Source organism: Rhizobium sp. R693 (assembly GCF_002211315.1).
Classification (GTDB): domain Bacteria; phylum Pseudomonadota; class Alphaproteobacteria; order Rhizobiales; family Rhizobiaceae; genus Rhizobium.
This window is the reverse complement of sequence record NZ_LOKY01000001.1, coordinates 342,412-398,969: the sequence shown is the minus strand read 5'-3', so window position 1 is coordinate 398,969 and position 56,558 is coordinate 342,412. Positions and strand designations below refer to the sequence as shown.

Sequence of the window (56,558 nt, the reverse complement as noted above, 5' to 3'; positions counted from 1 at the left end):
TGAACTCAAGTCCAACCGTCTCGCCGATATGGAAATTGCGGTTGGCCGGTACGCGCGCCTTGATGACACCGCTCGAGGTCTCGACCGCCACCACCTGATTGGTGCCGAGATATTCACTGCCGTAGACGGCGCCACGCAATGGAGAGGCGTCGCTGAAGCGGATATGCTCCGGCCTGACACCGAGCGCCAGCTCGCCTTCCGCCAGGTCCTGATGCACCTCGGGAACGCTGACGTCAACGCCTTGAAGCGAGATCGATCGTGCGCCTGTCCGAAGGCTCGAGGTGAAGCGCATGAAATTCATCGGTGGCGAGCCGATGAAATCGGCGACATACATCGTGGCCGGCTTGCTGTAGATTTCCTGAGGGGTGCCGAACTGCTCGATGACGCCATGGTTCATCACGGCGATCTTGTCGGCCATCGCCATGGCCTCATGCTGGTCATGCGTCACATACACCGTTGTCGCATGAATGCGGTTGTGCAGTTCACGCAGCTCATGGACCATGATCTCGCGAAATTCGGCGTCGAGCGTCCCGAGCGGCTCGTCCATCAGGAAGCATTTTGGACGGCGCACGATGGCGCGCCCGAGCGCCACGCGCTGGCGGTCGCCGCCGGCGAGTCCGGAGACCGAGCGGTTCAGGATATGGTCGATCTGCAGCAGGCGCGCCGTTTCCTCGACGCGCTGGCGGATCTCGGCCTTCGGCATGCCCTGCGACAGCAGCGGGAATCCGATGTTTTTCCGCACGTTCATATGCGGATAGAGCGCAAAGAGCTGGAAGACGAAAGCGATATCGCGGGCGCTGGCGCGGTTGAACGTGACGTCTTCGCCGTCAAGGCGGATCTTGCCGCTGGTCGGCAGTTCCAGGCCGGCGATCATGCGAAGCGTCGTCGTCTTGCCGCAGCCGGACGGGCCGAGCAGTGCCAGGAACTCGCCGTCGTGGATGGTGAAGCTCGAATCCTGTACGGCGACGAAGCTGCCGAACTGCTTGCGGAGATTTTCTATTCTGATGTCCGCCATGGCTCACTCCGGAAACTTCGAGACGATGATAAACATGGCCGTGCCTGCGAGCAGCGTCACCAGCGAGTAGGTGTAGAGCACCAACAGGAATGGCTGGAAAAGCATCAGGAAGCCGACGGCAATCAAGGCGGTTGCAATATTTTCCATCGGACCGCGACGCAGGAAAAACGGGCGCTTCTGACGGGACGGGCGCGGTGTTTCTATGAGGTGGGTCATTTGCGGACCGCTCCGAAGGTGATGCCACGCAAGAGCTGCTTGCGCAGGAGAATGGTGAAGACGAGGATCGGGATCAGGAAGATGGTCGTTCCTGCGGCGACAGCCGGCCAGTCCTGGCCGCCTTCGCCGATGATGGTCGGAATGAAGGGTGGCGCGGTCTGCGCTTCACCCGAAGTCAGCAATGCGGCGAAGGCATATTCGTTCCAGGCAAAGATCAGGCAGAAGATGGCGGTGGCGGCGATACCGGTCGTTGCCTGCGGCAGGACGACTTTCCAGAAGGCCTGCAGCCGGGTGTAGCCATCGATCATTGCTGCCTCCTCGTACTCGCGCGGGATCTCGTCGATGAAGCCCTTCAGGAGCCAGACTGCAAGAGAGACATTGACCGCCGTGTAAAGCAGGATCATGCCAAGCGCCGTGTCGGAAAGGCCGAGCTCGCGGTACATCAGATAAATCGGGATGGCGACGGCAATCGGCGGCATCATGCGTGTCGACAGGATGAAGAACAACAGGTCGTCGGCAAGCGGAACCCTGAAACGGGAGAACCCGTAGGCGGCCAGCGTTCCCAGCGAGACGGCCAGGAATGTCGAGCCGAACGCGATCACCAGCGAGTTTGCAAAGCGCGGGAGGAAGTTCGAGGGCCCGGCGATCACCATGTTGCGCTTGCGAGTGACCTCGTCGCAGGTGCCGGTCGGCGCGGGCAGGGAGGTGATGTATTCCGGCGTCTGCCGCGTCCGCGTCGTCAGGAGGTTGCAATAACCTTCCAGCGTCGGCGTAAAGACGATCTTGGGAGGATAGCTGATGGAATCCGGCGGAGACTTGATGCTGGTCAGGAAGATCCAGACGAGCGGAATTAGCGTGATTAGGGCATAGAGGATCACGATCGCGCCGGCGATGCGCTTGCTGGTGGAACTCGGCGCGACGACCGAATGGGCTGAGGTGACGGAGCTCATCGTTGCTTCACCTTGTTGAGTGCCTTGACGTAAATGTTCGCAAGGCCGAACACTGCAACGAAGAGGACGATGGCAAAAGCCGATGCCCGTCCGGTTGCCCAGCTTTCAAAGGCGGCCCGCTTCAGGGTGATGGAGGCGACTTCTGTGGTCGAGCCCGGGCCGCCGCCGGTCAGCAGCGTGACCATGTCGAACATCTTGAAGTTCTCGATGCCGCGAAACAGCACGGCGAGCATGATGAAGGGCAGGGCCATCGGCACGGTGATCGACCAGAACTGCCGCCATGTCGAGGCGCGGTCAACCTCGGCCGCCTCGTAGATGTAATCGGGGATGGAGCGGAGGCCGGCGAGGCAGATCAGCATCACATAGGGCGTCCACATCCAGGTATCGACGATAATGATGGCCCAAGGCGCCAGCGTGACGCTGCCGAGCATTTGGATGTCGGCTGTCGGAATGCCGGTGACGAGTGAAACGGCGTAGGCGAAGAGACCGATCTGTGGCTCGTAGAGAAATCGCCAGAAATTGCCGACGACGGCAGGCGACAGCATCATCGGGATCAGGATCAGGGTCGTCCAGAAGGCGTGGCCGCGAAACTTGCGGTCAATCAGATAAGCGAGCGTAAAGCCGATAACGGTCTGCAGCAGGATCGTCCAGAAGACGAAATGCGCCGTCGTCTGCATCGCTTGCCAGATGTCGGGATCGGTGAGCACACGTTCGTAGTTGCTCAATCCGACGTTCAGAACCGGCGCATTCGGGCGGTTCGCACGATAGTTCGTAAACGACAGATAGATCGCCCAGATGAGCGGGAAGATGTTGATGGCGAGAAGCAGGATGATGGTAGGGGCGATAAACACCCAGGCGATTGCCCGGTCGGACAGACCGCGGACCCGACGAGCGACCGATACTGGTGTTGCTCTTGCAGTCGCATCTGCTGCCTGCTCGACCATAGAGGAAGATGAGATGTTCAAGGTGTCACCTGGTCTTTGCGTATGTGAGACACGTGGCGGCCCGGCAGTCTTGGCGATCCGGGCCGCCATTCTGGCAAGAATATTGTGTGTCCAGCCGGACACTAGATCTTGCCGTCGTCCTTGAAGACTTCGGTCCAGTCCTTCACGAGACCGTCGAGCGCTTCCTTGGCCGTGCCGTTGCCGGCCACGACATAGTTATGAACGCGCTTCTGCATGTCCTGCAGGAGGGTTGCGTAGCTCGGCTCAGCCCAGAAATCCTTGACGATCGCCATCGAGTCCAGGAACGCCTGGGCATAGGGCTGGCTGGATGCAAAGTCCGGGGCGTTCACGACCGACTTCAGGCACGAGTAGCCACCGAGTTGCCACCACTTGGCCTGCACTTCAGGCTGGGCGAACCACTTGATGTACTGCAGCGCGGCATCCTTCTTGTCGGAGTAGGAAACGACCGAAATCCCCTGTCCGCCAAGCTGGGCGAAATGTTTCTTTTCCGCCGGGTTGGGGAAGAAGCCGATCTTGTCGCCGCCGACCTTCTCGTCCTTGTAGAGGCCGGGCCACGTAAAGGCGAAGTTCATCTGCATCGCCACCTGGCCGGACTTGAAGGCGTCGGCGGACTCGACCATGTAAACGTTCGAGCTGCCGGGCGGCGTGCAGCAGTCATAAAGCGCTTTGTAGAACTCCAGTCCCTTGACCGCATCAGGCGAATTGACGAAGCCTTCCATTTCGTAGGGCTTGTCGGGATTGTCGTACTGGAAGCCCCAGTCATAAAGGACGTTGGTCACGCCCATCGTGATGCCTTCGGAGCCGCGCTCCGTATAGATCGAGGCGCCATAGACGGTCTTGCCGTCGATCTCGCGCTTCTGGAAGAACTCGGCGATCTGCTTCAGCTCGTCATAGGTCTTTGGCGCTACGAGATCGTGGCCATACTTTGCCTTGAATTCCTTCTGCAGCTCCGGCCGCTCGAACCAGTCCTTGCGGTAGGTCCAGCCGACGACGTCGCCCATGGCGGGCAGGGCCCAATAGTTCGGCGTATTCTTCGGCCATTCCGAATAACCGACGACCGTCGCCGGCACGAAGTCATCCATCTTGATGCCTTCCTTGTCGAAGAAGTCGTTGAGCTTGACGTAATGGCCGTTTTCAGCCGACCCGCCGATCCACTGGCTGTCGCCGATGATCAGGTCGCAGAGCTTGCCATGGGAGTTCAGTTCGTTGAGGAAGCGGTCCGCATAGCTCGTCCACGGCACGAACTCGAACTTCATGTCGGTGCCGGTCTTGGCGGTGAAATCCTTGGAGAGTTCGACCAGCGCATTCGCTGGGTCCCAGGCGGCCCAGCAGAGTGTCAGTTGGTCGGCCTTTGCGAGATTGGGCAGCGCCGACGAGATGATGAACGCCGAGGCCAGCCCGAGAAGGGCTTTCGATTTCTTCTGCATTAGTTCCTCCCAGAACCAAAGGCCGGCTCCCCGCCGACCGCGCAAGTTCACCCGTTTCAGAGAATGCCTACATGAACTCCTCAACTCTCATGTTTAGCAATATGTTTAGTGATAGTTATTTTTATAAACATTGCAAGCGGCAATCGTTGCTGCGCCGCAGCAATTGCGGGGCGGCTATGTCACAACACCATTCCTACGAGTCGAACCGTCTGCACACGCTATTGCGACGGATTGACAAACCACGCGTCTGCAATGGATTGTTGCCGAGATCGACCAGCCTATGTTTCGCGCTCTCTCGTCGATCGGTGCCGCCACATAGTTGCGCCAGCCGTCCGCTGCTTGCCGGCTAAAACTGCTCTTCCTACTTCGGCTGAATCCCATCGCCGACGCCCGCGCGCGCCAGGTCATGCAAACAGCGACTGACGCCTTCGGTTGGCGCAAGCGCCAAAAGAGAAGCCCCTTCCACGGCTTCGGCATGGCCTTTGCGCGATATAAGAATCTCGGCGCCTATTGTGCTGCCTGCATGGAGATCAGCGTCGACCAGAATACCGGACGGATCACCGTTCACCGCGTCCAGGCCGCCGCCGATTGCGGCGAGGTTGTCAGTCCGAATGGCGTTCAGAACCAGATCGAGGGTGCGATCATTCAGTCCCTCAGTTGGTGCACGCGCGAGGAGGTCACGAACGACCAGACAATCCGCACCAGCTTCGATTGGAGCGCGTATCCGATCCTGCATTTCCTCGATATTCCGGAAGAGATCGACGTGATCGTCGAGGAGCAGTCTGGCCAATCGTTTCTTGGCGTCGCCGAATGCGGGTAGGGCCCGACTTCGGCAACGCTTGCCAATGCATTGGCGGACGCGACCGGCATACGCTTTCGCTGCCGATGACCCCAGAACGGGTGAGGGCGGCCATTGTCACTCTGTAGTTCCCTTAATGCCGGCCTCCGCTAGCGCGGCGCGAAGTGCGGTGATGAAGACACGGACTTTGGGGAGCACCAGACGCGTGGTCGGATAGACGGCCCAGATGTTGATCGCTTCGGGTTCTGCACCCAGAAAATCGATCGGCACCAGGCGGCCAGCTGTGATGTCGTCGGCTACATACCAGGTCGACAACATGGCGATACCGCCTCCGCCAAGGCATGCCGTATAGCAGCCTGCGATACTACTGCAGGAAAAGCGTCCATTCAGTCTGGCATGCCGCTCATCGCCATGGTCGCGGAATGTCCAGTGGGTAGCGCCTGCGAGCGAAAGGCAGTCGTGATCGGCGAGTTCGTCGAGAGACGATGGCGTGCCGCGACGGGCGAGATACCGCGGACTGGCGACGACGACCCGCGGGTTGTCCGCGAGTTTGCGGGCGATAAGGCTGCTGTCCCTGAGCCGGGCGATACGGATAGCAAGATCCGTTCCGGTCGCCACGAGGTCAGGCAGGCTGTCGGTCATTTCGACCGAGATCCTTAGATCGGGATTGTCTTCCAGCAGCTTCGGCACCATCGGCATGATGAATTTCAGCGCGAACGATATCGGCACGGATATGCGCAGCAGGCCGGAGGCGGTTTCGGTGCCGGAATGCAAGAGCGCCATGGCAGCCGCTTCGTTATCGACGAGCGCTTGCGCGAAAGGCAGGAAGCTCTCGCCTTCCGGGGTGAGCGAAAGCGACCGCGTTGTGCGATGAAGCAGCCTTACGCCGACTGTGGCCTCAAGAGCGGCGAGCCTGCGCGTTGCGACCATGGGAGTGACGCCAAGACGCCGTGCGGCAGCGGAGAGGCTGCCGGCCGAAACCGCGGCGGTGAAGACCAACACATCATCCGTGTTCATTATATCGATATCCGTTATACAAGCCGATCGTCCAAGATGGCTAAAACGCTTTACGATAAAAAGCTAGATAACAGCACACCTCTTCAGCCAGAAAGGCAACGATCATGGACACGTTAAGTCAACACCGACCGGTGATGTCGAAAGAGCTTTCGAGGCCGGCATTATTTGCTATGGCGGTGGCCAGTGGCATCGCCGTGGCGAATATCTATTACAATCAGCCGATGCTCGGGATCATCGAGAATGAATTCCAGCACCAGCCGATCACGGGTTTTATTCCGACGGCCACGCAACTCGGCTATGCACTCGGCCTTTTCTTCCTGCTTCCGCTCGGGGACCTCGTTCATCGGCGCAAGCTGATCATCGGACAGTTTATCGTTCTCTCGGTCGCGCTTGCGCTCGCGGCAATATCGCCTACCGCCTGGTCGCTCGTGCTGGCTTCGCTCGTCGTCGGCGCCAGTTCCACCGTTGCGCAACAGATCGTTCCCTTTGCCGCTTCGCTCGCCTCTCCCGAGAAGCGCGGTTCGACAATCGGCACGGTCATGGCTGGCGTGCTGTCCGGGATCCTGTTTAGCAGAACATTGTCCGGGTTCGTCGGCCAGCATGCCGGATGGCGCGAGATGTTCTGGATCGGCGTGCCCCTAGCGCTCATCGCAGCGGCCTTGATGTATTTCGCACTACCTCATTATCGTCCGACCTCGCGCATGGCCTATCATAACGCCATCAAGTCGCTTGCCCACCTGTGGAAGCGGGAACGTGTGCTTCGGACGGCCGCACTGATGCAGGCATCGCTCTTCGGCTCCTTCACGGCTTTCTGGACGATCCTGGCGCTCTATCTGCAGACGCCGCGCTTCAGCCTCGGCGCCGACGTTGCCGGCCTCTTTGGGATCGTCGGCGCAGCCGGCATCTTTGCTGCTCCCCTTGCCGGCAAGATCGCCGACCGCCGCGGACCGCATTTCGTCGTCTGGACGGGCGCCTTGCTCACGCTGATCGCCTGGGTGATCTTCGGTCTCTGGGCCTCGCTCGCAGCTCTGGTGATCGGTGTCGTCATCCTTGATTTCGGCATCCAGAGTGCCCTCGTGTCGAACCAGCATATCGTCTACACGCTCGATGCCGATGCTCGCAGCCGGCTGAATACCGTCTTCATGACCGCCATGTTCCTCGGTGGCGCGATCGGTGCGGCGCTGGCGACTGCGGCCTGGGGTTGTGGCGGCTGGGTCGCCGTCAGTGTTCTCGGCGGCTTGCTTGCGGTGGTCGCCTTGGCCATTCGCGCGGCTGAAATCGCGCCCGCTCGACTGCGGCGGCCCGAGGTCGATAGGAGATCGCCATGAAGCGGCTGCGTATTCGGATCGTCGGAGGATCGCTTGCAGGCCTCTTTGCCGGCATTCTCCTCCTCTGCGAACGCTCTTCGTTCCGCCTGGCCGCACGGGGAGCAGGCCTTGTCGGACAGCCTGATCTCTTCAGGATCCCGCGCGCCATCGGCGCGAGTACGGCGCCCGCGTCGGTGTGGGAGACGACATTGCCGCAGGAAGCCGCGATTTTGGTGGACCGCTTCGCTTTTTACGTGACGAGCGGCATGCATGGTCACGGCTATCTCGTTCCGGGCCCGAAGGGTGAAACCGGTCCCGGCGAGCGCCGGTATAATTGGGTCTGGCACCGGCCGGTTGCGCCTGGCGAACTACAGACGCTGTTCAGAGCCGCCGATGGCCGGTCATTCGACTATTCTTTGCCGCGAGGCGCCTTGCCGGGGGAGCGGCTACAAATGCTCCGCGCGGATGCCGCCTCGATGTTGCCACCTCCATTCGTCAAGGCGATCGAAGCCGAGCCCCAACCTTCCATCCAGGGGATCTTCGATTTTGAAGCGGCAAAAATCGCATCCGCGCATACAGCCTTGATCGGCGATGCGGCCTCCGGCCGCACACGGCAATGGGGGTCTCGAAGGTTGCAGGCGACACGCTCGCGCTGAGAGAAGCGTTGCTGGCCTCTTGAGGACTTCTCCGAAGTGCTCGCCCCCGGCTCCCGGCACCGGGAGCATGTCGGGGAAGGCGATCATCTGGAGGTCGATGTCGCCAACGAGAAATGGCGGAGAGGAGGCCTCCACTCTCGCCGTATTGCATCGGAGCCAACCGCCTCAAATGCGGATTATCGACCGATCTCGTTGATCTGATGGCACCACGTGCCAGCTCCGAACCAATTGCAACGCTGCGCGACGCCGCACAGCGCAATGGATGTCCCCCTAAAAACAGGTGAAACTCATGAACTACAGAGTTCTGCTTGCCGGCTCTTATGGCCGGCCACGGAGGGCTGCGGGCCCGGCTTTGAACCTCGGGCTGTTCGTCCTTGCTCCATCCTCACCGTCACGTTGCTAAGCGGAAATCCGCGAGGTGAGCCTTTGGTGCATGTCAGTAACCGGTAGTTTCCACGACGAAAAAGGACCACGCTGACGTGGCCCGATCGTTGGATTTTATGGAAATTAGCATTGCTGTATTGCCGGGCAGGCAAGCAGCGAGAGGAAACCGGATAGATCGAGCAGGATGCCGGCATGCAGCCCTCGGCGATAACCATCTTGTTAAGGCCAAGATTGAGCAACATCCCGAGCGCGAGCGCGAGCCTGGCGAGGAAAGCGATCGATCCAAGAGGCGCCTTCTTCTAGGCAGATCACTGAGTGTGTAGATGTAGCACCGCGTCACACGCGCACGATCCCCAGCGCGGCAAGCGTCGCCGTCTTAACGAAGTGGCGCTAACATGTCTTGATGAAGGCATTGTCCGTTCGCCGGTGGCTTGCGACGTCATGACGACGTCGGCCGTCGTCGAGCTCGCCGATGCTATCCATGGGCGGCCAAAAGCGCAGTCCTTCCGTGCCACTGGATCTCTCAACGGGCCGTCCCTTCGGAGAGAGAGAGACAGCGATGTCGGCGATCGAGCGGAACAGAACCAAAGGATCGTCCCTGGAAGCCGTGAAACCTCTCCGCCTCCAGAATTCAGCGGCGCCCCCATCGACGGCGTTGACCATCAAGGCCCGCCCGCCGATCAGTGTGGCGGCCTGAACGCAGCGCTGGAGGGCGTGTTTCACTAGACCTGTTCCAATGCCGCGCCCAGCCCATTCCGTGTCGGTTGCGAGTTGACCGAGAAGCAGGCAGGGAACCGGATCGGGCGGCTGCCCCGTGCGGATCGATCGAGGCAAAATCGAGGGGATCACGGCCGTCGGCGCAAGACCATAATATCCAACCACCTGGCCGGCCTCGTGGACGACGAGAACGGCCGTGAAGCCCTTTTGCTGATTGGAGAGCGCGCGCGTCTTCAACCAATGATCGAGCGTGTATTTGCCGCAGGAGAAATCGGAAACGTCATGCGCGGAGGTGAGCGGTTCAGGAGCCGATAGTGACACGTCTTACCGCTTCTCCACGTAGCCGGGCTCCCAAGGCGCGGGCCGTTGGGCTAGTTCCACCATCTCGGGAACCGGAGCCGCCGGACGGGACAGCACGTCCATGAATGCGGCGAATCCTTCAGGACTCATACGGACCAGTCCCTGCTCCATGACGACTTCCTCGGCCGCACGCACTGCTGCATCGCGCACAAAGTCTGTGCGCGAGCGGCCGCGTAAGCTTGCCGCGCGATCGATCATTGCCACGTCCGCTGCGGGCAGACGCATTGCGATCGGGTATTCCTTGCGTTCGGTAGTGGCCATAGTTTATCTCCTTGCCTGGAAGATAATACCTTGTATTGCTAAATGCAATACTTGAATATCGATTCCGTTCGAAGGCTGCTCCCATCGAAAAATGCAATTCGGGAACTGCTGCCGTGAGTTGAGGCGCTCATGAAGTCGGTTTTCACTAGGCTTTCTTGATCATTTGGCTATGCCAGTGCACGCTATTCTTCGCTGATATGCTCGGCTGCGTGCATAGGTTCCTACTGATGCGGCCTAGTTTTCGAAGCAAGCGCAGCCCGCTGGCTGACGCCACTCGCAAGTCGATGGAAGAAAGTGGATTGATAGGAGTTGATCTGGGCAGCAGCGAGTAGGCGAGTTTCGCGCCCGCGCAGGGCCCACCAGATGGGCGATCGGCATCCACGAACGGGCCTGTCGTACCCGAGATTCCAATGAGGATCTTCCGAGGATCCGCGAGCTGGCGACACCCGCAATATCCCCATGTGATGCAGGACGAATTGGCCGCGATGCGGGAAGAAGGCGCGGGTCGGGGGGGGGGCGAGGCGGCGAGTTTCGGCTCGCTAAGCATCTGTTGTATTGGGACTTTTTTATGGTCGGCGAGGCGTCTGTTGGTCGTCGCTTTTCTGCAATTGACATATGCTCACTATGAGAATATCCATGGGCACCATAATATACTCAATTTGAGTATAAACAGGAGTCGGCCATGAATCACCGCGTTTCCGCGTCCTCCCTTTACGAGCGCGTTCGCCGCGTCATTCCTAAAGCAGAGTGGATGTCGTTCGAAGATGACGTCGAGGCGATCCTTAAGCTGAAGCGGCAGCGCAACGCCGTCATTCTTGCCCATAATTACCAGACGCCGGAGATCTTCCACGGGGTCGCCGATATCGTCGGGGACAGCCTGGCGCTGGCGCGCAAGGCTGTCGATGTCGAGGCTGACGTCATCGTGCTTGCCGGGGTGCATTTCATGGCCGAAACGGCCAAGCTGCTCAATCCCGGCAAGACCGTGCTCATCCCGGATATGGGCGCAGGCTGCTCGCTGGCGGATTCGATCACGCCTCAGGATGTGGCGCTGCTGCGCGAAACCCATCCAGGCCTGCCAATCATCACCTATGTGAATACGTCGGCGGCCGTGAAGGCGGCGTCGGATATTTGCTGCACGTCAGGAAACGCCAAACAGGTGGTCGAGTCGCTCGGTGTGCCGCGCGTGCTGATGATTCCGGACGAGTATCTTGCCCGCAATGTTGCGCGCGAAACGACGGTCGAAGTGCTTGCCTGGCATGGTCACTGCGAAGTCCACGAACTGTTTAGTGCCGACGACGTCAGGCAGTTACGCGAAAACTATCCCGGTGTAACGGTCCTGGCGCATCCAGAGTGTCCGCCGGACGTCGTCGCCGAGGCGGACTTTGCCGGATCGACCGCGGTGATGTCCGATTTCGTCGGGCAGCAGCGTCCGGCCCGCGTCGTTCTCTTGACCGAGTGCTCGATGAGCGACAACGTCGCTGTGCATCATCCCGAGGTCGAGTTCATTCGCCCCTGCAACCTTTGTCCGCACATGAAGCGGATCACGCTTGCCAATATCCGCACAGCCCTGGAAGAAAATCGCCACGAGGTCACGGTTGATCCTGACGTTGCCGTCGCCGCGCGCCGGGCCGTCGAACGAATGCTTGCGATATGAGCGAGCATCTCGACGCGTTTTGCGGGCAGATTATCGTCGTCGGGAGCGGGCTTGCCGGTCTGATGACGGCATTGACGCTAGCGCCGCAGCCCGTCGTGCTCATTACCCGCGGTGCCATCGGGACTGAGACGTCGAGCGCCTGGGCGCAAGGCGGAATCGCGGCATGCATCGGCGACGACGACAGCGTTCAGTTGCATCTTGCCGATACGCTTGCTGCCGGTGACGGCTTGTGCGATCTCCAGGCGGTATCCGAGATTGTCGCCGAGGGCCCGGCCGTCATCGCTGCCCTGGAGCGCGCCGGGGTCTCTTTCGACAGGGACAGCCAAGGAGGGCTCGTACTTGGTCTGGAGGCGGCGCATTCGCGTCGCCGTATCGTGCACGCGTCGGGGGATGGGTCTGGTGCTGCGGTCGTTTCCGCACTCGTGCGCGCGGTTGCAAACACGCCTTCGATCACGGTGCTCGATGCAACCGAGGTCCGCTCGCTTCTGACCCACGACGACTGCGTCAGCGGCCTCATCGTTTCCAGAGGAGCACAGCCTGCCGCCATCATGACCAACAGGGTGGTGTTGGCGACAGGCGGGATTGGCGGGCTCTACGACGCAACGACCAATCCGATGTCCAATTTCGGTCAGGGGCTCGCGCTGGCGGCGAGGGCGGGGGCTAAGCTTGCCGACATGGAATTCGTACAATTTCACCCGACCGGTCTCGATTCCGCGCGCCGGCCGCTGGCGCTCGTCAGCGAGGCGGTGCGCGGCGAGGGTGCCGTCCTCGTCAACGACAGGGGCGAACGGTTCATGTCGGGTATCGATGGAGAAGACCTAGCCCCGCGCGATGTTGTTGCGCGCGCCATCAGCGCCGAGCTTTCGCTCGGACGACGCGTCTTCCTGGATGCGCGTTGCGCGCTTGGCGATAGATTCGCACTTCGATTTCCGACGATCCAGGCGCTGTGCCACGAGGCCGGCATCGACCCCGCAAACGATCTCATCCCGGTGCGCCCTGCCGTTCACTATCACATGGGTGGTGTAGCGACTGGGCTGACGGGACGCAGCTCGGTCCCCGGCCTCTGGGTCATTGGCGAGGCAGCATCCAGCGGACTGCACGGAGCCAATCGTCTGGCCAGCAACTCGTTGCTTGAGGCGGCGGTCCTCGGCATGCGGGCGGCCCATGATATTGGCGCAACTGCGGCGGGCTCTCTTCGCCCGGTCCCCAGGATACCGTCTGTCTCCGCCCCTGATGCCTCGTTGGTGCGCGCGATCGTGTCGCGCCATCTTGGCGTACTGCGCAATGCCGGGGCTCTTAAGGGAGCGATTGCGACCCTGTTGCCGCTTGCGCAATCCGACGGACCTTGCGCCGATCCGGCCATTGTTGCTTTGGCAATTGCCGTCTTTGCAATGCTGCGCAAGGAAAGTCGCGGCGCCCATGCCCGCACCGATTTTCCATTGAAGCTGGCGGTTGCAGAACGCCGCTTCCTGACTCTCGCCGATGTTTTCGATATCGCGCGTGCCGACACCCCTCTTGCCCGGAGTGCCTGACATGTCCCTTTCCCCTTTGCCACGTCTTATCATCGAACCGCTGGTGCGTGCGGCTCTCTTTGAGGATCTCGGCCTTGCCGGTGACATCACCTCGGCCGCCGTCATCCCGGCTGATCATCACTCGTCCTTGATCATGGTCGCGCGGCAGTCCGGTGTTATTGCCGGCCTTGACGCCGCCGAGCTCGCTTTCCAGCTCGTCGAGCCAGCAATCGCGATGGCCCGTCACAGGCAGGACGGGTCGCGCGTCAAACCCGGTGACACCATCGCGACGATCACCGGGCCCTCGCGCGGCTTGCTGACAGGGGAGCGTACAGCGCTGAACTTTCTCGGACATCTGTCCGGCATTGCAACGGTGACAGCAAGCCTGGTCGAGGCGGTCCAGGGCACCAAGGCATCGATTGCCTGCACCCGCAAGACGACGCCCGGGTTACGGGCTCTGGAAAAATATGCCGTTCGCGCCGGCGGCGGCATGAACCATCGCTTCGCACTTCATGATGCGGTCCTGATCAAGGACAATCACGTGGCGATCGCCGGCGGCGTTGCCGAAGCGATCGCGCGCGCGCGTGCCGGTGTCGGGCATATGGTCAAGATAGAGGTCGAGGTAGATACACTCGAGCAGCTGCTCGAGGCGATGGAAGAAGGCGTCGATGCCGTCCTGCTCGACAATATGACGCCGGATCAATTGCGCGAGGCGGTCGCAATCGTCAATCGGCGCGCAATCACCGAGGCCTCGGGGCGGGTTACGCCGGCAACGGTCGCTGCAATCGCCGCCTCAGGTGTTGATCTCGTGTCGGTTGGCTGGTGCACGCACAGTGCTCCGACGCTGGATATCGGGCTCGACGTGCAAGGCTGACAGACATTGGCAATTCGTCGACGCTTAATTATGGTCGCGGCGCGTCAACGAAGGGTCTTGGAAAATGCGCCTTGCCAGCCTGTCGATGTATGTCGATCCTCAGCCGTTGATGGACGCAACCGCTGATTTGTGGCGCTATATCAGCGATTACCTGCGGGACGAGGCCGGGCTGTCCGGTGTGCCAGCGGAACTCGACCGTTCACTGACTTATCACGAGGCTTGGCTGCACCCGGATCTCATTCTTGCGCAGACCTGCGGTTATCCCTATGCAAAGCGGCTGCGCGGCTCGGTTCGCCTCGTGGCAACGCCAATCTACGACCTGCCTGGCTGCGACGGCCCGCTGATGCGCAGCTTCATCATCGTTCACGAAAGCGCATCCGTTCGATCGCTTGCCGATCTTTTCGGTTTGCGTGCCGCAGTCAACGACCATGAGAGCAACTCGGGCAGCAATTTCTTTCGCGCTGAAATAGCCCCGCTCGCTGAAGGTCGGCGCTTCTTCGGCGATGTGATCGAAACCGGCGGTCACGCCGCCAGCATCACCGCGCTCGCCGAAGGCAGGGCCGATGTTGCGGCAATCGATTGTGTGACCTTTGGCAACATACGCCGTTTTGCGCCGCAGAGGCTTGCCGGCCTGCGCATCCTTGCCGAGACGACCAGCGGCCCTGGGCTGCCCTTCATTACCTCCTCCGGCTCATCGGATGGAGAGGTTGCGCAACTGCGCAACGCGCTGCAGGCGGCGATCAACGACCCCTCCCTGGCGAGCGTTCGCGAAACGCTTGCGCTTTCAGGTTTTGTCACCCTTTCCGATGCCGAGTACGAGCCTCTTCTGGCACTCGAACGTCAGGCCGCTCTTCTTGGCTATCGCCGGATTGGCTAGGAAAGTGCGGAGTTGATGGCTATGTTCCATATACAACTTATCGCTAGTCCTCAAACAGCTTGCCGGTGCGAGCCTCGAGCCGGTAGCGGTTGCCGGGGTAAATCAGGCGGGCCGTCGAAACGACGTGGCGCCCCGACCAGGTCCGCCGACGGATCGAAAGGCACGGCTCATTCTTGAGGATGGTCAAGAGCTTGCATTCCCAGGACTGCGGCATGGCCGCCTCGACGATATGTTCGGATCCGCTGAGCGGGGCAGCAGCCGTCAGATAGGCATTCGGTGTCAGGGAGGCGAAATCCTGTGCCAGGTAGTCGGGAGCTGCGGCCGGATTGACGAAACGATCCTCGATCTGCACCGGTACGCCATTTTCACTGTGCACGATCAGGGAGTGAAAGACGGGTGCGCCGATATCGAGCTCGAGCGCGTCCGCCGTCTCGGGAGAGGCTGTTTCCTGAGCTAGAATGACCACCGAGGCCTCATGCGCGTGACCGCGCTCGGCAATCTCTTCGGCAATGTTGCGCACCTCGAACAGGGCTGAGTAACCCTTGCGCTCGGCGACAAAGGAGCCGACGCCCTGAATGCGCACGAGCTCGCCCTCGCTTGCCAGTTCCCTGAGCGCCCGATTGGCGGTCATCTTGCTGACCCCAAGCTCCGTGACCAGTTCGTTTTCGGAAGGCACGCGATGCTTCGGAGGCCACTCGCCGCTATGGATCCGGTCGAGTATCATCTGCTTGACACCAGCATAGAGCGGTGCGGTATCGTGGTCCCTCTTCATCTCGCTTGGACGCTTCATTGCCCATTCCCTTTGCAACGGCGGAATCCGCTCGATAAATCGACTTTCCTCTTGCATAACACAAAATATCTCATATGGTACCCTATACAACCTCTCGAAAGATCGACCAGCAAGGTCGGCATCGGGCAAGCCGGCGAAGACCGGTGTCGGACCGATAAGGTCAATCGTCACTTCAGAGGAGATTAAACAAATGAAATTCAGCGCGCTTCTTCTTTCCGGCGCCTTTGTACTGTCCGCCTTCGCTGCTCCTGTTGCGGCCAAGGACTGGAAGACTGCTACGATTACACTCGAGGGTGCCTATGCCCCCTGGAACATGACCAATGCCGACGGCACGCTTGGCGGCTTCGAACCAGAGCTTGCAAAGGTTCTGTGCGAGCGCGCCAAGATCGAATGCAAGCTCGTCGCTTCCGACTGGGACGGCATGATCCCGGCGCTCAATGCCGGCAAGTTCGATGTCATCATGGATGCCCTGTCGATCACCGACGACCGCAAGAAGGTCATCGGCTTCACGATCCCCTACGCTGCAACACCGGCAGCCTTTGCCACGGCCAAGGACAGCCCGCTTGCCAATGCCGCCGGCACCGGCGCAACGATCAAGATGACGCCAGGCCAGACCGGAGTGAAGGAAATCGATGCGCTGAAGGCGGCCTTCAAGGGCAAGACGATCGGCATTCAGGCCGCCACCGTCTATGCGAAATTCGTCTACGACAATTTCGGCGACATTGCAGAAATCCGTGAATACAAGACCGGCGCCGACCGCGATCTCGATCTTCAGAACGGCCGTATCGACCTCGGCTTCGACGATGCCGTCTACTTCGCCAATGCCTTCCAGTCCGCAAATGACACCTTGGCCTTCACTGGCCCTGAAATCGTAGGCTCGATCTGGGGCGAGGGTGAAGGTCTCGGTATCCGTCAGGCCGATACCGAGCTTCGCGACAAGTTCAACGAAGCGATCAAGTCCGCGCTCGCCGACGGCACCGTCAAGAACCTGTCGATGAAGTGGTTCAAGGTCGACGTCAGCCCGCAGAACTGACCTCCGGCGGAGGCCGGACGTCCGGTCTCCGGCCTTAATGCCGGGGACCGCATGCTTTTAGACATCGCCGGGCGCGGGGAACGTGATATGGCAACACTGGAACTGATCGGATTCGGCTCGACTGGATGGGGCGCGCTGCTTTTGCTCGCTGCGCTGATGACGCTTTGCGTGACCGCAACTGCACTTGCAATCGGCGCCGTGCTTGGAGCGATCATCTCTGCGGCCAAGCTCTCTGGCAAGGCGTCGCTCGTTGCACTCGGCAACGTCTACACGACCGTCTTTCGCGGTGTGCCGGAACTGCTGATCATCTACCTCATCTATTTCGGAGGCTCGTCTGCCGTCACCTCGATCGGCAAGGCGATGGGCTATGAGGGGTTCCTCGGCCTGCCCTCGTTTCTCGCAGGTGCGCTGGCTGTGGGTATCATCTCCGGCGCCTATCAGGCGGAAGTTTTCCGCGGAGCCTACCTTGCCATTTCCAAGGGTGAATTGGAGGCGGCGTCGGCGATCGGCATGCATCGTGGTCTGCGGTTTCGCCGGATCGTAATTCCCCAGGTGCTGCGTTTCGCGATCCCCGGACTTGGCAATGTCTGGCAGCTCAGCCTCAAGGATTCGGCGCTGATCTCGGTGACGGGTCTGGCGGAGCTGATGCGCACCAGTCAGGTCGCCGCCGGTTCCACGCGACAGTATTTCCTGTTCTTCATCGTCGGCGGCATCCTCTATCTGATCCTGACGAGCCTCTCTGACCGGATCTTCAACGGCGCCGAGCGGCGTGCCAATCGCAGCATGCCGACCGCGGCCATGGGAAAGGCGTGAGGTAGCAACGATGGATCTCGCTTTTCTCGTCCAAACGATGACGACACTGGTCAAGGCCGTCCCGATGACCCTGGCTCTGTTTTCTCTTTCCGTCTTCTTTGGTGGTCTTCTGGCGCTGCTGATCGTCTGGATGCGCGTCGGCGGCAATCCGGTGCTGTCGGCGATCGCCAAGGGATACATCTTCGTCTTTCGCGGCTCGCCGCTGCTGATCCAGATGTTCCTCGTCTTCTACGGCCTTGGCCAGTTCGGCTTCATCCGCTATTCCTTCCTCTGGCCGTTCCTGCGCGAGCCGTTCGTTTGCGCAGTGCTTTCGCTGGCGCTCTGCACCGCCGGCTATTCGGCGGAAATTTTCCGCGGCGGCATTCGCGCCGTGTCGCCACGCGAGATCGAGGCCGCTCGTTCGATCGGTATGTCCGGTGCGCTGCTCGTGCGTCGCATCCTGGCGCCAATCGCCTTTCGCCACGCGCTTCCGGCCTATTCCACCGAAATTGTCCTGATGATGAAATCAACCGCGCTCGCAAGCCTGGTCACCGTATGGGAAGTGACCGGCGTGGCGCAGCGGCTGATCTCGCAAACCTACCGCACGATGGAAGTGTTTCTCTGCGCTGCCATCATCTACCTCGTTCTCAACTTCGTCATTCTGCAGGCGATGTCCCTGCTCGAATATTCGCTCTCGCGACACCGCCGTGCGATCCCGCCGGCGCTCAAAGCTTAAGAGCTGAACGGACACGATTGGAGCTTTCATGCCAGGCGTTACCCGACTTTCCGTCCGCAACATCCGCAAGAGCTTCGGCACGCATGAGGTCCTGCGTGGTATCTCGCTCGATGCTGAAGATGGCGACGTCATCTCGCTGCTTGGGGCCTCCGGCTCCGGAAAATCCACCTTCCTGCGTTGTATCAACCTCCTGGAAACGGCAACCGACGGCGAGATCTGGGTGGATGGAGAACAGATCCGCATGATCCACAAGGGCGGGGTGAGCCGGCCTGCCAGCCAGAAGCAGGTCGACCACATCCGCTCGGAACTCGGCATGGTCTTCCAGTCCTTCAATCTCTGGTCACACATGACGATCCTGCAGAACGTGATCGAGGGACCGGTTCATGTCTTGAAGCGTCCGCGCGCCGAATGCATCGCCGAGGCCGAGGTGCTTTTGGAAAAGGTCGGCATCGCCGACAAGCGACATGCCTATCCGGCACACCTGTCGGGCGGCCAACAGCAACGTGCCGCAATCGCCCGCGCTCTTGCGATGAAGCCGAAGGTCATGCTTTTCGACGAACCGACTTCCGCGCTCGACCCCGAACTCGTCGGCGAGGTGTTGCGTGTCATGCGTGCGCTTGCCGAGGAGGGGACGACCATGCTGGTGGTCACGCACGAGATGAGCTTTGCCCGCAATGTCTCCAACCGGGTTGTCTTCATGAAGGAAGGCCTGGTCGAGAGCAGCGGTGCGCCGGACGAGATGTTCGGTGGCGGCGCCTCGCCCGCCTTTCGCCAGTTCATCGGCCATTTCGGAAGCACACAATGACGGTCACCATTGATGCGCGGATCGGCTGGCGCGAGGTGGCGCGCGTGGCAACCGGGGAGGCGCTCGCACTTTCTGACGAAGCATTTGCGCGCGTGGACAATGCAAGCCGTATCGTCGAACGGATCGTTGAAACTGGCGTGCGCGCCTACGGCATCAATACCGGCGTCGGCGCGCTTTCCGATACGGTGGTCGATCGCCCCTTGCAAAGCCGACTGTCGCGTAACATCGTCATGAGCCATGCCTGTGGTGTCGGCGCGCTGTTGGCGAGGCGCGAGGTGCGCGCGATCATCGCGGCGCAAATCGCCAATTTTGCGCACGGCCATTCCGGCGTGCGTGCGGACATTGTCCGCCATCTCACGACATTTCTTCAACGCGATTGCGTGCCGGATGTCCCATCAAAAGGCTCAGCCGGCTACCTGACGCACAATGCCCACACCGCGCTCGTCCTCATCGGCGAGGGAACCGCTTCAGTGGCTGGCAAGCGCATGAGTGGTCGCGAGGCGCTCAGTGCGATCGGTCTTCTTCCACTCGTGCTCGGCGCGAAAGAGGGATTGAGCCTTGTCAATGGTACGGCCTGTGCAACGGGTCTGGCCAGCGTCGCATTGGCGCGAGCCAACCACCTCCTCGACTGGGCTGATGCGGTCGCCGCCCTGACGCTGGAGGCGGCAGGATGCCAGATGGCGGCTTTCGACGAAGCCGTCTTGGCACAGCGTCCGTCGCGCGGCATTGCCGATGTCGGCGCTTCTTTGAGGCGGCGCCTGGCTGGCAGCGGCCTGATCGCGGCGGCGCTCGGAAAGCGCACACAGGATGCCTTAAGCCTGCGTTCGGTGCCGCATGCTCACGGGGCGGCTCGCGACGTCTTTGACAATGCCTGTGACGTTGTCGATCGCGAACTTGCCTCGGTAACCGACAACCCGGCGGTCTCAGGCACCCCCGAAAATCCGCTTGTCTCGTCGCAGGCTCATGCCGTGGCGCCGGCCCTGGCGCAAGCCTCAGACAGCCTGGCAATTGCCCTTGCGCAGATATCGGCGATCAGCGAGCGCCGCATGGACCGGCTCGTCAATCCTTTGGTCAGCGGCCTGCCGCCGTTTCTGGCGAGTGACGCCGGCAGCAATTCCGGCTTCATGATCGCGCAATACACGGCTGCGGCGCTCAGCAACGAGAACCGCAGGCTGGCTGCGCCGGCCTCCACCGATGGCGGCCTGACCTCCGGCCTGCAGGAGGACTTTCTTGCTCATCCGACGGCCGCGGCAAACAAGCTTTTGTCTGTGATCGACAACGCCGAATATATTCTCGCAATCGAGCTGATGGCCGCAGCCCAGGCGCACGACTTCCTTGCACCAACGGCTGGCCGCGCCAAGGGGACGGACGCAATCCACCGAGCCGTACGCAATGTCGTTGCCCACTATGGCGACGATCGACCTCTTGCCGGCGACATAGAGGCGCTTTTGACTTTCATCCGTCACCAAGCGCCGCCGGAACTGATGTGAGTATGAGACATGACAGCTGAATTCGACGTTGCCGTCATTGGGCTTGGCGCCATGGGCAGTGCGGCACTCTCCCATCTTTCGGCGCGCGGCGCCAGGACGATCGGGATCGATGCCTATTTTCCGGCCCACGCACTCAGTTCCTCGCATGGAGATAGCCGCCTCATTCGGCTCGGCTATTTCGAGGACCCTTCCTATGTACCGCTGCTGCAGCGTGCCTATCGCAACTGGCGCGCATTGGAGACCAGGCTTCGCGCAGACATATTGACGACCACCGGCGTCCTTCAAATTGGCGCTGAAGACAGCAAGGTCGTTGCGGGAACGCGCGCATCCTGCAAGATGCATCAATTGGCGCACGAAGTGCTTGACAAGGGCGAGATGGCACGTCGGTTTCCCGCCTTTCAGCTGGGCGATGACGACATCGCTGTCCTTGACCCTCAGGGCGGCTATCTCAGACCCGAGGCTGCCGTCATGGGTTATCTCAAACTTGCGGCCGGGGACGGCGCGGTCCTTCATTTCGGAGAGCCGGTCACCGCCATTGAGCCGGGTGACGGCGGCGTGACGATCCGCTCTGCGGTTGGCCAGTATCGCGCAAGCAAAGTCGTGGTCGCGACCGGCTCCTGGATTGGCGAGCTCGTTCCGCAATTGCAAGAGCATGCTGTCGCGATCCGCCAGGTCGTTGCCTGGTATCAGCCGCGCGACGGGTTTTCGACCGAACCGCAGCGTATGCCGTGCTTCCTGAGGGATGAAGGAGAAGAAGGGTCCTACTTCGGCTTCCCGGCGATCGGCGTCGATGGCGTGAAGGTCGGCCGGCACGCGCATTTCCGTGAGCCGATCGATCCCAGCAAACCCAATCCGCCGGTCAATGACGCGGACACGGCGCTGCTCGACGGCTTTATCGCCAAGCGCCTGCCGGCCGCCGCCGGGCTGCGCGTCAACGCGGTGACCTGCCGCTACACAATGCTGCCGAGCGAAGATTTCCTGCTCGATCTTGCGCCCGGCAATCCGAACGTGGTCGTCGCCTCGCCGTGCTCCGGGCATGGCTTCAAGTTCACAAGCGTCGTCGGCGAAATTCTCGCCGATCTGGCACTGGAGGGTGGAACGAGCTTGCCGATCGCCGCCTTCTCCTTCGATGCCATGAACCGCTTCGTCGCTGCCCGAAAAGCCGCCTGATCTCGCTGTTCCGGCGAGGGGCTGGAACGACGCTCAAGCGGTTGCCCTGCGACCATAGATATTCGCCGGTAAGCAGGATGTGCACCCTGCACAAGGGTGAGATGCGGGCCGGAAGCTCTGGTGGCACATCAAGACCTTCATTCCGCCGTTCGGCGACAGCTGGCCAAGATGGACAATGTCCCAGTCGATGATGATTGCCATCAGCAGGCGCAGCCTCCTGGGATGCTGCCCCTCGGTGCTTCGATCGCGAAATTTCGCCTTGACGGCCGATGTGCAGGGCACTCTTGAGCCCATAGTGGGCCTCGCCCCGTTGAGACCGATCTAGGCGCCGATAATGCAGAGCGCGGGTTCAACGCGGCTGACACGTTGAAGCGCATGCCTAGCGAGGGGGCGCGGTCCGGGCCCAGCGGCCTCGAAAACAATCATCGCGTCTATCTGCGCGGCCTCACGCCTTGACCTGATTTGGTGCTGACTGCGACTGAACTGCGCGACAAGCATTTAGGGAATGCCGCTTCCCACTCGCTTAGTAAAGCAATCGAGCTCGTATCGTTCCCGGAATCTGGCGAAGCTCGTCAAGTAGGTCATCGGCTGTCTGGCCAACGCCCTCCGCTTCAATGACCACGTAACCCGTTTCGCCGTACGTCTGCAGGAACTCGCCGACGATATTAAATCCGCGCGAGGAAAAAATCGTATTCAGATTGTTTAGAATGCCAGGGCGATTTTCATGAACATGGATGAAACGCGTGCCGTTTGGACGTGGCGGCAGTTGAACCTGGGGAAAGTTGACAGCACCGAGCGTCGATCCGACGTCGGAATACTCCACGAGTTTCCTGGAGACTTCTCTTCCAATACGCTCTTGGGCTTCTTCCGTCGACCCGCCAATATGCGGTGTCAGAATTACATTGTCCAAACCCTGCAGCGGTGTTTCAAAACGATCTTTATTTGATGCTGGCTCCTTCGGAAACACGTCCACGGCCGCGCCTGCGAGATGCCTTTCTTTCAAAACCTTCGCAAGCGCCTCAAGATCCACCACCGTTCCGCGGGCATTATTGATGAAAATGGCTCCCCTTTTCATTCTGCGCAGTTCAGTCTCAGTAATCATGTTTTGCGTCGAACTCGTTTCTGGAACATGCATCGTCACAAAATCCGAGATTTCGAGAAGCTCGCCGAGCGTTGCCATCGATTCTGAATTGCCGTGGCGAAGCTTGTCTGAAGGATCAAAATAGCGAACGTTCATACCCATGCCTTCGGCAAGAACGCTTAGCTGCGAACCGATATTGCCATAGCCCACGATGCCCAACGTTTTCCCGCGTACCTCACGACTACCTTCGGCGGATTTGTCCCATCCACCTTCATGAGCGGAAGCCGAACGCGGCAAAATCCGCCTGGTCAGCATTATGATCTCACCGATCACAAGCTCGGCGACCGAGCGAGTGTTCGAATAAGGAGCGTTGAACACGGGGATCCCGCGTCGACGGGCAGCATCCAGGTCGACCTGGTTTGTCCCCACAGAGAAACAACCGACGGCAATCAGCTTTTTGGCGGAACTGAAAATTTCTTCCGTGAGATGGGAGCGCGAACGAATTCCGACAATATGCGCATCGGCTATATGACTTTTGAGATCCTTGGCGTCCAGAGCCTTCGGCAAATGGGTCAGGTTGACGTAGCCGGATGACGAAAAGTAGTCCACAGCGCTCTGGCTGATGCCTTCAAGCAGAAGAACGGAAATCCGATCGCGCGGAAGAGAAAGACGTCGGGTCATTGAACTGCTTTCGATTTTCTAATTCGGTTGGGCCGAGGTCGCTTGTCGGTAAAAAGCTCACAGACATGGAAACATGGTTTAGCGACCATCCGGTGGACAGCGCAAGAATTAACTCCGCTCCAGTGGCACGCATGATGCCAATCCCATAGGCTGGCATTTCCGATACTGGGTATGCGGTGCGAGGACGCGTGGCGCCACCTATAGGCGCAATCCGCTCTTTGCATCGAAGAGGTGAATTGCCTCCCGGTCAAAAGAAAGCGTCAATGGCTGGCCAATCTCCAAAGCCGTGCGCGGTGGCAGGCAGGCCGTGATCCGTTGCATGCCGGCAAGGGCGGTAACGACAAGCTCAGGGCCGGTCAATTCGCCAACCTCGCAGCTGGCCGCAATCGTGAGCCCGGACGAGCCAAGTCGAAGTGCTTCCGGCCGTATGCCTGCGATCAGTTTTTGCCCATCCTCGGGTCGGGTTTCAAGTTCGTCTGGCAGCGGCAGCAGGGCGTCGCTGCCGTCAATCTGAAGTTCACTTGCGCGCACCGTCGCGTTCAAGAGGTTCATTGGCGGCGCACCGACGAAGGTGGCGACATAAAGGGTTGCCGGCCTGTCGTAAATCTCGGATGGCGTGCCAAGCTGTTCGATCCGCCCGTCACGCATGACCGCGATGCGGGTGGCAAGCGTCATGGCCTCGATCTGGTCATGCGTGACGTAGACGACGGTTGTCTTCAACATCTGATGCAGCCGCTTCAGTTCGGTGCGCATCTCCATGCGCAGCTTCGCATCGAGATTGGAAAGCGGTTCGTCGAAGAGGAAGACCTGCGGCTTGCGCACAAGCGCGCGACCGATTGCAACGCGCTGGCGCTGGCCACCCGACAACTGGCTCGGTTTGCGCTCGAGCAGGCTTTCGATCTGCAACAGTTTGGCTGCGTCGCGCACAGCCCGGTCGCGCTCGGCGGCCGGAACTTTGCGCATCTCCAGACCAAAACCGATATTGCGGTGGACCGTCAGGTTCGGATAGAGCGCATAGGACTGGAAGACCATGGCGATGTCGCGATCCTTCGGGTGCACGCCAAGGACGGAGCGTCCGCCGATGAGAACATCGCCGCTTGTTGCCGCGGCCAGTCCTGCGATGATGTTGAGCAGGGTCGACTTCCCGCAGCCCGACGAGCCGAGGAGTACGAGAAATTCGCCGCTTTCGAGCGCGATGTCGATGCCCTTCAACGTTTCGACATCGCCATATGTCTTGCGGATATTGTCGATTTCAAGCGCACTCATTGAGCCGTTTCCTTGGATGCGGATGAGCCGTAGCTGCGGGGAAGGGTGGAAATCGCCCGCGAGGCGACTTTAGTGCCCGCCTTCAGGCAGGCGGCGAGCGGCTCTTCTTTTGCCAATGCAGCCAGAAAGCCGGCATTGAAGACGTCGCCGGCGCCGATCGTGTCGACAACCTTGACCGAGGGGGCCGTAGCCTGGATGCATTGACCGTCAGCGCCGATCGCAAGCGCCCCCTCAGGGCCGCGTTTGACAACGACGATTGCGCCATCAGGCATGTGCGATCGGATCTTGACTGCTGCTTCGGCAGGGTCGTCGAGGCCGGCAAGCGTCGTGGTTTCCACTTCGTTGAGAAGTGCGATTGCGCAGCGAGACAGCCAGCGTCGCGTGGCATCGCAATTTGCGGTCGTCCAGCCGTCGAGCGGCCAGCCTGTATCGAGCGCAATCGCAATGTCGTGCTGGTCCGCCCAGTCGAAGAAAGCATCGTATTGCCCTGTCAGATCGTCTGTCAGGAACGAGCCGCAGAGCAACACATAGCCGCCTGACAGCTTCGCGCCGTTAAGAACGGCCAAGACATCGCCCAGGCTGAAGCGCGGCAGGTGCCCGCGGGTGGTAAAGAAGGTACGCTCTCCGTCCGGATGCGTTATGCCGACGGACAGTGTCGTTTGCTCCGGGCGCACCGGCCAGTTCGCGGCACGCTCGGCGAAAGCCTCGCGCAGCCACTGGCCGAACTGGTCGTTGCCGACATTGGCTGCAATCTCGAACGCGACGCCGAGGCCATTCCAGGCGAGCGCGCTATTGCCAGCCGCTCCACCCACGCGCAGTTCGTCATGATCGACGATGATCTCGGTGCCAGCCTTCGGCCAGGGCGCCGCAGGACCGAGGATGAGGTCGACATTGACGTTTCCGATGACGGCAAGCGGACGCATCATTCACTCCGGGTTATCTTTGTCGAGCGCAGGGGTGTGCCGGCGTTTTCGACCCGCGCATCGGCAAAGGCAATCATCAGGCGCTGTGCCACAGGCAGCATTGCGAAAATCGCGGCAAGGCCGGAGGCCTGATTGAAGCCGATGGTAACTGCGCCGGCGACAGGCTCTTCGCCCGATGCATCGAAGATGACGACCGGAGCACCGGTTGCGACGGCCGATACCGCCATGGCGGTGACCAGGCCCGCCGTGCCGTCCCGCCCTTTGAACAGAATGACACCGATCGCCGGGCCGAGCATCTCCATCGGTCCATGTCGCAACTGGCCGCCCTCCAGCGAGAAGCAAGGGCGACGGGAGAGCTCGGTCAGGCCAAGCGCCAGCGCCTCGGCCAAGCCTTGCAGGCGCCTGCCTGAGGTAACGACGCTCGCCACCCCGTCCAGAGCGGCAAGAGCGGCATCGATGCTTGGTGTTTCGGGGGAAGCAAGAGCAGCGAGCGAGGCTGCGGGATCCTCGCCAAGGGCTGCCAGCACGGCCAGGTGCAGGGCAAAGGAGACAGTGAGGCTGCGGGTAGCCGCAAATGCCAGCTCGGTTCCGCCAGCTCCTATCAGTGAAGGGGCCGCGCGCGCGAGAAACGATCCTGCCTCCAGCGTCAGCCCGAAGGTGTCAAGGCCGCGCCGGGTCTCATTGAACCAGCGCACCACCTCAGCACTTTCGCCGGATTGCGACGTCATCAGAACGGTTCGTCCTTCGAGTGAAAGTGGCTGCCCCAATTGTTCGGAAAGAGGCAGTGCGATCGCATCGATGCCGCGGGCGCGGTAGAGCGGTTCGACCGCGCGACCGACGGCATGAGATCCGCCCATGCCGAGAAGGAGGACGCGACCATTCTTCTTCAGCGATGCCGCGATGGCCTCAGCGGTCTTCTTTGCGCTGTCGTAAGATGCCAGGGCATCGGCATGCTGACGCGCCATTTCCCGGTCGATGGCAATCAGGCCGGCTGGTCTTGTGGTTTCCATGGTGCTTGTCATCCCTTGACGCCGCCACTTGTCAGCCCTGAAATCAGGGCCCGTTGCATGACGAGACCGACCAGCACCGGGGGCAGGGCGGCAAGCACGCCGGCGGTTGCGATCAATCCGTAATCGGAGACACGGCCACCGGCGAGATCGGCAATGGCAACCGTGAGTGTCTTGGCGCGCTGGTCGGAGGTGAAGAGCAGCGCATAGAAGAATTCATCCCAGCCGAGCAGGAAGGCAAACAGCGCCGAGGTTGCGACGACAGGCATGGCGAGCGGCAGGGTGATGATTTTCCAGGTCTGGAACAGGCCCGCGCCGTCGATCGTTGCCGCGGCTTCGATTTCCCTCGGGATGGAGTCGAAGCCGGATTTCATCAGCCATGTCGTGAAGGGCGCAAGGATCGTCAGATAGACGAGGGCAAGGCCGAAGACGTTGTTCAGCATGCCGAGATAGGCCAGGCCCATGTAGAGCGGCACGGCAAGTGCTACCGGCGGCAGCATATAGGTGGCAATGACCATTGACAGCGACCAGCCGACGGACGGGGTCCGCGACACGGCCCAACCGGCTGGAATGGCCAGCGCGATGGCGGCAATCGTCGCCATGCCGGCAACCTCGATGCTGTTCCTGAGCGACGAGGTGAAGGCCGCGCCTGCGCTGTTTTCAATAGTTGAAAGCAGCGTGGCATAGCGCGAAAAATCAGCCGACTGTGGCCACCAGCGCAGCGGCCTGGCGGCAAGATCGGCCGCCGGCGAGATGCTCATGATGAAGAGCCACAGAATGGGCGCGAGAATGACGGCGGCAAGCAGCAACGCGCAAGCATAAATGAAGACCGAAAATATCGGGCTCTTCCGTTCCATCAGGCAGCACTCCCCGCGCTCTTGCGCACCAAAGCGGCATAGGCGACGGCAAGCAGCGTCACCAGCAACGTGACGATCAACGCCAAGGAGGCGCCGGAACCGGCGCGCTGGAAGGAAAACGCTTCCTGATAGACCAGGATCGACAGCGTCCTCGTGCTGTTGGCAGGGCCGCCACGGGTCATGACCCAGATGATGTCGAACACCTTGAAGGCCTCGATGGTGCGCAGGACCAGCGCCACCATCAGCGGGCCGGCGAGATAGGGCAGGATGACGAAGCGAAAGCGGGCGAAGGGACCGGCGCCGTCGACCAGTGAGGCGGCAGTGACGTCACGGGGTACCGCCTGCAGGGCAGCAAGGGCAATGAGCGCCACCAGGGGGAAGTTCTTCCAGCAATCGGCAACGATCAGAGCGCCAAGCGCCGTCCCCGGTTCACCGAGCCACGAGCGATAGGCATCGATCAGGCCGATTTGCATCAGCGCTGCGTTGAGCGCGCCGTATTCCGGATTGTAGATCAGCCGCCACAGCGTGGCGTTCACCACTGTTGGCAGCGCCCAGGGGAGGATCATCAACGCGCGCAAGACCGCTCGACCACGAAAATCCTGGTTGAGGAGAAGTGCCGCAAGCACACCGATCACCATTTCGGCGGCGACCGAAATGATCGCGAACCAGGCGTTGGTGATCAGCGTTCGCTGGAAATTCGAACCGGAGACCATCTTTGCGTAGTTGTCGATGCCGACGAAATTGCCGGCGGTACCCACAAGCTTGGCGTCTGTGAAAGACAGGCCAACGGTGTCGACCAGCGGCCACCCGATGACGGCAATCATCACGACAAGCAGCGGCAACATCAAAAGCCACGCGCGGGTTGTCATCCAGGTGCCGGACATGAGGCGCCCTCTCAATTCATCGCATTGTCGAAGTGGGGGCCAGGCGGCAGGCGCCGCCTGGCGGCTCTATCGCCTAGAGGCCGCTGTTGTCGGCAGCCGTCTTCAGGGCGTCTTGCGGCGAGGCCTGGCCAAGCAGGGATTCCTGGATCGCCTGCTGCAGAGCCGTCGAAAGCTCCTGATACTTCGGCGTCGTCGGACGCGGATACATGGCTGCGAGGCCGACCTTGGCCGCAGCGATCAGTTCTTCCTGGCCCTTGGTCACGGCTGGATCATCATAGGATGAGGCCCAGATCGGCAGGCTGAGCTTGGCATACTGGTTCTGCGTCGCCTGCGAGGTCATGAAGGCGATATATTTCCAGGCCTCTTCCGGATGCTTGCTGGCGGTCGTGACGCCAAGGCCCATCGAGCCGTTGACGGCCGACGCCTCGCTCTTGCCTGAAACGCCCGGAGCCGGGACGACGCCGACCTTGCCTGCGACCTTGCTGTCCTTCGGATCGTTGGCCATGTTGTACATGTAGGTCCAGTTCAGGGCAAAAGCGGCATCGCCGTTTTCGAAGACCTTGCGCACATCCTCTTCCAGGAATTCCTTGGAGTTCGGGTTGGTCAGGCCGGACTTGTAGCTGGACACCATGTAGTTCAGCGCGTCGAGACCACCGCCATTCTGGAAGGCGGGCTTGCCGTCCTTCAAGAAATCGCCCTTGTAGGCGCTAACGAGTGTCGTGTAGTCGCAAATGGCGGCTTCGGCCTGTGACCAGCTCCAGGCGATCGGCGTTGCAAGGAGGCCCTTGTCCTTGATCGTTTTTGCCTGCTCGCTCAGCTCGTCCCAGGTCTTCGGCGGCGCCTTGATGCCGGCTTTCTCAAGGATTTCCTTGTTATAGAACAGATATTTGGTGTCCAGGATCCACGGCATGCCGTAATATTTTCCGTCGTACTGGACCGTGGTCCAGGCGCCAGGCAGGACACCCTTCTTCATATCATCGGTAATGCGTGAGGAGACGTCGACCAGGACCTTGTTGGTCGCGTATTCGGCCGGCCAGATGACGTCGAAGAGGACGACGTCATAGCCGCCGCCGGAACCCTGCGCAAGCACCGTCTTGTCGTGCAAGCCCTCATAAGGGACGAATTCCAGATTGACCTTGACGTCAGGGTTCGCCTTTGAGAAGGCATCGGTCATGGCGCGGACGTCGGCTTCGCTATAAGCGGCCTGCGCCATGAACAGCGCATTGATCGCGGTCTCGGCAAAGGCGTGCGGCGCAAAGGATGCACCGATCAATGCCGCGCCAAGAAGCATCTTGTTTAGGGATTTCAACATTCCAGCCTCCAGTTTTTTGACATTCACCCGTTTTCCAAGGGCGGCTGTCGCCGCCATCGGTTGTCGAAAAGGCGCCGGTGGGCCAGCTGCCAGTCTCGGAGCGTCCTCGGAGCTTTTTTGGGCTCTCTTCGTTCCCTGGAACTCTCGGTTCCTTATTAAGTCAATTGTCTTGACTTATTTCTTCTTCAATATTCTACTGCTGTCAAGAGGAATTCGGAATGAACGACACGCGCCCGATACGGGCAAAGAGCGGCACCAATCATGAAGGCACCAGCGCCCACAACAGGCGGGTAATGATGGATGCCCTGAGGATGAACGGAGCGCTTTCGAGAGCAGACCTTGCGCGCGCCACGAAGCTCACCAAGCAGACCGTGTCGAACATCATCGACGAACTCGAACAAGAGGGGCTGGTCACCGCGCAGGAGGCTGTTCGCAAGGGCAGGGGGCAGCCGTCGACACCCTATCGGCTGGTGCCGGAAGGAGCGTTTGCGATCGGTTTGCAGATCGACCGTCACGTAACCCGGGCGATCGCCGTCGATCTTGTCGGCAATGTGCTGACCCGGGCCGAGGCGAACCTGCCTGTCGACGGGCCGTCACGCGGTGCAGCGGTTATTTTGGAGCTGATCGAGACGGTTCGTCAGAATCTTGCAGGGCTTGTCGCTCAATCGGAGCGTCGGCTGGTTGGTCTGGGTGTTGCAATGCCTGGCCCGTTCGGGATCGAGACCTCCGGTGACGATCCCTGGATGATGGCTGCATGGCAGACGTTTCCGCTGCAGGAAACCCTCGCGGCAGGCACCGGGCTTGGCGTTCGCCTGCAAAACGACGCGGCCGCATGTGCCACGGCAGAGCGCATGGTCGGTGCTGCCCACGGGCTTGACCACGCCGTCTGCCTCTATCTCGGTTACGGCATCGGTGCCGGTCTGATCCTCGGTGGGGAACTTTACAGCGGTGCCAATGGCAATGCCGGCGAAATCGGTATGGCCCTGCTTTCGGCAAGCGGCAGCCCGACGCCGCTCGAACATCGCGCCTCACTTGCTTCGCTCTACCAGCATCTGGCGATCGATCCGTCAGATCCCGACCTCTACCAGATGGTCAATGAACTGGCGCTGAAGGATGATGCGAGAATAAAGAGCTGGATCGAGGAGGCGGTCATGGATCTGCGCTGGAGCGTGCATCTCATCGAATCGATCTTTGATCCCCAGACCGTGATACTGTGCGGTGGCGCGCCGGAAGCCCTGGCGCGACGTCTGGTCGAGGCGATGCACCCTTTGCCACCATCGATCGCCGATCGCAAAGACCGGGTCATTCCCCGCTTTCAGCTTGGAATGACCGATCCCTGGGCCGTCGCCCTCGGGGCCGCCGCCGATCCGATCAGCCGCGCCTTCGATCCGAGCTTTGCTGCCATTCTCAAGGGTTCGCTCTAAGGGCGCTCAGGATCGATGGATCGGGTCGATCCATGCAACGTCTTCCGGTTGTTCAACCGGTTCGATATTAAGATTGACGACCACCGGCTCCTGGCCGGATCGTATGACGACGCATTCAAGCGTCTCGTCGCGGCTGGCATTGATTTCCTGATGTGGGACGTAGGGCGGCACATAGATGAAATCCCCGGGGCCGGCTTCCGCCGTAAATTCGAGATGGTCGCCCCAGCGCATGCGTGCCTTCCCCGCCACCACATAGATGATGCTTTCGAGATCGCCATGGTGATGGGCGCCGGTCTTTGCATTCGCGTGGATGGTCACGGTACCCGCCCATATCTTCTCGGCTCCCGCGCGTGCATGGTTGATCGCCGTCGCCCGGTTCATGCCGGGTGTCTGCGCGGTATTGGGGTCGAGCGAATTGCCCGGGATGACCTTTACGCCATGCTCGCGCCAGTCCATCTGATGGTGGTCATGATCTTGCTGTTTTTCGGTCATGTTCATCTCCGTCAGGCAATCGGGTCGCTGCGATGATGCTTGGCAGCCATTGGCTAGAGGCCGTGAATGCCACAGAGCTCATCGAGCTTGCCGCGCAGCCTGCGCTTCACCTCCTCATCCTGCTCCTCCATGGCGGCGAGCATTTCCCGAAGCGTACCACGCAGCCCGTGAATCTGATCGATCAAATCCATGATGAGGTCGACGCCGGCGTCGTTGACGCCCATGTTCCGCGTCAGGTCGAGGATGAGCTGCGCGCGGGCCACATCCGTATCACGAAAATCACGAGCGCCGTCACGCGTCTGCGGCAATAGCCACCCCTGTTCGACCCAGACGTCAAGCGCCCTCACGTCGATCTTCAGAAAACGGCGGAATTCAAGATCATCCATGGCTATTCTCCCATGCTCTTTCTCGGATCCTGCTGTTCGCCTGCTGTCCAGCCGGTCATGAACTCGCTCAGGTGCAGATCGGGCGCGTCCGGCAGCACGATTTTCAGCGAGATGTAGATATCTCCAGCGCCGCCGCCTTTCTTCGCAACGCCCTTGCCCTTCAGGCGCAGAACCTTCCCGGTGTTTGAGTGCGGGGGCAATGTGAGGTTGACGGGACCGGACGGTGTTGGCGCTCGCACCTTGCCGCCGAGCACGGCCTCGCGCAGCGTGATCGGCAGATCGAAGCGTATGTCGTCGCCATCACGAACATAGAAGCGATGCGCACGCACGCGAATTTCAACAAGCGCATCTCCGGATCGACCACCGCCGATACCGGGCTCGCCTTTGCCTCGAAGTCTGAGTGTCTGGCCGTCACGCGTTCCCGGTGGGACCTGCAGGTCGAGCGCCGGCCCATCCGGCAGCCGGATCTGCGTCTTCGTGCCGTTGACGGCGTCAAGGAAATCCACCTCCATCGAGTAGTGGCGGTCCTGGCCTTGTGCGCGAAATTCGCCTCCCCGTGCCCGTCGCGAAAAGAAGCTCGAGAAGATGTCGTCGCTGTCGCCAAAATCTGCAAAACCCGCACTGTTGTGGTAAGGATTGCCCGCGTTGGCGGCAGACGCGTAGTCGCGATAGTAGTGGCGCTGCGCCTGCTCGGCGCCGCTCATGTCGATCTCGCCGCGATCGAAGCGCCCGCGTTTTTCCTGGTCGCTCAAAAGCTCGTAGGCGGCGGAAATCTCTTTAAATCGCTCTTCTGTCTTCTTGTCGCCAGGGTTGAGATCAGGATGAAGTTTCTTGGCGAGCTTGCGAAATGCGCTTTGAATCTCTTTCGGCGTGGCGTCTTTCTTCACGCCGAGAAGCTCGTATGGATCGCGGCTCATGCATGTCTCCGGTTCAGCCGGGGGAAATCGCCGGCATTTTGTCATCTATATAGGTTTGCACTCCGGCTGGGACGAGAGGTTGTATTGGCGGCTTGCCGATGGGGTCAAATTCAACGCGCAAGGAACGAAGGACCGATGCCTGATAGCGACAAGCGCTCGTTGAAGGCCACACCCTGTCCGTGATCCCTTGAAGGGGTGGGCGATCTTGAGCCTGGTCGATGCCCTTTGTCTTCGGGTTGACGATCGACTTGATGTTCGTCCGCCTTCTCCAAGCTGGCGCCGCCACATATGCTTGCGTTCGACAAGTGGGGAGCGACTGTCTTTGGCGGCGAGACGCACCCTAGTCACGCTGCAGGTTGATCTCGCTGGTCACAACTTGCTGGCCGGATGCCGGGTCCTCGTCGACGGTGCGGATCCGGATCGCATTGGCATCGACACGTTGGATGGTCATGTTGGCGCTTCGGTCGCCGTTTATAACCTTTGACCAGCGTACCGCGAGATTGATGGCGTCGCCGCGTCGGCTTCCGTGAAGGCCAGATACGCCCCCTGACGGACCGACGTAGCTGCCGGCATATTGCGTACCGCTAACCTTTATATTGGCCGACACCGGTCTTGTTATGACGATCATCCCGCGGCACGTCCCCTTCATCGAAAGCGCCTCGCCATTCGCCTGCGTCTTGAAACTGCAACTGAGGTTGATCGGGGACGAGGCGATCGTGCGCTTCATCATGCCTCCGCCCGTCCAATCGCCGGCAAGCGACTGGAGGAACGGAGCCTCATCGGCATATGCGGCTGCGCTGACAAGATACAAAAGCGCGGTCACTCCCGCTCGTTGGCAGCACTTCATGACGTCCTCCCCTGGAGATGATCAAGAATGCCTCAGAATGCCTCAAAGTTCCTCTCGGGTGTACGAGATCGACCAAAATGTCCTGAAGCGATGCCGCAGCGCAAGTGATTTTCGTCAATTGAGATAAAACTTAAACGAGCGGACGCTCATCGGTTCACGCCGTCAGCTATGCCGAGACGTCCGGGCAACCGTTGGATACACTCGTGTTCCGGACCGTATCCACAGGCCGGATCGGGCGCCTCCATCGCCTCGGACCTGCTGCCAATTTCGCAGCGACCGGCGCGCTTTGCTTAGGGCTCACGCGAGAGTATCATCAGGCGCTAAAACAACAGGCTTATGAGCAGGATATAGGAGAAACCGCATAGGGCTGAGGCCCGTGCCTTTGGGAGGAAAAGATGAGACCGACATCCCAAGTCAAGGCAAAGACGTCGCGCCGCAAATTCTTAAGCGGCGCAGTCATGGCAGGGGGGGCGATGGTCGCAGCTCCCAGCGTGGTCGCCGCGCAGGGGCCAATCAACATGCGTTGGCAAAGCACCTGGCCGTCGAAGGACATCTTTCACGAGTTCGCGCTTGATTTCGCAAAGAAGATCACTGACATGACCGGCGGCGATCTCAAAATAGAAGTGCTGCCGGCAGGTGCGGTGGTGCCGGCCTTCGGTCTGCTCGACGCTGTCTCCAAAGGAACGCTCGACGGCGGGCATGGTGTGGTTTCCTACCATTATGGCAAGCAGGCGGCCTTGGCGCTGTGGGGATCGGGACCGGGCTTTGCCATGGATGCCAACATGCTGCTTTCCTGGCACAAATATGGCGGTGGCAAGCAGATCCTCGAAAAGCTTTATCAATCGATCGGGGCGAATGTCGTTTCGTTCCTCTACGGCCCGATGCCGACACAGCCGCTCGGTTGGTTTAAAAAGCCAGTGGCCCAGATCGAGGATTTTCAGGGACTGAAATTTCGCACTGTCGGCATTTCCATCGATGTCTTCACTGGTCTCGGTGCCGCGGTCAACGCCCTGCCGGGTGGCGAGATCGTAGCGGCATTGGACCGCGGGCTTCTGGACGCAGCCGAATTCAACAATGCGTCGTCGGACCGGGCCCTCGGATTTCCCGATGTCTCCAAGATCTGCATGTTGTAGAGCTTTCACCAGAATGCCGAGCAGTTCGAAGTGCTGTTCAACAAGACGAAATACGATGCATTGCCCGATCAGATGAAGTCGATCGTCTCCAACGCCGCGGAGGCAGCCTCCCAGGACATGCACTGGAAGGCGATCGACCGCTATTCGAAAGACTATTTGGAGATGCAGACGGTCGACAAGGTGAAGTTCTACAAGACCCCGGAGGCGATCCTCAAACGGCAACTGGAAATCTACGACGACGTCGTGAAGAAGAAGGCGGCGGAAAACCCGCTGTTCAAGGAGGTTATCGAGTCCCAGATAGCCTTTGCCGAGCGGGCGACTCGTTGGGAGCAGGACACACTTGTCAATCGCCGGATAGCCTTCGACCACTACTTCGGCCGCAACGGAGTTGCCAAGCAACTATGATCTCATCGCCAGTCAGCAATGATGCTTTCTGACGAAGATGGTCGCCTATCTGGGGGGCAGCCGTGCGGGTTCAGCAGTTTCTCATAAGGGTTGATGCGATCAGTGTGTGGGTCGGCAAAGCTATGGCCTGGCTGATCATCGCGTTGATGATGCTCGTGTGCATCGAAGTCTTCAAGCGCTACATCATGAACATGCCGACGGCGTGGATCTTTGATGCCACCAACATGTTGTACGGCACCCTGTTCATGCTGGCGGGAGCCTATGCGCTGGCACAAAACGCTCATGTTCGGGGCGACTTTCTCTACAGCTCGTTGCGGCCCCGAATACAGGCGAGCCTCGATCTCATTCTTTATATCCTGTTTTTCCTGCCAGGCGTCGCCGCGCTCATCTATGCCGGCTATGACTATGCGGCGCTATCCTGGCGGATCGGCGAGCATTCGACGGTGACAGCCGAAGGCCCACCAATCTATTATTTCAAGACCGTCATCCCGATCGCGGGCGCGCTCGTCATGTTTCAGGGGCTGGCCGAGATCACCCGCTGCATCGTCTGCTTGAGAACCGGCCAATGGCCGGCCCGGATAAAGGATGTGGAAGAGATCGACGTCGTCGCCGAGCAGCTTGCCCATAGCGAGCACATAGATGCGCAGACACGCGAGGCGGCGATCGGGCGTGCTCAGGATATCGACAGGGCGGCCCGGCAACGGGCTCGGGATGGAGACATCGAGAGGTGAGCGATCCGTTCCTTGGATTGACGATGCTGGTTCTCATCGTGGTCGTTATCGTGATGGGGTTTCCGACAGCCTTCACGCTGATGGGGCTTGGCATGCTCTTCGGCTTTTATGCATTCTACAATCCGGCCGAGCATTGGATCGACAATCGCGTCTTTGACCTGATGGTCCAGCGCACCTATGGGGCGATGACCAATGACGTCCTCGTCTCGATCCCGCTTTTCGTGCTGATGGGCTACGTGATGGAGCGCGGTGCGTTGGTCGACAAGATGTTTTACAGCATCCAGCTTTCTTTCCGGCGGGTGCCGGCCTCCCTCGCCGTAGCGACTTTGATCATATGCACCTTCTGGGGCATCGCCAGTGGTCTCGTGGGCGCTGTCGTCGTATTGATGGGCGTCATCGCGATGAGCCCGATGCTGCGCGCCGGCTATGACGTCAAGCTTGCCTCCGGGGTGATCACGGCCGGGGGAACACTGGGGATTTTGATCCCGCCATCGGTGATGATTATCGTCTACGCCGCCGTCGCAGGACAGTCGGTCGTCAAGCTCTATGCCGCCACGATGTTTCCCGGCTTCTTCCTGGCGTTTCTCTATCTCGTCTACGTTCTCGCCTGGGCCATGATCAGTCCGAAGATCGCGCCCGCCTTGCCCGAGGAACAGACGAGGGTTCCGGTGGCCGCCTGGATGAAACCCTTTCAGGGACTCTATTCGAACAATATGCTCGTCGGGCTTTTCGCAGCATTGGTCTCGCCGTCAAAGGCGATGGCGATCGAGACGGACGAGGGGCGGCTTACCTATTGGAAGCTGGTCAAGAATGCCTGTGCCGCACTGGTACCTTTCTCGCTAATGGCATTCACCCTGGCTCTCGTTTGGTGGTATGTCGTCATCCACCCAAGGGAATCGGGGCAGACGCAAGCGCCGGAAGGGCTGGAAGAGCTCGGCGCTCCTGCAGCAGACGCCGGCCCGGTGGTGGTAAACGGGCCGTCCACAAGCTTCTACCTGGCGTTCGGGATCATTGCTCTCATCGTGGCGGCGGTACTCGTGCGCTACTACAGGAATATGAGTGCCGAGCGGCTGCAGGTCGTAAAGCTGCTGGCTTCGTCTGTCATGCCACTTGCGATCCTGACTATCGTCGTGCTCGCCGTCATCTTGTTCGGTATCACGACGGCCACGGAGTCCGCTGCGGTCGGCGCCGCCGGGGCCTTTCTGTTGGCGTTTCAGGCCCGCACGCTCAACTGGAAGCGCACACAAGAGGCGGTGTTCCTGACCGCGAAGACCACCGCCATGGTCTGCTGGCTCTTCGTCGGCTCGGCACTCTTTTCCGCCGTCTTCGCAATTCTCGGCGGCCAGGCGCTTATCGAGCAGTGGGTGCTGGCTCTCGATATGACGCCCGTGCAGTTCATGATCTTGTCGCAGGCAATCATCTTCATTCTCGGCTGGCCGCTCGAGTGGACGGAAATCATTATCATTTTCGTGCCGATCTTCTTGCCAATGCTCAGGCACTTCGGCATCGATCCGATCCTTTGGGGCGTACTCGTCTTCGTCAATTTGCAGGCGGCGTTCCTGTCGCCGCCCGTTGCGATGTCGGCTTATTACCTTAAGGGCGTTTCGCCCCCGCATGTCACCTTGAACCAGATCTTTGCGGGGATGATGCCATACATGCTGATCGTCATTCTTTGCATGGTTATCATGTATTTCTGGCCGGGTCTGACGCTATGGCTTCCACGCTACCTGTACGAATAGAAACGTCTCGTTTTCGCATCATGACGAAGCCACGGAGGGCTTGCCGTGTTGGCGTGGGTCCTGCGGTCTCGCTGTCCTATCTTTGATCCGGTTCGCACCAACGATCGCCGTTCACTTGCCGTAAGCACGACCGCAGCCATCACGCATTTGCCGGTCCATCCGAGTACATGCCCCGATTGGGGAGCTTCCTCGGTTCATCATCACCATGACGGTCCAAGCCACCGAACGACGGCGTAGGCAGGCATTGGCCGGTGAAGTCCCTTCAGGGCCAAATCGCCGACGGGAACAGCCTCGATCAACGATTCGACGGCTGCAAAGACGCGTTGACTGACGAGTATCTGACGGGACTTGGCTTCCTCGCACAATCGAGCCGCGTGGTTCGTCACCGTGCCGATGACAGCGTAGTCCGAGCGCTGGTCGAAGCCGATCCGACCGATGGTCGCGTGGCCTCGCGCAATGCCGATACCGAAACCAAGCACATAGTCCCGTTTGCGCCACCGCTCTGAATGCTCATCAATGGCATCACGCATCGCTGTGGCCATCGAGACTGCCCGCTCAGTGTGGTCGGCACAGGGCAGCGGATCGTTGAAGAAAACAACGACGCCGTCGCCGACAAAGCGCTCCAAAGTTCCCTCGTGCCGGACGATTTGGTTGCCAAGACATGCATGATACTCTCGAAGGACCGTCATGACCTCTTCCGGCTCTGCGGTCTCGGAGAAGGCCGTGAAGCCGCGCAGATCACAGAAAACCACCGTCACCTCGCGGCGGTGGCTTTGGAGAAGCGTGTCGCCATTCTCGGCTGAAACAATGAGATCGGCGACCTGAGCGGGCAAAAACCGTCGCAGCCGAGCCATCCGCTCGATCGCGCTGACCTGCTCCGCCACTTTCTGTTCGAGGGATTGATTCCATGCTGCCAACCGTGCAGCCTGGTCATGAAGGCTCCGCGTTTGCTCTTCGATGGTGTCGTGAAGGGTCTTCTGCCGCAGCATCGATCGGACGCGCGCCAGCAGCGCCTGGTGCTCGAAGGGCTTGGTCAGATAGTCATCGCCTCCAGCGTCCAATCCCTCGACGACATCGCGCGTGTCGGCTTTTGCCGTTACGAGGATGACCGGAATCGATCGCAGCGAAACGTCCTGCTTGAGCATGCGCACGAGGCTGATACCGTCGAGCTTCGGCATCATGACGTCAAGAAGGATGAGATCAGGCTTGATGTCGTGCGCTTTGGCGAGGCCCTCTTCGCCGTCTGCGGCGGTCGCCACTTCATAGCCACACGCCTCGAGGCGCATCTGCAGGATTTCGAGATTTTCCGGCGTGTCGTCGACGGCGAGAATGAGGGGTGGATCGTGCATTGTGTGGCTTCCCTCAGGATAGGAACTCCCGGATCTTTGCCAGGAGCTGGCGCGGGCTAAACGGCTTGGCGAAGTAACCGTCACATCCCGCAGCCAGTGCTTTCGCCTCATCACCCGACAATGCGTAGGAAGTGACGGCGATGATCGGTATGTGCCGGAGTGCCGGGTTGGACTTGATGTGGCGAGTCGCTTCGTATCCGTCCATCACCGGCAGCTGGATGTCCATAAGGATCAAGTCCGGCTTCTGCGCCGCCGCCGCCGTCACGCCGGCGGCGCCATCGGCCGCCTCGATCAATTCGTATTCAGTGGTAGCGATGAGGTCTCGCACGATCTGCCTGTTGTCTTCGGTGTCTTCCACCATCAGAATTCTTTTCTTCATGCCGCTTCAAAGCGCTCCTCTGCATCGATTGGTATCGTCATGCGGAACGTCGCACCGGCACCGGGCACTGACTCCACGGTTATTGTTCCGCCGTGCATTTCGACAAATCGTTTCGAGATTGCCAGACCGAGACCCGTGCCGCCCTTCTGCCTGGTGCTGCTGTTGTCGACCTGCTGGAATTCCTCAAAGATGAGAGTTTGGTCTTCAGGCGCGATACCTGGGCCAGTGTCCCGCACGGCGATCTCGAAGTGGCCATCCGTTGTTGCCCTGGCCAGAATGTCGACCGAGCCCGCTTCAGTGAACTTGATAGCATTGCCGGCAATATTGAGCAGGACCTGGGTCAGACGGCGTTCGTCGCCGCGGCCTGTCGGCAGATTCTCGGCGACTGACGTGGTGAACGCGAGGCCTTTTTCCCGCGCCAGTGGTTCGACAGCGGCGGCTGCGGTTCGAACGATCTGCCCAAGGGAATAGTCGTCCAGCGCCAGTGCCAGCTGCCCGGCCTCGATCTTCGAAAGATCGAGCACGTCGTTAATCAGGCCCAGTAGGTGCCGGCCGTTGGCCTGCACCCGCGCCACTGTCGCCCTTGCCCTGTCCGGAAGCTCTCCGTAAATGCCGTCAACCAGCAACTCCGTGAAGCCCAGAACCGAATTAAGCGGTGTCCTCAGTTCGTGGCTCATATTCGCGAGGAACTGAGACTTATGGCGGCTCGCCGCCTCTAGCTCCCGGCCTTTATCCTCTATCTCGCGGAACAGCTTGGCGTTCTGAATGGCCAGGACCGACTGTGCGGCAAAGGTTTCCATCAGGTGGACAACCTGTTCGTCGAATTTTCCGGGTTCACGGCGCCTGACGACGAGAGCGCCAACAATCTTGTTCGGCCTGAGCAATGGCACAATCAGCACGCCGCGATATCCGGCTTCGCGGATGATTTTCTGAGTGGGGGTTTCTTCGCCGAGTTCGGGCACCTGCACAGGTTCGCGGCGCCGTGCGGCGTCACCGATCCCTGGATCATTCAATCCAATGGGCTGCGCAGAGATGGCGGCAACCAGCTCGTCGCTCATCCCATAAGTCGCACGCGGGCGGAATTGTTGCCTGCTGCTGCTGAACACATAGATAGTGCCTGCATCCGTATCGGATAGGTGCACGGCTTTTGCTACGATTGTCCGCAGCACGGTGTCGAGATCAAGCGTCGAATTGACCGCCTTGGTGACTTCTCCGAGCGCCTCCAACTCGGCGACAGAGCGGGCAAGTTCGGCTGTGCGCGCTTGGACCTCCTGGAACAGACGCACGTTCTCAATCGCGATCACCGCCTGGTCGGCGAAGGTGGTGAGCAGTTCAATCTGCTTGCGGTTGAAGGGCCGGACCTCGATCCGGCGGATCGTCAGAGTTCCGATGGCTTCTTCTTCCCGCAGGAGCGGGGCGGCGAGGGTGGTCCGATGGCCAAGCCGCATCGCCATTTCTCGGCCCGCAGGGAAATCATCACCCATGGCGGTGAGGTCGCTTACATGCACGGCCTGCCCGTCGACAAAGGCACGACCGGAAACCCAGTCGCGACCGATCGGCCATTTGACGAAGTCAATCGGGATTGGACCATAATGCGCTCTCCATGCCAGTGACTCACCGTCCTTAAGAAGTATGGCCGCGTCGTGGGCGTCGCACAGCTTTGCCGCGCTCTCGGCAACGGCATTCAGAACGGGCTGAATGTCGGTCGGGGAGGCAGCGATGGTGCGCAGGATTGCGCCAGTTGCCATCTGCTGCTCAAGCGATTCCGTCAGCTCTCGGTTGCGGGTTTCAATCTCCTGGTACAGCCGCCCGAGCTGGGCAGAGGTCTGGTTGACATTGTCGGCGAGCACTCCAAGCTCGTCCCGATTGCCGATCGCCACCTGCTGGGCAAAGTCGCCAGCGGCTATCTGACGCAGACGCGTCTCGATCTTCTTGACGGGCTCTATCAACGACCAGGAGATGACGTAGCCAAGACCCAGTGCCAACAGGATACTGCCCACAACAAAGGACACCACAACCAGCCGCGAGGTTTGGAAGGCTCCTTCCGTCACCTCGATGGACGTCACCATGTCGGCCTCGGCCAGGTTGACCAGCTCGTTCGTCAGCCGCTCGAGCCGATCGGCCGACGGCATGATCTGATCCACTTGAACTTTGCGTGCGTCCTCGGTACGGCCGGAGCGGATGAGCTCCGCGACACGCGTTACGCCAGCCGTAAACCGGTCATATTCCAGCCGGACCTGACCGAGCACATCTGCTTCGCTTTCGGCGACGAACGCCATGCGGTCGAGGTCATATCCGAACTGGCTGAGCTGGCGCAGCGCTGCATCCAGCATCCTTTTGTCTTGCAGCAAAAGTGCAGTCGAGATGCTGTAGAGCTGGTTCGTCGTGTCGTGCTGGACTTGGCGATAGGCAGCAATCCTGCGCTGCAACTTGATCAGCTCGGTTGTCTGGTCGTTGACCCCGCTCAACACTTGCAATTCGACTGCCCCGAGCACGATCAGCAGTCCGACGATCGACAGGAATGCGACCAAAAGCTTGGTTTGGACGCGCGCCGGCAGCCACGCCACGCAGCCGACGAGCCAGCTCGCGACGTTACCGGGATTCGTCCAGGAGGCTGAGAAGATCACTTCGGAACTCCTCCAGATCAAAGCTGGCGCCGATATACTGCACGCGCAAGCTGCCATTCGTGTCCACGAGCGACGTCAGCAGTGTATGCTCGACGTCGCCGTTCACTGTCTTCATCGCAATGACGCCGTACTTCCGTCCGATCTCATGGACGATTGCCGGATCGCCGGTAAGAAACACCCAGCCCTTCACATCGGCGTGGAAATTCTGCGCGTATTGCTTCAGCACCTTCGGCGTATCCCGCTCCGGGTCTACGGTGATCGAAACGAAATTGATCTTTGACCCGAACACGGGACCCAGTGCCTCCTTCACACGCGCCATGTTGTCGGTCAGCATCGGGCAGATATCGGTACAGGAAGCAAAGATGAACGCAATGGCGACCGCTTTGCCGCGAAAATCGCGGAGTGACACCGGTACACCGTCCTGTGACGTCAGCGTAAAGTCTGGCGCCGCTCCGATAGTCGGCAAGCGCTGATCGTGCGATGCATCATGCGCCTGCCCTGGCCCGGCCAGGAGCACCAAGATCACAATCTGCGCCGGCCATCTTTTCATGTCTTCAGCTCGCGTTTCACCTCGCTGAGGAAGTGCCAATCGGTACCGTTGGCGATGATTTCGTGCGGGCTCGACTTGATCATGCCGGACTCATGCAGCCGCAGGGCGTAAAACCGAATCGTGTCCTCGGGATCGTATTCGCGCCATTTTCCGTAAGGCACCTCGCTCATCGTCTGCAGGGCATAATCATAGTTGGCGGTAAACCCGCCATCGACGATCTGTCGCGCGATGCGCCATGGCTCGGCGACGCATAGGTCTGCTGCCTTGAGAATGGCGCGCAACACGCGTTTGGTGGCGACAGGGTTGTTCCGAACGAAATCCGCATTGCCCGCCAGCATGCAGCAGAAGTACTGCGACCAGGGACGATCGATGGCACTATTTACGACTACGTGGCCGATGTTGCGGGCGTGCAGTTCCTGGGGCTCGGGTGGAAAGCCGAGGAACGCATCGACTTTTCCTTTGATAAAAAGCTCCATCGGCCTGACGGCTGGATTGGTCACCCAGCGGATGTCCCTTTGTGGGTCGAGGCCGACATAGGCAGCCATGCTGGTCACAAACACGTGCGGCGTTGAACCCAGGCCTTGTACGCCTACCGTTTTGCCTTTCAGATCTGTGATACCGTGAATGCTGTCATTTCCGAACAGTTCGAAGCACCCAGGATGCACGCCTGCCAGCACCATGATCGGATCACCCGCATCGATCGCAACCGCAAGGGGCGCAGCGAAATTCAAACTGAAATCGACCTCACCGCGCGCGATCATCTCAGACGTGCCGTAGCCTGGTTCAGTCATGACATAGCGGACGTCGGTAAATCCCTCCAAACGCAGCAGATCCTCGGCGGCGTATTGTGGGGCAATGCAAATGCCACTGATCTTTGTGAAGCGGATGGCGGTGGTTTCCGGCAGGGGCTCGGTCCAAGCCCGTGTCGTGGTGCCTAGAACGCCAGCGACGCCAGCTGCCGCTACACTGGCCAGGAAAGAGCGGCGGTTCTGGATGATGTGCATCGGAACGCTCCCTCTCTACTAAGACGGATAAATACCCGTCAGAATCGCGCGGAAGACTATTTCAACAAGAAACACACGCCTGTGAACGGCCCAACCAAATAGGAATGCAGCGCATGCCTCGCCTAAAGTCAAAGATCTTTAACGCTTGATTTTATAGTCCTGCAACGGTCAATAAATATACGCCTAGTCTGCATCGGTAGCGAGGGAAAAGCTTGACCTTTACTGCGAAGGCTTAGCGGCAAACACGCTGTTTGCAGGGCGTGGCACCGCCCCTTGCTCCGGACCCAATGGTGAATTCCGCCGGCGATTGGCGGGCGTGTCCCGACAGGTTTGTAGGCGGCGATCGCGAAGCCCGTGGTTCGAGCGATCGCGCCACCGCTCGCGAGCGGAGATAGCGTTGCTTTGCTTCCGTGCACCGAGCAACCGGCCTCAACCTCGCGCGCCAATCCGCCGCACCATGTGTTATCATTCGCCATCCGGTCAAATCGTATGGGCAACCTGTTCATGCGAGGCCGGAAGCGTCCAGGCACGTTCTCGGTGTCACACTGGACTTGGAAGGGAGGGACCCATGCATACCCTATCCCCTGGATGGTTCAGCCGACGGAACTTCTTGAGTGGGATAACCCTGGCGGGGACTGCGGGGCTCCTGGGCTGGCACCCCAGGCGAGCCGCTGCGGAGCCACCACCCGAGACGACACGCATCCGGCTCGTCAGGATTCCCAGCATCTGTCAGGCCCCCCAGTATTTAGCCGAAGAACTGCTGCGTAGCGAAGGGTTTACCGAGGTGCAGTACCTGCAAAAACAGGGGACCGCAGACATCGAGCCGGCCCTCGCCTCCGGTGAGGCCGACCTCAATGGGCATTTCGCCGCCCCGCTCCTTCTCCGCCTGGAGGCGGGGGACCCCATCGTTATCCTGGCTGGACTCCACGTCGGCTGTTTTGAGCTGTTCGGGACCGATCGCGTCCAAACGATCCGCGACCTAAAGGGCAAGACCGTGGCCGTGCCGACGCTAGATTCCAGCCGGTTCGTCTTTCTCGCCACGATGGCGGCTTATGTGGGCCTGGACCTGCGTAGTGACATACACATCGTCACGCATCCGGGACCCGAGTCCATCCGGCTCCTGGGGGAGGGGAAGATCGATGCCTACCTGGGTTTCCCCCCGGAACCGCAGGAGATGCGGGAGCAACAGATCGGCCACGTGGTGATAAGCAGCACCGTGGACCGGCCGTGGTCGCAATACTTTTGCTGCATGCTGGCTGGGAACCGGGAGTTCGTCCGCACCAATCCGGTGGCCACCAAACGGGCCCTCCGCGCCATCTTGAAAGCGGCGGATTTCTGCGCCAGCGAGCCCGAGCAATCCGCACAATTCATGGTGGACCGAGGCTATACCGAGCGCTATGACCATGCCCTCCAGGTCATGAAGGCGCTCCCCTATCAGTGGCGTGAGTATAGCGCTGAGGATACCTTGCGCTTTTACGCCCTGCGCCTCCACGAAGTCGGGATGCTAAAGAGCACACCCCATGAGCTCCTGGCCCAGGGCACCGACTGGCGTTTCTTAAACGAACTGAAGAAGGAGTTGAAGGGATAGCAGCTGGAGAGGATAAGGGAAGGCAGGGCAGACGAAGGAGCTGCGCGGGAAAGAGGGGGCGAACCTCCCGCATAGCTGACGGCGAAGCTTGTCGGCTGCAGGCAACGTAAGTTTGGATGCCGCTTTGGACCGCTTCCAGAACATTCGGCTGCGTCGCAGCCAACGACCGAGACGGGTCGGATCGTGACCTTTGTAGCAGGCTTCGCATTTGGCGCATAATGCGGCAAATTCTCCATACCAAATGGTCAAGGTGCGAGCGGCACGCCGCTCTGGTGTCCGTTGACCTGTTCTGATCGCCTCCGCCTCCCTTGCAATAGCCCATCTGAAGCCGGCCAGTTCACGGGCAATTGCCGTGCAAATCACGGTCATACTTTCCCCCGCGCGGCCAGCAAGCGATATCGTAGCAGTCAGCCTGCTCTGCGCTTTCCATGCGATCTCTGACTGCCGGCGAAGCTGCTTGCAGGCGGTATAGCTTCCTTGCACCGAGCTTCGGTGGATGCCGATAGGTCCAAGCACGCTCTGCGAGCATGTGTCGAACCAACCATTCCCGGCCTTTGTTACGGCACCTCGTCTTACGCTCTCGTCCGTGGATCGCCAGGAACGAGACCGAGATAGCCCGTTTACTTCGCCGGTGTTGTGGAGCTTGCCTGCTGCGTGCGGATCGCCTGGGCGGCGGCGGCGCCTCCATCCTTGTCGTCCCCTCCGACCTGCACCGTCGGTTGGGCGAAAGCGATGCCGTTTGCCAGGAACACCTCGCGAATCTTGGCATAGGCCTTGCGGCGGATGTAGGTCTGCATGCCTGGAACCGTGGTCATGGCGAAGCTCAATACGATCCCGTAGTCGCCGAACTCCTCGACACCCTTCATCTTCAAGGGCTCGATGAAGAGCTTTCCGAGTTCCGGATCGTCGTTCAGGTCTGCGCCGACCTTCTTGGTCAGCTTGCGTGCCTTATCAATATCGGTGTTGAAGCCGACCGTGATCCGGAACTTGTCGATCACCCAGTCGCGGCTCATGTTCTCGACCGCTCCCAGTTCGCCGAACGGTACGGTGAACACCGGGCCACGGTGGTGACGCAATCGAACCGAACGCAGGCTGAAGCCTTCAACAGTTCCTTTATAGTCCTTGGCCTGGATGTATTCCCCAACGCGGAAGGCGTCATCGAGCATGTAGAACACACCGCTGATCACATCCTTGACGAGCGTCTGCGAACCGAAACCGATGGCCACGCCGAAGATGCCCGCTCCCGCGATCAAAGGTCCGATCTGAACGCCCATCTGCGCCAGCACGATCAGCCCTGCCATGACCGCCACAACGACGGCCAACGCATTGCGAAAGATCGGAAGAAGCGTGCGGAAGCGTGCGCGTCGGGCCGCGTCGGCCGGCGCGAGCGCCGTGGTGTCGGTCGCCCCCCGCAACGTTCGGTCGATCCAGCCTCTGGCCAGTTGCCAAAGCAAGTCCGCAACGACCAGGATCAGAACGCTTTTCAGGCCGCCATAGAACAAGTTGACGACGATCGGATCGCGCTGACCCAATGTGTCCGGATTGAGATGCCAGACAAGCGCCAGCCACCCGACCGCCAGGGCGATAACCGCAGCGCGTGCACCCCGCACGATCAAGACACCACGCAGGCTACCCGGATCACTGGTGAACGACGCTGCCATGCGTCCAACGGTGTTGAGTATCGCCGGCAGCACGAGCACATAGATGCCGATCCAGAAAAGGCCTCTCATGTCGAGACACCAGATGACCCACAACACGACGAGGAAGGCCGCCACGGTTGCCTTCCACGGTCGAGGTCGCTGTGATGTAGCCCATACGGCCTCGATCGCGAGAAGCAGTCCGACGAGCGAGAAACAGTAGCTGATTGCGGCGCTGACGAGGGGAGGAACACCAAGCGGTTCCCCGACGGCAGCCGTGGCAACAGCCAGGCAAATAATCCCTATGAGAATCGTCAACCGTGCGCGCAACGACACCTTGATATCGGCGACCGACAAAAATGCGATCGCCAGACGGAACACGATGAATGCGCAGAGGTAGGCAAGCAAGGTGACACGGGCGAGAGGAGGCCATTCTACCGCAAAGAATACGATCGCCATAGCGCCTGCAAAGATGCCAACCGGGGCCAGGCGGCCAAGGAGCTTCTCGCGAGGCGCGGCCAGTCTGCGATACAGCCCCTCGGCAAGCAGGCCGAGCGCGACCAGCCCGGCGAATATTATGAACACGGGTGCGTAGCCCCTGCTTGTGGCATCCTGCCGTGTTCTCGAAGCAGCCGCTGCCACTTGCGTGGGAATTGAAGGTATCGCTGCCAGAATTTCGCTGACGCGCGCCCGCGCGGCAGTTTCCCACTTGGCCAAATTCGAGGTCCCCGTCGATGCAGAAGGGCTCGCCCCAGATGCACCGGTTTCTTTTCGGCTGTTGAGCCATGCCTGCACATCTGGGTCCTGCAGGAGGCGCACGAGTTCGTCGATCTTTGCCGGCGGGGTCGTGGCCGCCGGCGCCTGCGCGAAGACATTGAAGGCGAAGAGAAGTCCGGCGACGAGAGACAGAAACCACTTCATGCTGAATCTCCTACTGCGTCAGTTGCTGCGGTTTTAGATCACCGCCGAGTGTTTCGTCGGCTGGCCGTGGTCTTTTTCGCTGTGCGATTGGCTGTTCGATGATCATGGCCGGAGCCGCAATGGCGGTCGCGGCAACCGTGCCGATATTCGTCACGGTCCCTCCAACCACGGCAGTGATGCCCTGGCCAAGCGTGACCTTCGAATCGGTCAGCGTCTGGCCGGTCATAAGGCGCTGACCGATGAGTTGGACGATCTCCGGGCTTTCGGCGAACTTGCCGTGATTAAGCCCGTCCTCGGTCTTGACCTTCGTCAGATCGATCGCGGTGATGCCCGCTTTTTCCAGCTTCGAGCGATAGGGCTCTTCGGCCGGATTAATCGCGCCAAGGCGCGAGACCCGACCGGTAATGAAGCTCGAAACCGCGAGCGCCTTGTCGTCCTGGGACACGAAGATCGTGAACCTCGGACGTGGCTCGCCCATCTCCACGTACTGCTTGGCAAAGACCTGGATATCGATATCAGGAGAAGCGAGGATCACATTGTGAATCTTCGGATTCACATGGCCATCGCGTATCCCCATTTGTCGGAGCGATTCCATCACAAGCCAGGTTCCCATCGAGTGGGCCATGATGGTGATATCCTTAACATTGGGGTCGCCGGCCAGTGTGCGGAGAGTCTGCTCCAGGCCGGTGCGCGAATAATTGGTGCTTTCCTTGTCGTACTGGTAGGCTGTGATCTCAGCTCTCGACGGCCATGTGAAGAGGACTGGGGTTGCCTGCATCTTACTGTCGTGCGCGATCTGTGCCAGTCGGAAAACCGAATCCTCGTAGGTGTTGTTGAAGCCGTGAATGAACACCAGCGCATGTCCGCCATTGACATGCTGCCTGAACCAGGCTTGCCCCTGCGCCACGGTGTCCATCTGTTGAACATTCGTCACCGCGAAATCCGTTGCCGGGTCGGGCGGCAGGTGCTTAGGCCACTGTAGCGTGCCCATCTCGCGCTTCGGCGGAATTGAAACCGTGATCTGTGTCAAATGCGGCTTTGAACTTCGTTCGCCATTAAAGAGCGTGGCCGGGTCTCCAGAGGGCTCGCGGGTGGTCGCAACCAGCATCCCGACCTTGGACGTCGAGGGGACGGAAGCTGACATCGCAACCGGCGTCATCACGCCGTTCGGGTGCCCGCAACTTGTCAGGAGAAGGAGAAAGAGAGGGACACCACGCTTTAGCATGTAGGCACATTCCGGCTATCGCTTAAGACAGAGAAGGCTCTTCAAACTGGACGCTAGCAGGTGAAGTGTGGCGAGGCCTGTAGCATCACGTAATATCTGTGCGCATGCATGCCGCCGCGATGCGGAATTGTCACGCCGATGGGCGTGTTCGGGGTGAGGAAGACATTGCTGCGGACGGTCTTCCTCTTGCGGCTTCGCCGTCAGTCTGCGCGATGATCCGGCCCCTCATCATGAGATCCCATGCGGCACGTCTAGTCCCACCTTTATGCGCTCCATGGCAACGAACGTCCGGAATCGCTTTACATTGTTGTTTCCGAAGAACAGCCGTTTTGTCAGCGCTTCGTACGCGGCCATGTTCGCCACCACGATCAAAAGCACAAAGTCCGCTTCCCCAGTGACATAATAGCATTGCTGGATTTCGGGTGTCGCCGCGAATTCGCGCTTAGCGTTGTCGATCTGATCCGCCGTCTCGCTAATGACCTCGACTTCGACGAAGATCGTAATTGGGTGTCCGAGCGCGGCAGGATCGACGACAGCCACGTTCGCCTGAATGACGCCCGCCTCGGTCATCTTCTTGATCCGGCGTTGGACGGCTGGAGCCGACAGGTTGACCGCTTCGCCGATCGCCCTTTGAGGTGTCAGATTGTCCTTCTGAAGGATCGCCAGAATCTTCCGGTCGAAGTCGTCGAGCGCAATGCGCGTCAAAGTTTTATTCATCGGAGGTCCTGCACGCGAAACAAAATTGCAAACGGGCCGATTATATTCAGCGCAAATTTCGTCTTGCTTGCAATATGTTTTCTGGCAACCGCAAACGAGGTGCCAATGTTCCTGATCAACACCAATTGCGCATACAAGTCCGCTCTCGATCAGCGCGATGCCGAGACGCTTGGCCTCGCCGCCGCCAAGGACGTCGAGCGCTTCCTTTCGTACCGGAAGGACAACGCTGAGACACCGCTCGTCGCCTTGCCCAACCTCGCGCGCGAAATCGGTGTCGCGAGCATCCACCTCAAGGACGAAGGCTACCGCCTTGGGCTGGGCAGCTTCAAGGCGCTTGGAGGTTCCTACGCAGTGATCCGGCTTGCGCTCGAAGAGGCCGAAAGGAGGCTCGGCAGGCCAGTCGACGTGTCCGAACTTCCCACAGCCGAGGTCGCCGCCGTGGCCAGGACGATGACGGTCGCATGCGCGACCGACGGCAATCATGGCCGCTCCGTCGCCCAGGGCGCCCAGTTGGTCGGTGCCCGTGCCGCAATTTTCGTGCACTCCGGTGTCAGCGACGAGCGGATAGCCGCCATCGCACGGTTCGGCGCTGACGTGATCCGTGTCGACGGCACGTACGACGATTCCGTCCAGGAGGCTTCGAGGGTCGCCGCCGAGCGTGGCTGGACGATCGTCTCGGACACATCGTGGCCCGGTTATGAACGTATTCCCGGCCTTGTGATGCAGGGCTACACGCCGATCGTCCGTGAAGCGTTGCGCAAGCTGCCCGAGCCGCCCACCCATGTTTTCGTCCAATCGGGGGTGGGAGGTGTTGCGGCTGCCGTGGCGGGACACCTCGCAGTGGTTCTCGGCGAGGGACGGCCTATCTTCACGGTCGTTGATCCTGAGCGGGCGGCCTGCATCGTCGAATCCGCGAAGGCGGGCCACCCGGTGCGCATTCAACATGGCGAGCCGACGGTCATGGCGATGCTCGAATGCTACCAACCCTCGCTTGTCGCCTGGCGCATCCTGGCGCGTGTGGCTGACGCCTTCATGACCGTCGACGAGGAGGAGGCGATCTCCGTCATGACGCGTTTGGCGTGGCCGGTGTCGGGCGACCCGGCAATCGTCGCAGGTGAAAGCGGGGGAGTTGGCCTTGCAGGACTGATCAAGGCTGTGTCCGAAGCGGACGTCAAAGCGGCCCTCGGCATCTCTCCTTCCTCCCGGGTACTCGTGATAAATACGGAAGGCGCGACGGACCCGGCCAGATATGAGGAAATCGTCGGCATGTCGCCCGCACAGGTCGTCGCCAGGAACCTGGAAAAAGCGCAATGAGCGGCTCGTCGATCAATTCGGAACGGCTGCTGGGACATCTGCGCGAGTTGGGCGATATCGGCCGCGACGCCGATGGCCGTCTTGTCAGGCTGGCTGCTTCCGACAACGAAAAGCTGGGACGTGATCGCGTTTCGTCCTGGATGCGGGATGCGGGGCTCGAGGTCGCGGTAGACCGCATCGGTAACATCCTTGGCATATGGAAACCTGCGCATGGCACGGTAGTCGCGGATACGCCGTTGATGCTCGGCTCCCATATCGACACGGTCATCAACGCCGGCATCTACGACGGCTGCTACGGCGTCCTTTCCGGCCTCGAAGTCATCGAGACGCTGAATTCGGAGGGATTCGTGCCCGTCCGTCCGATTGTCGTCTGCGCCTTTACCAACGAGGAAGGCGTGCGCTACGCACCAGACATGATGGGATCGCTGGTCTACGCCGGCGGTCTCGATGTCGACGAAGCGCTGGCGACGGTCGGCACCGACGGCACGGTGCTTGGCCAGGAGCTTGTCAGGATCGGCTATGCCGGTCGCCACGAGCCGGGCTTCCTGAAGCCTCACGCCTACATCGAACTCCATATCGAACAGGGCCCCGTTCTCGAGCGCGAGGGCATCCCGGTTGGCGCCGTCGAGAACCTGCAAGGCATCTCATGGCAGCGTGTGACCATCGAAGGCGACGCCAATCATGCCGGCACAACGCCGATCTCGATGCGGCGCGACGCCGGGCTGGCGGCGGCCCGCGTCATTACCTTCCTGCGCGCCAGGGCGGAAGCCTCCAACACCGCGATGGTGGCAACGGTCGGTTGCATGACATTCGAGCCGAATGCCATCAATGTCATTCCATCCAAGGCAACGTTCACCGTCGACCTGCGTGATCCGGATGATGACCGTCTCCAGGCCGAAGAGGCCGCACTCGCAAGGTTCCTTAAGACGGTCGCAACCCAAGAGCAGGTCCTAATAACGTCCGAACGTCTTGCACGCTTTCAGCCAGTGACCTTCGACAGAGACATTGTCGCGCTTGTCGAGCGGGCCGCCGCAGCACGTAACCTCAAATCGCGGCGCATGACATCAGGTGCCGGTCATGATGCCCAGATGATCGCGACAATCGCGCCGTCGGCGATGATTTTCGTGCCAAGCATCGGCGGCATCAGCCATAATCCGAAGGAATTCACGCGGGACGCCGATCTCGTCGCCGGAGCAAACATCCTGCTCGACGTGGTACGCGAACTTACCTCATCGAAGCAATAGCCATGATCGGCATTCAAAAGCTTCATGCTGAGATGACCGATTGCCGGCGGCACATCCATGCGAAGCCGGAATTCGGCTTCGAAGAGAAGGCGACATCTGAAATCGTGGCGGCCGAGCTCTGGAAAACCCGAGGGCGTTTCATTTGGCTGCGTTGCGATCACCGCCTCGGAAAGCTCATTTAGCGGTCATGGCGCCGAGTTGATGTCTCAATCCTGATAGCCTGGAGCCGGTGACACCTCTATTTGATTGTAAGTTGATCCACACGGTTCATAGTGGGCCACCCGGACGATCGGGAAGGTCTGTCATGGAAGGAGGGACGGGCATGCCTGCAAACTTCGATGAGATCCGCGACCAGCAGCGCGATACATGGGATCGCTTTTCCACCGGCTGGCAAAAATGGGACGAGCTGGTCCTCGGCTGGCTTGCCCCGTTTGGGGATGCGATGCTCAGGCTCTCGAACTTGCGGGAGGACATGCATGTTCTTGACGTTGCCGCTGGCACCGGCGAACCCGGGCTCACTGCCGCCGCGTTGGTGCCGCTTGGAGACGTGACGGTAACGGATCTCTCCGAACGCATGCTGGCGGTAGCCGCTGAGAACGCGGCTCGCCGTGGCCTGACGAATTTTAAGACCAAAGTCTGTGATGCCGGCGCGCTGCCTTTTCTCAACGCGGGTTTCGACAGCGTTCTGTGCCGCTTCGGCTTCATGTTCTTTCCCGATATCGCACTCGCCGCTCGGGAGTTTGCACGGGTGGCAAAGCCCGGTGCGCGTGTCTGCGCTGCCGTCTGGAGTGGGCCGGACAAGAACCCCTGGGCAACGACGATCATGTCCACGATTGCTCGGCATGTGGAGATACCTGCGCCGCCCGCTGGATCGCCCGGGCTTTTTCGTTGCGCCCCGTCGGGATTGATGCGCACGGCCTTTGAAGAGGCCGGTCTGACGGATATAAGCGAGGAGGAAGTTTCATCGATCATGACCCACCAGTCACCGGAGAGATACTGGGATTTCATGACAGACATTGCAGCACCCGTCGTGGCAGGCCTTGCAAAAGCCGACACGGCGACGCAAGCGCAAATCCGCAACGAGGTTCTTTCACTGGCGCGACAGTCCATTCACGACGGCAAGGTGCGACTTTCTTCGACCGCGACTGTCATTGTTGGTACGCGGTAATTGTCGCTCGATAAAATGTCAGAGAACGCCCAAGGTCGCCTACCTTGGTTCGGTGTGGCCGTGCTGCTGGCCGGGGAGATCGGAGGGCGGAATGACCGGGGTAGTGCCGGTCTCCGGAGCTCGGTGCTCGATTTTCTCATCGCCAGATGCCGGCGGCATTATCACGCCGCCACATTTGGAAAAGTCCCTGTCACCTCCGCCGTTGCGTCTCGGAGCGTTCGGTGATTGCTGCTGTGCTGGAGCCTGACAATTGTCGCGACCGGACTGCATCTGACTTTCGCCAAAAGCGCCCGTGGCGCCTGGCAGTGCAATCATCAACACCAAGCCGACAGTGATTGCGCGCCTATGGGTCATGACGCTTCCTCTGCAGCTTTGTTTGCCGATCAACGATGCCCTGAAGACAAAGTTCCAATCGCCCTTTTCGCACCTGCATTTGCCAGGTCGGACTGCATCCCGATCGAATGATCTGTGTCGGAGGAGGCAGGAAGAAGTCGTGTTGATCTCCGCGAGGAAGTGCTGCGGTCCGGCGGAACCTCGACCGCAGAAGTTCCATCAACAGGAATTTTGGTGCTCCTTATAGTGCCGCCGTGAACCGTTGGCTCCTCGCGCCTGGAAGGGCGGTCTAAGGTTCAGATTCGGTGGGCACGTTGAATATGCGAGTAACACTTCCCGTCGCGAGCGGGCGCATCTACTGGATCGTCTTCGAACCCTGGGCGTTCATCGTCACCGGCCACGGCCCAATGTAGTTTTCGATCAGCATCGTGGCGATGCCTTCCACAGATCGATGGCCTTGGTCGAAAAGTGCAACGGCTGCGCGATTAAGCAGGGTCGATGCCTGGTCGTCCGGATCTATGTCGTAGTACAGGTACCACTGCTGAACGGCTCTGGAGAGAATGAGAAGATCGGTGTCTTGCATGGCCGCCTCCTTCGAGAAGAAGGCAAGTAGCGGAGCGCTCGCCGTCTTCAATAGTCAGGGCCGCGCGAAGTGGCGCTGGGCTGTCATCCGCCGCAATCTAGACGAACCAGAAAGCGTCAAGGCAGTCCACCCAGCGAAAACCCGCGAGGTCGGAACGCGCCGGTCTGCAATACTGATCCGCGACTGCATACGATCGGGACGCTATGCTCAGGCGATCGAGGTAGATCGGGGAGGCAAAAAGCCTCCAGGCGTCGGGATTTCTATCAGGACGTTCCGTGGTATAATTCCGGGATTGGCGTCATCCGCCATGTGTTACTTGCACAGAGGCCTGTCCAATGAGCGAAGTGGACCTGCTTTTTACCACCCTGCGACAGGCGGCTGACCCGCAGACGGTTGACTGCATCGAGAACGTCGTCATGCGTGGGTCGGATGGCGACCTCAACCGCATCAATGCGTTGGCTTTCGCGGATGCGCATCATCTTGATGAAGAGAAAGTGATTGCAGCGCTGCTACATGCAGCCCGCATAGGGGCCTTCGAGATGACCTGGAATGTCCTTTGTCCAGGATGCGGCGGCGTCCTTGATACCGGCACAACGCTCAAGGCCGTGGACAGGGAGACTTACCATTGCGCGCTATGCGCAGCCGGATACGAGCCAACCCTCGATGAAATGGTCGAGGTAACGTTCACGGTCAGTCCGAGGGTGCGCAGGATTGCTGGCCACGAGCCCGATCGTCTACCTCCGCTGGAGTACTACCGCCAAATCTTCTTCAGCTCCGGTGTCGATCTGCCAGAGAACTTCGAAGAGCGGTTTGGCCGCATCGTGTTGGAGATGATCGAGCTGGATCCAGGGGAGAAGGCTTTCGTGTCACTGCAACTGCCAGCGCAATTCGTGATCATCTTCGATGCGGTGACACACCTGGCGCAATTCATCGACGTGAATGGAGAGCCCACCGGCGAACGTCAAAACCTCTCAATGGGCATCAGTTACGGGCATGGGTCGAGCGAAACGCTTAGCCTTCGCCCGGGCGTACTGCGCCTTACCCTCGAGAACCACACCGATCGCAGAGTGCTACCGAATGTCTGCGTCGCAGGAGACGAGTTGCACGACCTATTGGGCCGCAGGCGGCCTTTTCTGACAGCCAAGCGCTTACTGACAAACCAGAGCTTTCGTGACATCTACCGGACCGACACACTTGACGTCGACCAGCGTCTGAAGATCACAAGCCTGACTTTCCTCTTCACTGACCTGAGAGGTTCGACTGCTCTTTATGAGCGGGTCGGAGATCTTGCTGCTTTCGATCTGGTTCGAGCGCATTTCAGGGTTCTTCACGAGATTGTCGCTACAGAGGCGGGAGCCGTCGTCAAGACCATAGGCGACGCCGTGATGGCGACGTTTCCAACCCCTGACCGCGCGGTGGCCGCCGCGCTTCGGATGCGCGATGCGATGCAGCGGTTAAATGCCGAACATGGCAGCGACGATCTTCTGCTGAAGATCGGCATCCATGAAGGACCGTGTCTCGCAGTCAATCTGAACGACCGGCAGGACTACTTCGGCCAGACTGTCAACATCGCTTCTCGTGTGCAGGGTCTTGCAGATCCCAATGTGATCCTGACGACGGAGGCGGTTGTCGGGGATGCGCAAGTTTCGGAGATCCTGCGAGACAGCGGCATCGCATCAGTCTCCAGAATGGAGGAGCTTCACGGCATCGGCAGGGAGGTCAGAATTTTCGCCCTATCGTGAGCTTCGTCCATACGCACTTCCTCTGCTGATCGTGCCGTAGCTCCGATAAAGAAGCGCCGACGGCACGGTGCATCTGACCACCGACCCACGGTCTTCTGATCGCCAACGCCCGCATCTATCATGTCCTCTTGAAAATGCGATCTTGTCGCGGACGCGAAGAGTGCCGTTGTTCAAGCGTGACGCTTGAAATACTGCACCTCGCGCTCGTGCTTTTCGGCCTCCTCGCGGGAGTTGAATGTGCCGAGATTTCTGCGCTTGTGAGTCTTTGGATCGATCTTGCGCGAAT

49 protein-coding genes and 5 pseudogenes (2 of these 54 only partly in view) are annotated in these 56,558 nt (G+C 60.2%); 22 read left to right on the top strand and 32 right to left on the bottom strand.

What is annotated here, in order from left to right; all coding sequences use genetic code 11:
- The 5 genes from ATY79_RS01950 to ATY79_RS01930 form a co-directional block, all read right to left on the bottom strand.
- Window positions 1-1,015 carry the 5' portion of an ABC transporter ATP-binding protein gene (locus tag ATY79_RS01950; RefSeq protein WP_088702843.1) on the bottom strand. Its footprint begins 83 nt before the window's first position, so only the first 1,015 of its 1,098 coding nucleotides appear in the window; the start codon lies at window positions 1,013-1,015; the stop codon falls past the left edge of the window.
- A 3-nt stretch (window positions 1,016-1,018) separates the two neighbouring features.
- Complete coding sequence (locus ATY79_RS01945) at window positions 1,019-1,231, bottom strand: hypothetical protein (protein WP_088702842.1); 213 nt, start codon at window positions 1,229-1,231, stop codon at window positions 1,019-1,021.
- The gene (locus ATY79_RS01940; RefSeq protein ID WP_088702841.1) at window positions 1,228-2,181 is read right to left on the bottom strand and encodes a carbohydrate ABC transporter permease; all 954 of its coding nucleotides are present in this window, start codon (window positions 2,179-2,181) and stop codon (window positions 1,228-1,230) included. Before ATY79_RS01940 ends, ATY79_RS01945 begins: the two co-directional genes overlap by 4 nt.
- Complete coding sequence (locus tag ATY79_RS01935; protein ID WP_189637943.1) at window positions 2,178-3,146, bottom strand: sugar ABC transporter permease; 969 nt, start codon at window positions 3,144-3,146, stop codon at window positions 2,178-2,180. The genes ATY79_RS01940 and ATY79_RS01935 overlap by 4 nt, the downstream gene beginning before the upstream one ends.
- A 101-nt stretch (window positions 3,147-3,247) precedes the next feature.
- Complete coding sequence (locus tag ATY79_RS01930; protein ID WP_088702839.1) at window positions 3,248-4,573, bottom strand: ABC transporter substrate-binding protein; 1,326 nt, start codon at window positions 4,571-4,573, stop codon at window positions 3,248-3,250.
- Between the two features lie 406 nt (window positions 4,574-4,979).
- On the opposite strand from ATY79_RS01930, the gene ATY79_RS01925 reads away from it, so the two are divergent.
- Window positions 4,980-5,393, top strand: a complete 414-nt coding sequence (locus ATY79_RS01925) for a molybdopterin cofactor-binding domain-containing protein (RefSeq protein WP_245312292.1) — start codon at window positions 4,980-4,982, stop codon at window positions 5,391-5,393.
- 96 nt (window positions 5,394-5,489) lie between these two features.
- On the opposite strand, the gene ATY79_RS01920 is transcribed toward ATY79_RS01925, so the two are convergent.
- Window positions 5,490-6,389 (bottom strand): LysR family transcriptional regulator, encoded by a 900-nt coding sequence (locus tag ATY79_RS01920; protein WP_088702838.1) that lies wholly within the window; start codon window positions 6,387-6,389, stop codon window positions 5,490-5,492.
- Between the two features lie 104 nt (window positions 6,390-6,493).
- Between ATY79_RS01920 and ATY79_RS01915 the strand changes: the two genes are divergently transcribed.
- Window positions 6,494-7,717 carry an MFS transporter gene (locus ATY79_RS01915; RefSeq protein ID WP_088702837.1) on the top strand — a complete coding sequence of 408 codons (1,224 nt, stop codon included), beginning with the start codon at window positions 6,494-6,496 and terminating at the stop codon, window positions 7,715-7,717.
- Window positions 7,714-8,352 (top strand): hypothetical protein, encoded by a 639-nt coding sequence (locus ATY79_RS01910; protein ID WP_189637942.1) that lies wholly within the window; start codon window positions 7,714-7,716, stop codon window positions 8,350-8,352. Before ATY79_RS01915 ends, ATY79_RS01910 begins: the two co-directional genes overlap by 4 nt.
- A 918-nt stretch (window positions 8,353-9,270) precedes the next feature.
- On the opposite strand, the pseudogene ATY79_RS01905 reads toward ATY79_RS01910, so the two are convergent.
- Window positions 9,271-9,774: pseudogene (locus ATY79_RS01905) on the bottom strand (GNAT family N-acetyltransferase); the annotation flags it as partial.
- A gap of 3 nt (window positions 9,775-9,777) precedes the next feature.
- Complete coding sequence (locus ATY79_RS01900; protein ID WP_088702835.1) at window positions 9,778-10,074, bottom strand: DUF1778 domain-containing protein; 297 nt, start codon at window positions 10,072-10,074, stop codon at window positions 9,778-9,780.
- 682 nt (window positions 10,075-10,756) lie between these two features.
- Here ATY79_RS01900 and nadA point away from each other — a divergent pair.
- The 4 genes from nadA (at window position 10,757) to ATY79_RS01880 (ending at window position 14,990) form a co-directional block, all read left to right on the top strand.
- Complete coding sequence (gene nadA, locus ATY79_RS01895; protein WP_088702834.1) at window positions 10,757-11,728, top strand: quinolinate synthase NadA; 972 nt, start codon at window positions 10,757-10,759, stop codon at window positions 11,726-11,728.
- On the top strand, window positions 11,725-13,260 hold the full coding sequence (locus ATY79_RS01890; protein ID WP_088702833.1) for an L-aspartate oxidase: 1,536 nt from the start codon (window positions 11,725-11,727) through the stop codon (window positions 13,258-13,260). Before nadA ends, ATY79_RS01890 begins: the two co-directional genes overlap by 4 nt.
- Before the next feature lies 1 nt (window position 13,261).
- Window positions 13,262-14,113, top strand: a complete 852-nt coding sequence (gene nadC / locus ATY79_RS01885) for a carboxylating nicotinate-nucleotide diphosphorylase (RefSeq protein WP_088702832.1) — start codon at window positions 13,262-13,264, stop codon at window positions 14,111-14,113.
- A 64-nt stretch (window positions 14,114-14,177) separates the two neighbouring features.
- Window positions 14,178-14,990, top strand: coding sequence for a PhnD/SsuA/transferrin family substrate-binding protein (locus ATY79_RS01880; RefSeq protein WP_088702831.1), 813 nt, complete (start codon window positions 14,178-14,180; stop codon window positions 14,988-14,990).
- Window positions 14,991-15,033: 43 nt separating this feature from the next.
- On the opposite strand, the gene hutC is transcribed toward ATY79_RS01880, so the two are convergent.
- Window positions 15,034-15,780 carry a histidine utilization repressor gene (hutC, locus tag ATY79_RS01875; RefSeq protein ID WP_088702830.1) on the bottom strand — a complete coding sequence of 249 codons (747 nt, stop codon included), beginning with the start codon at window positions 15,778-15,780 and terminating at the stop codon, window positions 15,034-15,036.
- A 190-nt stretch (window positions 15,781-15,970) separates the two neighbouring features.
- Here hutC and ATY79_RS01870 point away from each other — a divergent pair, with 190 nt between their 5' ends.
- The 6 genes from ATY79_RS01870 (at window position 15,971) to solA (ending at window position 21,806) form a co-directional block, all read left to right on the top strand.
- Window positions 15,971-16,813 (top strand): transporter substrate-binding domain-containing protein, encoded by an 843-nt coding sequence (locus tag ATY79_RS01870; RefSeq protein ID WP_088702829.1) that lies wholly within the window; start codon window positions 15,971-15,973, stop codon window positions 16,811-16,813.
- 87 nt (window positions 16,814-16,900) lie between these two features.
- Window positions 16,901-17,626, top strand: a complete 726-nt coding sequence (locus ATY79_RS01865; protein ID WP_088702828.1) for an ABC transporter permease subunit — start codon at window positions 16,901-16,903, stop codon at window positions 17,624-17,626.
- A 10-nt stretch (window positions 17,627-17,636) separates the two neighbouring features.
- Window positions 17,637-18,341, top strand: a complete 705-nt coding sequence (locus ATY79_RS01860; RefSeq protein ID WP_088702827.1) for an ABC transporter permease subunit — start codon at window positions 17,637-17,639, stop codon at window positions 18,339-18,341.
- A 28-nt stretch (window positions 18,342-18,369) separates the two neighbouring features.
- Window positions 18,370-19,146, top strand: a complete 777-nt coding sequence (locus ATY79_RS01855; RefSeq protein WP_088702826.1) for an ATP-binding cassette domain-containing protein — start codon at window positions 18,370-18,372, stop codon at window positions 19,144-19,146.
- Window positions 19,143-20,636: a histidine ammonia-lyase gene (gene hutH, locus ATY79_RS01850; RefSeq protein WP_088702825.1), complete on the top strand. Its 1,494-nt coding sequence runs from the start codon at window positions 19,143-19,145 to the stop codon at window positions 20,634-20,636. The genes ATY79_RS01855 and hutH overlap by 4 nt, the downstream gene beginning before the upstream one ends.
- Window positions 20,637-20,645: 9 nt before the next feature.
- Complete coding sequence (gene solA / locus ATY79_RS01845; protein ID WP_088702824.1) at window positions 20,646-21,806, top strand: N-methyl-L-tryptophan oxidase; 1,161 nt, start codon at window positions 20,646-20,648, stop codon at window positions 21,804-21,806.
- A gap of 46 nt (window positions 21,807-21,852) precedes the next feature.
- Here solA and ATY79_RS31220 read toward each other — a convergent pair.
- The 8 genes and pseudogenes from ATY79_RS31220 to ATY79_RS01805 form a co-directional block, all read right to left on the bottom strand.
- Window positions 21,853-22,193 (bottom strand): annotated as a pseudogene (locus tag ATY79_RS31220) (Tn3 family transposase); the annotation flags it as partial.
- Between the two features lie 136 nt (window positions 22,194-22,329).
- A complete protein-coding gene (gene serA, locus ATY79_RS01835; RefSeq protein ID WP_088702823.1) occupies window positions 22,330-23,568 on the bottom strand; it encodes a phosphoglycerate dehydrogenase in 1,239 nt (412 codons plus the stop codon).
- 198 nt (window positions 23,569-23,766) lie between these two features.
- A complete protein-coding gene (gene ugpC, locus ATY79_RS01830) occupies window positions 23,767-24,834 on the bottom strand; it encodes a sn-glycerol-3-phosphate ABC transporter ATP-binding protein UgpC (protein ID WP_088702822.1) in 1,068 nt (355 codons plus the stop codon).
- Window positions 24,831-25,757 (bottom strand): PfkB family carbohydrate kinase, encoded by a 927-nt coding sequence (locus ATY79_RS01825; RefSeq protein WP_088702821.1) that lies wholly within the window; start codon window positions 25,755-25,757, stop codon window positions 24,831-24,833. The genes ugpC and ATY79_RS01825 overlap by 4 nt, the downstream gene beginning before the upstream one ends.
- A complete protein-coding gene (locus ATY79_RS01820) occupies window positions 25,757-26,779 on the bottom strand; it encodes an SIS domain-containing protein (protein ID WP_088702820.1) in 1,023 nt (340 codons plus the stop codon). Before ATY79_RS01820 ends, ATY79_RS01825 begins: the two co-directional genes overlap by 1 nt.
- Window positions 26,776-27,621, bottom strand: coding sequence for a carbohydrate ABC transporter permease (locus ATY79_RS01815; RefSeq protein WP_088702819.1), 846 nt, complete (start codon window positions 27,619-27,621; stop codon window positions 26,776-26,778). Before ATY79_RS01815 ends, ATY79_RS01820 begins: the two co-directional genes overlap by 4 nt.
- Window positions 27,621-28,505 carry a sugar ABC transporter permease gene (locus tag ATY79_RS01810; RefSeq protein ID WP_088702818.1) on the bottom strand — a complete coding sequence of 295 codons (885 nt, stop codon included), beginning with the start codon at window positions 28,503-28,505 and terminating at the stop codon, window positions 27,621-27,623. The genes ATY79_RS01815 and ATY79_RS01810 overlap by 1 nt, the downstream gene beginning before the upstream one ends.
- A gap of 73 nt (window positions 28,506-28,578) precedes the next feature.
- Window positions 28,579-29,817 (bottom strand): extracellular solute-binding protein, encoded by a 1,239-nt coding sequence (locus tag ATY79_RS01805; protein WP_088702817.1) that lies wholly within the window; start codon window positions 29,815-29,817, stop codon window positions 28,579-28,581.
- Between the two features lie 218 nt (window positions 29,818-30,035).
- Here ATY79_RS01805 and ATY79_RS01800 point away from each other — a divergent pair, with 218 nt between their 5' ends.
- Window positions 30,036-31,241, top strand: a complete 1,206-nt coding sequence (locus ATY79_RS01800; RefSeq protein WP_088702816.1) for an ROK family transcriptional regulator — start codon at window positions 30,036-30,038, stop codon at window positions 31,239-31,241.
- Between the two features lie 6 nt (window positions 31,242-31,247).
- Here ATY79_RS01800 and ATY79_RS01795 read toward each other — a convergent pair whose 3' ends face one another.
- The 4 genes from ATY79_RS01795 to ATY79_RS01780 all read right to left on the bottom strand — a co-directional run bounded on the left by ATY79_RS01795 (window position 31,248) and on the right by ATY79_RS01780 (window position 33,883).
- The gene (locus tag ATY79_RS01795; RefSeq protein WP_088702815.1) at window positions 31,248-31,733 is read right to left on the bottom strand and encodes a cupin domain-containing protein; all 486 of its coding nucleotides are present in this window, start codon (window positions 31,731-31,733) and stop codon (window positions 31,248-31,250) included.
- Between the two features lie 53 nt (window positions 31,734-31,786).
- Window positions 31,787-32,119: a chaperone modulator CbpM gene (locus ATY79_RS01790; protein WP_088702814.1), complete on the bottom strand. Its 333-nt coding sequence runs from the start codon at window positions 32,117-32,119 to the stop codon at window positions 31,787-31,789.
- A 2-nt stretch (window positions 32,120-32,121) separates the two neighbouring features.
- On the bottom strand, window positions 32,122-33,036 hold the full coding sequence (locus ATY79_RS01785) for a DnaJ C-terminal domain-containing protein (RefSeq protein WP_088702813.1): 915 nt from the start codon (window positions 33,034-33,036) through the stop codon (window positions 32,122-32,124).
- A gap of 340 nt (window positions 33,037-33,376) precedes the next feature.
- Window positions 33,377-33,883, bottom strand: coding sequence for a hypothetical protein (locus ATY79_RS01780; protein ID WP_088702812.1), 507 nt, complete (start codon window positions 33,881-33,883; stop codon window positions 33,377-33,379).
- Between the two features lie 395 nt (window positions 33,884-34,278).
- Here ATY79_RS01780 and ATY79_RS01775 point away from each other — a divergent pair.
- The 3 genes and pseudogenes from ATY79_RS01775 to ATY79_RS01765 all read left to right on the top strand — a co-directional run bounded on the left by ATY79_RS01775 (window position 34,279) and on the right by ATY79_RS01765 (window position 37,891).
- Window positions 34,279-35,421: pseudogene (locus ATY79_RS01775) on the top strand (TRAP transporter substrate-binding protein).
- A gap of 122 nt (window positions 35,422-35,543) precedes the next feature.
- Window positions 35,544-36,152 carry a TRAP transporter small permease subunit gene (locus ATY79_RS01770; protein ID WP_245312303.1) on the top strand — a complete coding sequence of 203 codons (609 nt, stop codon included), beginning with the start codon at window positions 35,544-35,546 and terminating at the stop codon, window positions 36,150-36,152.
- The gene (locus ATY79_RS01765) at window positions 36,149-37,891 is read left to right on the top strand and encodes a TRAP transporter large permease subunit (RefSeq protein WP_088702810.1); all 1,743 of its coding nucleotides are present in this window, start codon (window positions 36,149-36,151) and stop codon (window positions 37,889-37,891) included. Before ATY79_RS01770 ends, ATY79_RS01765 begins: the two co-directional genes overlap by 4 nt.
- Before the next feature lie 200 nt (window positions 37,892-38,091).
- On the opposite strand, the gene ATY79_RS01760 is transcribed toward ATY79_RS01765, so the two are convergent.
- The 5 genes from ATY79_RS01760 to ATY79_RS01740 are packed head-to-tail and all read right to left on the bottom strand — an operon-like array spanning window position 38,092 to window position 43,800.
- The gene (locus ATY79_RS01760; protein WP_088702809.1) at window positions 38,092-39,240 is read right to left on the bottom strand and encodes a response regulator; all 1,149 of its coding nucleotides are present in this window, start codon (window positions 39,238-39,240) and stop codon (window positions 38,092-38,094) included.
- A gap of 13 nt (window positions 39,241-39,253) precedes the next feature.
- Window positions 39,254-39,619 carry a response regulator gene (locus tag ATY79_RS01755; RefSeq protein WP_088702808.1) on the bottom strand — a complete coding sequence of 122 codons (366 nt, stop codon included), beginning with the start codon at window positions 39,617-39,619 and terminating at the stop codon, window positions 39,254-39,256.
- Window positions 39,616-42,246 (bottom strand): ATP-binding protein, encoded by a 2,631-nt coding sequence (locus tag ATY79_RS01750; RefSeq protein WP_189637941.1) that lies wholly within the window; start codon window positions 42,244-42,246, stop codon window positions 39,616-39,618. Before ATY79_RS01750 ends, ATY79_RS01755 begins: the two co-directional genes overlap by 4 nt.
- Entirely contained in the window at window positions 42,212-42,796 is a 585-nt protein-coding gene (locus tag ATY79_RS01745) for an SCO family protein (protein WP_088702806.1), read from the bottom strand. Before ATY79_RS01745 ends, ATY79_RS01750 begins: the two co-directional genes overlap by 35 nt.
- Window positions 42,793-43,800 (bottom strand): ABC transporter substrate-binding protein, encoded by a 1,008-nt coding sequence (locus tag ATY79_RS01740; protein ID WP_088702805.1) that lies wholly within the window; start codon window positions 43,798-43,800, stop codon window positions 42,793-42,795. Before ATY79_RS01740 ends, ATY79_RS01745 begins: the two co-directional genes overlap by 4 nt.
- A 568-nt stretch (window positions 43,801-44,368) precedes the next feature.
- On the opposite strand from ATY79_RS01740, the gene ATY79_RS01735 reads away from it, so the two are divergent.
- Entirely contained in the window at window positions 44,369-45,388 is a 1,020-nt protein-coding gene (locus ATY79_RS01735) for an ABC transporter substrate-binding protein (protein ID WP_088702804.1), read from the top strand.
- Window positions 45,389-45,688: 300 nt separating this feature from the next.
- Here ATY79_RS01735 and ATY79_RS31215 read toward each other — a convergent pair.
- From ATY79_RS31215 to ATY79_RS01720, 4 genes and pseudogenes are all read right to left on the bottom strand, one after another.
- Window positions 45,689-46,023 (bottom strand): annotated as a pseudogene (locus tag ATY79_RS31215) (IS110 family transposase); the annotation flags it as partial.
- A pseudogene (locus ATY79_RS01730) lies at window positions 46,015-47,946 on the bottom strand (mechanosensitive ion channel domain-containing protein); the annotation flags it as partial. The pseudogenes ATY79_RS31215 and ATY79_RS01730, both read right to left, overlap by 9 nt.
- Before the next feature lie 10 nt (window positions 47,947-47,956).
- Window positions 47,957-49,171, bottom strand: coding sequence for an alpha/beta hydrolase (locus tag ATY79_RS01725; protein WP_088702802.1), 1,215 nt, complete (start codon window positions 49,169-49,171; stop codon window positions 47,957-47,959).
- Between the two features lie 228 nt (window positions 49,172-49,399).
- Window positions 49,400-49,888, bottom strand: a complete 489-nt coding sequence (locus ATY79_RS01720) for an Lrp/AsnC family transcriptional regulator (protein ID WP_088702801.1) — start codon at window positions 49,886-49,888, stop codon at window positions 49,400-49,402.
- 105 nt (window positions 49,889-49,993) lie between these two features.
- Here ATY79_RS01720 and ATY79_RS01715 point away from each other — a divergent pair, with 105 nt between their 5' ends.
- From ATY79_RS01715 to ATY79_RS01700, 3 genes are all read left to right on the top strand, one after another.
- A complete protein-coding gene (locus ATY79_RS01715; protein ID WP_088702800.1) occupies window positions 49,994-51,202 on the top strand; it encodes a diaminopropionate ammonia-lyase in 1,209 nt (402 codons plus the stop codon).
- Window positions 51,199-52,446 (top strand): Zn-dependent hydrolase, encoded by a 1,248-nt coding sequence (locus ATY79_RS01710; RefSeq protein ID WP_088702799.1) that lies wholly within the window; start codon window positions 51,199-51,201, stop codon window positions 52,444-52,446. Before ATY79_RS01715 ends, ATY79_RS01710 begins: the two co-directional genes overlap by 4 nt.
- Before the next feature lie 322 nt (window positions 52,447-52,768).
- On the top strand, window positions 52,769-53,614 hold the full coding sequence (locus ATY79_RS01700; RefSeq protein WP_088702797.1) for a methyltransferase domain-containing protein: 846 nt from the start codon (window positions 52,769-52,771) through the stop codon (window positions 53,612-53,614).
- Between the two features lie 688 nt (window positions 53,615-54,302).
- Here ATY79_RS01700 and ATY79_RS01690 read toward each other — a convergent pair.
- Complete coding sequence (locus ATY79_RS01690; RefSeq protein WP_088703013.1) at window positions 54,303-54,530, bottom strand: hypothetical protein; 228 nt, start codon at window positions 54,528-54,530, stop codon at window positions 54,303-54,305.
- A 335-nt stretch (window positions 54,531-54,865) separates the two neighbouring features.
- Between ATY79_RS01690 and ATY79_RS01685 the strand changes: the two genes are divergently transcribed.
- Window positions 54,866-56,272: an adenylate/guanylate cyclase domain-containing protein gene (locus ATY79_RS01685; RefSeq protein ID WP_088702795.1), complete on the top strand. Its 1,407-nt coding sequence runs from the start codon at window positions 54,866-54,868 to the stop codon at window positions 56,270-56,272.
- A gap of 170 nt (window positions 56,273-56,442) precedes the next feature.
- On the opposite strand, the gene ATY79_RS01680 is transcribed toward ATY79_RS01685, so the two are convergent.
- On the bottom strand, window positions 56,443-56,558 hold the 3' portion of the coding sequence (locus ATY79_RS01680; protein WP_088702794.1) for a hypothetical protein. 37 nt of this gene lie beyond the right edge of the window; 116 of the gene's 153 nt are visible here — the last part of the coding sequence; its start codon lies beyond the right edge, outside the window; its stop codon occupies window positions 56,443-56,445.

Bases quoted from the DNA above. Each gene is read 5' to 3' on its own strand.
- ATY79_RS01780 (WP_088702812.1), bottom strand. From the start codon at position 33,883: ATGAAGTGCTGCCAACGAGCGGGAGTGACCGCGCTTTTGTATCTTGTC.
- ATY79_RS01790 (WP_088702814.1), bottom strand. From the start codon at position 32,119: ATGGATGATCTTGAATTCCGCCGTTTTCTGAAGATCGACGTGAGGGCG.
- ATY79_RS01865 (WP_088702828.1), top strand. From the start codon at position 16,901: ATGGCAACACTGGAACTGATCGGATTCGGCTCGACTGGATGGGGCGCG.
- ATY79_RS01715 (WP_088702800.1), top strand. From the start codon at position 49,994: ATGTTCCTGATCAACACCAATTGCGCATACAAGTCCGCTCTCGATCAG.
- ATY79_RS01870 (WP_088702829.1), top strand. From the start codon at position 15,971: ATGAAATTCAGCGCGCTTCTTCTTTCCGGCGCCTTTGTACTGTCCGCC.
- ATY79_RS01745 (WP_088702806.1), bottom strand. From the start codon at position 42,796: ATGAAAAGATGGCCGGCGCAGATTGTGATCTTGGTGCTCCTGGCCGGG.
- ATY79_RS01685 (WP_088702795.1), top strand. From the start codon at position 54,866: ATGAGCGAAGTGGACCTGCTTTTTACCACCCTGCGACAGGCGGCTGAC.
- ATY79_RS01725 (WP_088702802.1), bottom strand. From the start codon at position 49,171: ATGCTAAAGCGTGGTGTCCCTCTCTTTCTCCTTCTCCTGACAAGTTGC.
- ATY79_RS01800 (WP_088702816.1), top strand. From the start codon at position 30,036: ATGAACGACACGCGCCCGATACGGGCAAAGAGCGGCACCAATCATGAA.
- ATY79_RS01755 (WP_088702808.1), bottom strand. From the start codon at position 39,619: ATGAAGAAAAGAATTCTGATGGTGGAAGACACCGAAGACAACAGGCAG.
- ATY79_RS01735 (WP_088702804.1), top strand. From the start codon at position 44,369: ATGCATACCCTATCCCCTGGATGGTTCAGCCGACGGAACTTCTTGAGT.
- ATY79_RS01940 (WP_088702841.1), bottom strand. From the start codon at position 2,181: ATGAGCTCCGTCACCTCAGCCCATTCGGTCGTCGCGCCGAGTTCCACC.
- ATY79_RS01880 (WP_088702831.1), top strand. From the start codon at position 14,178: ATGCGCCTTGCCAGCCTGTCGATGTATGTCGATCCTCAGCCGTTGATG.
- ATY79_RS01925 (WP_245312292.1), top strand. From the start codon at position 4,980: ATGCAAACAGCGACTGACGCCTTCGGTTGGCGCAAGCGCCAAAAGAGA.
- hutH (WP_088702825.1), top strand. From the start codon at position 19,143: ATGACGGTCACCATTGATGCGCGGATCGGCTGGCGCGAGGTGGCGCGC.
- ATY79_RS01890 (WP_088702833.1), top strand. From the start codon at position 11,725: ATGAGCGAGCATCTCGACGCGTTTTGCGGGCAGATTATCGTCGTCGGG.
- solA (WP_088702824.1), top strand. From the start codon at position 20,646: ATGACAGCTGAATTCGACGTTGCCGTCATTGGGCTTGGCGCCATGGGC.
- ugpC (WP_088702822.1), bottom strand. From the start codon at position 24,834: ATGAGTGCGCTTGAAATCGACAATATCCGCAAGACATATGGCGATGTC.
- ATY79_RS01710 (WP_088702799.1), top strand. From the start codon at position 51,199: ATGAGCGGCTCGTCGATCAATTCGGAACGGCTGCTGGGACATCTGCGC.
- ATY79_RS01795 (WP_088702815.1), bottom strand. From the start codon at position 31,733: ATGACCGAAAAACAGCAAGATCATGACCACCATCAGATGGACTGGCGC.
- ATY79_RS01720 (WP_088702801.1), bottom strand. From the start codon at position 49,888: ATGAATAAAACTTTGACGCGCATTGCGCTCGACGACTTCGACCGGAAG.
- ATY79_RS01930 (WP_088702839.1), bottom strand. From the start codon at position 4,573: ATGCAGAAGAAATCGAAAGCCCTTCTCGGGCTGGCCTCGGCGTTCATC.
- ATY79_RS01820 (WP_088702820.1), bottom strand. From the start codon at position 26,779: ATGACAAGCACCATGGAAACCACAAGACCAGCCGGCCTGATTGCCATC.
- nadC (WP_088702832.1), top strand. From the start codon at position 13,262: ATGTCCCTTTCCCCTTTGCCACGTCTTATCATCGAACCGCTGGTGCGT.
- ATY79_RS01760 (WP_088702809.1), bottom strand. From the start codon at position 39,240: ATGCACGATCCACCCCTCATTCTCGCCGTCGACGACACGCCGGAAAAT.
- ATY79_RS01810 (WP_088702818.1), bottom strand. From the start codon at position 28,505: ATGTCCGGCACCTGGATGACAACCCGCGCGTGGCTTTTGATGTTGCCG.
- ATY79_RS01945 (WP_088702842.1), bottom strand. From the start codon at position 1,231: ATGACCCACCTCATAGAAACACCGCGCCCGTCCCGTCAGAAGCGCCCG.
- ATY79_RS01825 (WP_088702821.1), bottom strand. From the start codon at position 25,757: ATGCGTCCGCTTGCCGTCATCGGAAACGTCAATGTCGACCTCATCCTC.
- ATY79_RS01700 (WP_088702797.1), top strand. From the start codon at position 52,769: ATGCCTGCAAACTTCGATGAGATCCGCGACCAGCAGCGCGATACATGG.
- ATY79_RS01910 (WP_189637942.1), top strand. From the start codon at position 7,714: ATGAAGCGGCTGCGTATTCGGATCGTCGGAGGATCGCTTGCAGGCCTC.
- ATY79_RS01785 (WP_088702813.1), bottom strand. From the start codon at position 33,036: ATGAGCCGCGATCCATACGAGCTTCTCGGCGTGAAGAAAGACGCCACG.
- nadA (WP_088702834.1), top strand. From the start codon at position 10,757: ATGAATCACCGCGTTTCCGCGTCCTCCCTTTACGAGCGCGTTCGCCGC.
- ATY79_RS01805 (WP_088702817.1), bottom strand. From the start codon at position 29,817: ATGTTGAAATCCCTAAACAAGATGCTTCTTGGCGCGGCATTGATCGGT.
- ATY79_RS01770 (WP_245312303.1), top strand. From the start codon at position 35,544: ATGGCCTGGCTGATCATCGCGTTGATGATGCTCGTGTGCATCGAAGTC.
- ATY79_RS01860 (WP_088702827.1), top strand. From the start codon at position 17,637: ATGGATCTCGCTTTTCTCGTCCAAACGATGACGACACTGGTCAAGGCC.
- hutC (WP_088702830.1), bottom strand. From the start codon at position 15,780: ATGAAGCGTCCAAGCGAGATGAAGAGGGACCACGATACCGCACCGCTC.
- serA (WP_088702823.1), bottom strand. From the start codon at position 23,568: ATGACCCGACGTCTTTCTCTTCCGCGCGATCGGATTTCCGTTCTTCTG.
- ATY79_RS01915 (WP_088702837.1), top strand. From the start codon at position 6,494: ATGGACACGTTAAGTCAACACCGACCGGTGATGTCGAAAGAGCTTTCG.
- ATY79_RS01740 (WP_088702805.1), bottom strand. From the start codon at position 43,800: ATGCACATCATCCAGAACCGCCGCTCTTTCCTGGCCAGTGTAGCGGCA.
- ATY79_RS01815 (WP_088702819.1), bottom strand. From the start codon at position 27,621: ATGGAACGGAAGAGCCCGATATTTTCGGTCTTCATTTATGCTTGCGCG.
- ATY79_RS01920 (WP_088702838.1), bottom strand. From the start codon at position 6,389: ATGAACACGGATGATGTGTTGGTCTTCACCGCCGCGGTTTCGGCCGGC.
- ATY79_RS01690 (WP_088703013.1), bottom strand. From the start codon at position 54,530: ATGCAAGACACCGATCTTCTCATTCTCTCCAGAGCCGTTCAGCAGTGG.
- ATY79_RS01855 (WP_088702826.1), top strand. From the start codon at position 18,370: ATGCCAGGCGTTACCCGACTTTCCGTCCGCAACATCCGCAAGAGCTTC.
- ATY79_RS01900 (WP_088702835.1), bottom strand. From the start codon at position 10,074: ATGGCCACTACCGAACGCAAGGAATACCCGATCGCAATGCGTCTGCCC.